Source organism: Paenibacillus gallinarum, from assembly GCF_014836635.1.
Lineage (GTDB): Bacteria > Bacillota > Bacilli > Paenibacillales > Paenibacillaceae > Paenibacillus > Paenibacillus gallinarum.
This window is the reverse complement of the sequence record NZ_JACSQL010000006.1, coordinates 1-57,671: the sequence shown is the minus strand read 5'-3', so window position 1 is coordinate 57,671 and position 57,671 is coordinate 1. Positions and strand designations below refer to the sequence as shown.

53 protein-coding genes, 1 tRNA gene and 1 riboswitch (1 of these 55 running past the window's edge) are annotated in these 57,671 nt (G+C 40.0%); of the genes, 12 read left to right on the top strand and 42 right to left on the bottom strand.

Annotated features, from left to right (window positions below):
- The 4 genes from H9647_RS13985 to H9647_RS13970 all read right to left on the bottom strand — a co-directional run.
- Positions 1-207: the beginning of an NUDIX domain-containing protein gene (locus tag H9647_RS13985; protein ID WP_191800950.1), read on the bottom strand. 225 nt of this gene lie to the left of the window's left edge; the window shows 207 of its 432 coding nt (coding positions 1-207); its start codon is at positions 205-207; its stop codon lies off the left edge, out of view.
- Between the two features lies 1 nt (position 208).
- On the bottom strand, positions 209-1,225 hold the full coding sequence (locus H9647_RS13980) for a phosphotransferase enzyme family protein (RefSeq protein ID WP_191800948.1): 1,017 nt from the start codon (positions 1,223-1,225) through the stop codon (positions 209-211).
- A 23-nt stretch (positions 1,226-1,248) separates the two neighbouring features.
- A complete protein-coding gene (locus tag H9647_RS13975) occupies positions 1,249-2,187 on the bottom strand; it encodes an NAD-dependent epimerase/dehydratase family protein (RefSeq protein ID WP_191800946.1) in 939 nt (312 codons plus the stop codon).
- A 273-nt stretch (positions 2,188-2,460) separates the two neighbouring features.
- Positions 2,461-3,363, bottom strand: a complete 903-nt coding sequence (locus H9647_RS13970; protein ID WP_191800944.1) for an SDR family oxidoreductase — start codon at positions 3,361-3,363, stop codon at positions 2,461-2,463.
- Positions 3,364-3,692: 329 nt separating this feature from the next.
- Here H9647_RS13970 and H9647_RS13965 point away from each other — a divergent pair, with 329 nt between their 5' ends.
- Positions 3,693-4,679: a diaminopimelate dehydrogenase gene (locus tag H9647_RS13965; RefSeq protein WP_191800942.1), complete on the top strand. Its 987-nt coding sequence runs from the start codon at positions 3,693-3,695 to the stop codon at positions 4,677-4,679.
- A gap of 81 nt (positions 4,680-4,760) precedes the next feature.
- Here H9647_RS13965 and H9647_RS13960 read toward each other — a convergent pair whose 3' ends face one another.
- Complete coding sequence (locus H9647_RS13960) at positions 4,761-5,837, bottom strand: branched-chain amino acid aminotransferase (RefSeq protein ID WP_318245320.1); 1,077 nt, start codon at positions 5,835-5,837, stop codon at positions 4,761-4,763.
- Between the two features lie 122 nt (positions 5,838-5,959).
- Between H9647_RS13960 and H9647_RS13955 the strand changes: the two genes are divergently transcribed.
- Positions 5,960-6,853 carry a LysR family transcriptional regulator gene (locus H9647_RS13955; protein ID WP_191800938.1) on the top strand — a complete coding sequence of 298 codons (894 nt, stop codon included), beginning with the start codon at positions 5,960-5,962 and terminating at the stop codon, positions 6,851-6,853.
- A gap of 5 nt (positions 6,854-6,858) precedes the next feature.
- Here the strand turns inward: H9647_RS13955 and H9647_RS13950 are convergent, their stop codons facing one another.
- The 5 genes from H9647_RS13950 to H9647_RS13930 form a co-directional block, all read right to left on the bottom strand.
- Positions 6,859-7,410 (bottom strand): histidine phosphatase family protein, encoded by a 552-nt coding sequence (locus H9647_RS13950; protein ID WP_191800936.1) that lies wholly within the window; start codon positions 7,408-7,410, stop codon positions 6,859-6,861.
- 69 nt (positions 7,411-7,479) lie between these two features.
- Complete coding sequence (locus H9647_RS13945; protein ID WP_191800934.1) at positions 7,480-7,944, bottom strand: hypothetical protein; 465 nt, start codon at positions 7,942-7,944, stop codon at positions 7,480-7,482.
- A 267-nt stretch (positions 7,945-8,211) separates the two neighbouring features.
- Positions 8,212-9,012 carry an SDR family NAD(P)-dependent oxidoreductase gene (locus H9647_RS13940; protein ID WP_191800932.1) on the bottom strand — a complete coding sequence of 267 codons (801 nt, stop codon included), beginning with the start codon at positions 9,010-9,012 and terminating at the stop codon, positions 8,212-8,214.
- Positions 9,013-9,510: 498 nt separating this feature from the next.
- A complete protein-coding gene (locus H9647_RS13935) occupies positions 9,511-10,086 on the bottom strand; it encodes a GNAT family N-acetyltransferase (RefSeq protein ID WP_191800930.1) in 576 nt (191 codons plus the stop codon).
- Positions 10,087-10,388: 302 nt separating this feature from the next.
- The gene (locus H9647_RS13930) at positions 10,389-11,306 is read right to left on the bottom strand and encodes a methyl-accepting chemotaxis protein (protein WP_191801353.1); all 918 of its coding nucleotides are present in this window, start codon (positions 11,304-11,306) and stop codon (positions 10,389-10,391) included.
- A 323-nt stretch (positions 11,307-11,629) separates the two neighbouring features.
- Between H9647_RS13930 and H9647_RS13925 the strand changes: the two genes are divergently transcribed.
- Complete coding sequence (locus tag H9647_RS13925; protein WP_191800928.1) at positions 11,630-13,279, top strand: diguanylate cyclase domain-containing protein; 1,650 nt, start codon at positions 11,630-11,632, stop codon at positions 13,277-13,279.
- Between the two features lie 118 nt (positions 13,280-13,397).
- Here H9647_RS13925 and H9647_RS13920 read toward each other — a convergent pair whose 3' ends face one another.
- Positions 13,398-14,297, bottom strand: coding sequence for an alpha/beta hydrolase (locus tag H9647_RS13920; protein WP_191800926.1), 900 nt, complete (start codon positions 14,295-14,297; stop codon positions 13,398-13,400).
- A gap of 128 nt (positions 14,298-14,425) precedes the next feature.
- Here H9647_RS13920 and glsA point away from each other — a divergent pair, with 128 nt between their 5' ends.
- Positions 14,426-15,364 carry a glutaminase A gene (glsA, locus tag H9647_RS13915; protein ID WP_191800924.1) on the top strand — a complete coding sequence of 313 codons (939 nt, stop codon included), beginning with the start codon at positions 14,426-14,428 and terminating at the stop codon, positions 15,362-15,364.
- A 132-nt stretch (positions 15,365-15,496) separates the two neighbouring features.
- Here glsA and H9647_RS13910 read toward each other — a convergent pair whose 3' ends face one another.
- From H9647_RS13910 to H9647_RS13865, 10 genes are all read right to left on the bottom strand, one after another.
- Complete coding sequence (locus H9647_RS13910) at positions 15,497-18,103, bottom strand: ABC transporter permease (protein WP_191800922.1); 2,607 nt, start codon at positions 18,101-18,103, stop codon at positions 15,497-15,499.
- On the bottom strand, positions 18,100-18,783 hold the full coding sequence (locus H9647_RS13905; protein ID WP_191800919.1) for an ABC transporter ATP-binding protein: 684 nt from the start codon (positions 18,781-18,783) through the stop codon (positions 18,100-18,102). Before H9647_RS13905 ends, H9647_RS13910 begins: the two co-directional genes overlap by 4 nt.
- A 161-nt stretch (positions 18,784-18,944) precedes the next feature.
- Positions 18,945-19,946, bottom strand: a complete 1,002-nt coding sequence (locus H9647_RS13900) for a sensor histidine kinase (RefSeq protein WP_191800917.1) — start codon at positions 19,944-19,946, stop codon at positions 18,945-18,947.
- A gap of 1 nt (position 19,947) precedes the next feature.
- Positions 19,948-20,631 carry a response regulator transcription factor gene (locus H9647_RS13895; RefSeq protein ID WP_191800915.1) on the bottom strand — a complete coding sequence of 228 codons (684 nt, stop codon included), beginning with the start codon at positions 20,629-20,631 and terminating at the stop codon, positions 19,948-19,950.
- 115 nt (positions 20,632-20,746) lie between these two features.
- Positions 20,747-21,868: a phosphotransferase gene (locus H9647_RS13890; RefSeq protein WP_191800913.1), complete on the bottom strand. Its 1,122-nt coding sequence runs from the start codon at positions 21,866-21,868 to the stop codon at positions 20,747-20,749.
- A 91-nt stretch (positions 21,869-21,959) separates the two neighbouring features.
- Positions 21,960-22,544 (bottom strand): hypothetical protein, encoded by a 585-nt coding sequence (locus tag H9647_RS13885; RefSeq protein ID WP_191800911.1) that lies wholly within the window; start codon positions 22,542-22,544, stop codon positions 21,960-21,962.
- 234 nt (positions 22,545-22,778) lie between these two features.
- Entirely contained in the window at positions 22,779-23,993 is a 1,215-nt protein-coding gene (locus H9647_RS13880) for an MFS transporter (RefSeq protein ID WP_191800909.1), read from the bottom strand.
- 49 nt (positions 23,994-24,042) lie between these two features.
- A complete protein-coding gene (locus tag H9647_RS13875; protein ID WP_191800907.1) occupies positions 24,043-24,453 on the bottom strand; it encodes a MarR family winged helix-turn-helix transcriptional regulator in 411 nt (136 codons plus the stop codon).
- Positions 24,454-24,998: 545 nt separating this feature from the next.
- On the bottom strand, positions 24,999-25,760 hold the full coding sequence (locus H9647_RS13870; protein WP_191800905.1) for an AAA family ATPase: 762 nt from the start codon (positions 25,758-25,760) through the stop codon (positions 24,999-25,001).
- A 142-nt stretch (positions 25,761-25,902) separates the two neighbouring features.
- Complete coding sequence (locus tag H9647_RS13865; protein ID WP_191800903.1) at positions 25,903-26,346, bottom strand: NUDIX hydrolase; 444 nt, start codon at positions 26,344-26,346, stop codon at positions 25,903-25,905.
- Between the two features lie 195 nt (positions 26,347-26,541).
- On the opposite strand from H9647_RS13865, the gene H9647_RS13860 reads away from it, so the two are divergent.
- On the top strand, positions 26,542-27,528 hold the full coding sequence (locus tag H9647_RS13860; protein WP_191800901.1) for an iron-hydroxamate ABC transporter substrate-binding protein: 987 nt from the start codon (positions 26,542-26,544) through the stop codon (positions 27,526-27,528).
- Positions 27,529-27,671: 143 nt separating this feature from the next.
- Here the strand turns inward: H9647_RS13860 and H9647_RS13855 are convergent, their stop codons facing one another.
- From H9647_RS13855 to H9647_RS26165, 10 genes are all read right to left on the bottom strand, one after another.
- Entirely contained in the window at positions 27,672-28,556 is an 885-nt protein-coding gene (locus H9647_RS13855; protein ID WP_191800899.1) for an EamA family transporter, read from the bottom strand.
- 173 nt (positions 28,557-28,729) lie between these two features.
- Positions 28,730-30,088, bottom strand: a complete 1,359-nt coding sequence (locus H9647_RS13850; protein ID WP_191800896.1) for an LLM class flavin-dependent oxidoreductase — start codon at positions 30,086-30,088, stop codon at positions 28,730-28,732.
- Between the two features lie 37 nt (positions 30,089-30,125).
- Positions 30,126-30,971, bottom strand: coding sequence for an ABC transporter permease (locus H9647_RS13845; protein WP_191801351.1), 846 nt, complete (start codon positions 30,969-30,971; stop codon positions 30,126-30,128).
- Complete coding sequence (locus H9647_RS13840; protein ID WP_191800895.1) at positions 30,935-31,792, bottom strand: ABC transporter permease; 858 nt, start codon at positions 31,790-31,792, stop codon at positions 30,935-30,937. Before H9647_RS13840 ends, H9647_RS13845 begins: the two co-directional genes overlap by 37 nt.
- A gap of 31 nt (positions 31,793-31,823) precedes the next feature.
- A complete protein-coding gene (locus H9647_RS13835; RefSeq protein ID WP_191800893.1) occupies positions 31,824-32,825 on the bottom strand; it encodes an aliphatic sulfonate ABC transporter substrate-binding protein in 1,002 nt (333 codons plus the stop codon).
- 39 nt (positions 32,826-32,864) lie between these two features.
- Positions 32,865-33,641 (bottom strand): ABC transporter ATP-binding protein, encoded by a 777-nt coding sequence (locus tag H9647_RS13830; RefSeq protein ID WP_191800891.1) that lies wholly within the window; start codon positions 33,639-33,641, stop codon positions 32,865-32,867.
- A 305-nt stretch (positions 33,642-33,946) separates the two neighbouring features.
- Positions 33,947-36,760: a DUF5689 domain-containing protein gene (locus tag H9647_RS13825; RefSeq protein ID WP_191800889.1), complete on the bottom strand. Its 2,814-nt coding sequence runs from the start codon at positions 36,758-36,760 to the stop codon at positions 33,947-33,949.
- 160 nt (positions 36,761-36,920) lie between these two features.
- Positions 36,921-37,058, bottom strand: coding sequence for a hypothetical protein (locus H9647_RS13820; protein ID WP_191801408.1), 138 nt, complete (start codon positions 37,056-37,058; stop codon positions 36,921-36,923).
- 24 nt (positions 37,059-37,082) lie between these two features.
- The gene (locus tag H9647_RS13815) at positions 37,083-37,283 is read right to left on the bottom strand and encodes a hypothetical protein (protein WP_191800887.1); all 201 of its coding nucleotides are present in this window, start codon (positions 37,281-37,283) and stop codon (positions 37,083-37,085) included.
- A 288-nt stretch (positions 37,284-37,571) separates the two neighbouring features.
- Positions 37,572-39,311, bottom strand: a complete 1,740-nt coding sequence (locus H9647_RS26165; RefSeq protein ID WP_191800885.1) for an ABC transporter ATP-binding protein — start codon at positions 39,309-39,311, stop codon at positions 37,572-37,574.
- Between the two features lie 144 nt (positions 39,312-39,455).
- Here H9647_RS26165 and H9647_RS13805 point away from each other — a divergent pair, with 144 nt between their 5' ends.
- The 6 genes from H9647_RS13805 (at position 39,456) to H9647_RS13780 (ending at position 47,250) form a co-directional block, all read left to right on the top strand.
- Entirely contained in the window at positions 39,456-40,910 is a 1,455-nt protein-coding gene (locus H9647_RS13805) for an ABC transporter permease (protein ID WP_318245318.1), read from the top strand.
- A gap of 13 nt (positions 40,911-40,923) precedes the next feature.
- Positions 40,924-42,441, top strand: a complete 1,518-nt coding sequence (locus tag H9647_RS13800) for an ABC transporter permease (protein WP_191800883.1) — start codon at positions 40,924-40,926, stop codon at positions 42,439-42,441.
- 44 nt (positions 42,442-42,485) lie between these two features.
- Positions 42,486-44,306, top strand: coding sequence for an ABC transporter substrate-binding protein (locus H9647_RS13795; protein ID WP_191800881.1), 1,821 nt, complete (start codon positions 42,486-42,488; stop codon positions 44,304-44,306).
- 436 nt (positions 44,307-44,742) lie between these two features.
- The gene (locus H9647_RS13790; protein ID WP_191800878.1) at positions 44,743-45,339 is read left to right on the top strand and encodes a hypothetical protein; all 597 of its coding nucleotides are present in this window, start codon (positions 44,743-44,745) and stop codon (positions 45,337-45,339) included.
- Positions 45,340-45,384: 45 nt separating this feature from the next.
- Complete coding sequence (locus tag H9647_RS13785) at positions 45,385-46,008, top strand: DedA family protein (RefSeq protein WP_191800876.1); 624 nt, start codon at positions 45,385-45,387, stop codon at positions 46,006-46,008.
- Between the two features lie 3 nt (positions 46,009-46,011).
- Positions 46,012-47,250 carry a cytochrome P450 gene (locus tag H9647_RS13780; protein ID WP_191800874.1) on the top strand — a complete coding sequence of 413 codons (1,239 nt, stop codon included), beginning with the start codon at positions 46,012-46,014 and terminating at the stop codon, positions 47,248-47,250.
- Between the two features lie 102 nt (positions 47,251-47,352).
- Here the strand turns inward: H9647_RS13780 and thpD are convergent, their stop codons facing one another.
- The 10 genes from thpD to H9647_RS13730 all read right to left on the bottom strand — a co-directional run bounded on the left by thpD (position 47,353) and on the right by H9647_RS13730 (position 56,081).
- Complete coding sequence (gene thpD / locus H9647_RS13775; RefSeq protein ID WP_191800872.1) at positions 47,353-48,258, bottom strand: ectoine hydroxylase; 906 nt, start codon at positions 48,256-48,258, stop codon at positions 47,353-47,355.
- 13 nt (positions 48,259-48,271) lie between these two features.
- On the bottom strand, positions 48,272-48,664 hold the full coding sequence (locus H9647_RS13770; RefSeq protein WP_191801347.1) for an ectoine synthase: 393 nt from the start codon (positions 48,662-48,664) through the stop codon (positions 48,272-48,274).
- Between the two features lie 3 nt (positions 48,665-48,667).
- Entirely contained in the window at positions 48,668-49,954 is a 1,287-nt protein-coding gene (gene ectB / locus H9647_RS13765; RefSeq protein ID WP_191800870.1) for a diaminobutyrate--2-oxoglutarate transaminase, read from the bottom strand.
- Between the two features lie 17 nt (positions 49,955-49,971).
- A complete protein-coding gene (gene ectA / locus H9647_RS13760; RefSeq protein WP_191800868.1) occupies positions 49,972-50,484 on the bottom strand; it encodes a diaminobutyrate acetyltransferase in 513 nt (170 codons plus the stop codon).
- Positions 50,485-50,526: 42 nt separating this feature from the next.
- Positions 50,527-51,375: an ectoine/hydroxyectoine ABC transporter ATP-binding protein EhuA gene (gene ehuA / locus H9647_RS13755; protein ID WP_191800866.1), complete on the bottom strand. Its 849-nt coding sequence runs from the start codon at positions 51,373-51,375 to the stop codon at positions 50,527-50,529.
- Positions 51,376-51,387: 12 nt separating this feature from the next.
- Positions 51,388-52,050: an ectoine/hydroxyectoine ABC transporter permease subunit EhuD gene (ehuD, locus tag H9647_RS13750; RefSeq protein WP_191800864.1), complete on the bottom strand. Its 663-nt coding sequence runs from the start codon at positions 52,048-52,050 to the stop codon at positions 51,388-51,390.
- Between the two features lie 3 nt (positions 52,051-52,053).
- Entirely contained in the window at positions 52,054-52,707 is a 654-nt protein-coding gene (ehuC, locus tag H9647_RS13745) for an ectoine/hydroxyectoine ABC transporter permease subunit EhuC (RefSeq protein ID WP_191800862.1), read from the bottom strand.
- Between the two features lies 1 nt (position 52,708).
- Entirely contained in the window at positions 52,709-53,563 is an 855-nt protein-coding gene (gene ehuB / locus H9647_RS13740; protein WP_404822628.1) for an ectoine/hydroxyectoine ABC transporter substrate-binding protein EhuB, read from the bottom strand.
- Between the two features lie 352 nt (positions 53,564-53,915).
- Positions 53,916-54,059, bottom strand: a riboswitch (cyclic di-AMP (ydaO/yuaA leader).
- A gap of 897 nt (positions 54,060-54,956) precedes the next feature.
- Positions 54,957-55,535, bottom strand: a complete 579-nt coding sequence (locus tag H9647_RS13735) for a GNAT family N-acetyltransferase (RefSeq protein WP_191800860.1) — start codon at positions 55,533-55,535, stop codon at positions 54,957-54,959.
- Between the two features lie 372 nt (positions 55,536-55,907).
- On the bottom strand, positions 55,908-56,081 hold the full coding sequence (locus H9647_RS13730) for a hypothetical protein (RefSeq protein WP_191800858.1): 174 nt from the start codon (positions 56,079-56,081) through the stop codon (positions 55,908-55,910).
- Positions 56,082-56,604: 523 nt separating this feature from the next.
- Between H9647_RS13730 and H9647_RS13725 the strand changes: the two genes are divergently transcribed.
- Positions 56,605-57,180, top strand: a complete 576-nt coding sequence (locus tag H9647_RS13725; RefSeq protein ID WP_191800856.1) for a DUF6241 domain-containing protein — start codon at positions 56,605-56,607, stop codon at positions 57,178-57,180.
- Positions 57,181-57,601: 421 nt separating this feature from the next.
- On the opposite strand, the gene H9647_RS13720 is transcribed toward H9647_RS13725, so the two are convergent.
- Positions 57,602-57,671: transfer RNA gene (locus H9647_RS13720), tRNA-Gly, on the bottom strand.

Genomic DNA, 57,671 nt, shown 5'->3' with positions numbered 1-57,671 from the left:
ATAAACACCGGTTAACTGCTCCGTATGTACCGTGAGTCCAACTTCTTCTTGCACTTCTCTTATCGCTGTTTCCTCCGCTGACTCCTTCTCTTCGGACTTCCCACCCGGAAGATCCCAATTGTTCTTGCCATAGCTGTGTTTTACTAGCAAAATTTGACCTTCAGAATTTAAAATAACAGCCGCCGCACCCATGTACTTCGTAGTCATATCAATTCCCCCATATATTCACAATTGGCTCTCCTGTTTCTAAACGGATCTTGCTTTCTCTAATCCAATCTTTAAACCATTGGTTATCCGAATGGCTGAAGGTTTCATCGCCCTCAAAATTTCGAAACGCTCCAATATATACAATAAGTTCTCTGAGCCTTAGGAACAAAGGCATTTGTTTTAACCAGTGCTCTTCAAGCTGATTCTCTTCGCGGTACCCCTTTAGAAAAGGTTCCATAAATCTGCTCGCTTGATCTTCTCTGAGTTTCTTGCCTTCCTCCCCGCCATATACGTATACAAGATAATACAGCTGTATAGCGATGTCTTCTACAAACCAACTATACTGAGCTTCATCAAAATCAAACAAGGTTATCTCGTCTTGTTCACTGACTAAATAATTAGCATTATTAATATCCCCATGAATCAATCCGAAGAGATCTTCGCTGATTGGCAGCTTCTGAATCGAACGTACCAATTCTAAATAACGTTCTCTTACCCCAGTATGAGAATCTGGCAAGATATCGATATTTTTCAAGTAATAATTTTCAGACCAGTGATGTCTTCTGATCTTAGCATCTGCAGGTTTATACGATTTCGATAACGCATGCATTCTACCCGTTAATCTCCCTAATCTCTCGTACAGTTCATGATCCTTAAGACACTCGGGGTAATCTATTTTCTTTCCCTCGGCTCTGTCAAAGACTACTGCTGTAAAAAACATCTCTTCTAACTCTGTAGTTTCAGTTCGCTTTCCATGAATAGATGGTACTGGTGACGATACAGATATTCCATGATCAGCTAAGTAAAGAATCCACTCTAGCTCTGCTTGCACCTCACTAAGGGTACGATGCGCACTTGGGGTGAATCTCATTATGTACTCTTTGTTATCAACCTGGTATTCGTAAATGAAATTTTGAAAACCGCCAATATAATGTAGGTCTTCTGTCTTTATACCATAATGACTCACAATCTCTTCCCTGTTTACGTGATCAAAAACCGCTGCGATTGCATTTTCCATATTAGTCGTTGTCCTCCTTATCATTATTTTTGTTGCTTTATGTACCAATCACTTGTCTCTTTGATCGCCTGTTCATGTGAGGTCGTATCAAAAGCAAAATGATTATTAAATTTGCTGGAATCGACAATAAAATTCTGATCTTGCTGATACATTAACTCTTTAAAATCTCTCATGAACGGATTAAATAAGCCTGTTACATTGACAATAAACTTATTTGCAATTCGATATTTCGGCACCTTAGATAAACGAGATGATATTTGTTCAACTAACTGCCGAGTGGTCATTGGTGCTGCATGAGGAATGTGCCATACTTCACCAACCGCTTGATCCTCATCACCTAGAATGGTTAAACCTCTCGCAAAATCTTTAATAAAGATGTGGGAATGCAAGGTGTCAGGGTTGCCGATCAGTTCAACTGCCTTTCCTTCTAGCAAATGTAGAAAAACTCTCTGACCCAGCATAGCGTTTAAGGCATAGGGACCATAGAAATCAGATCCTCTTCCAATGGTTGCTCTAAGTTTCCCCTGCTTTACAGCATCCATTAAAGTGGTAGCCAGCTGAGCGCGCACCCTCGTTTTTTCCCCAACAGGCTGGTAAGCCATGTTCTCGTGAAAGGGCTCTTTCTGAGGACCGTATGCGTATAGATTATCAGCGTATACTAACTTCACATCATTCTCAGAAGATGCTTGTATTAAATTATTCATGATGATAGGCAATACCGTCGGCCACTCCCGATATGGAAGACCCGTGGCATTATAGATAACCGATGCATTTTTCAGGATATTTCGGGTATTTTCCAGATCTGTTATATCACTTTTAATGCATGGTACACTTTTAGGCACGAATGCTTTCCCGCTTCGATTTACAGCTTTTACTGACTTGCCTTGCTTTAATAATTCATTGATTAATGCTAGTCCCAAAGGACCTGTCCCTACGACAACGTGTTCGTTTTTCGATAACATTAATATCCTCCTTACCAACTTTTAAAATTTTCATTTAATTGAATTTATTTACATTATAATACATTCTGACATCACCTACAGGGAAATTGCAACGATAAAAATATATCCATATTAGTTGCCCTTCGATTGCGAATTTCTAATTCTCTTAAATCGCTTGTATAACATAAATGCTTCTCGCAAAATCTTCTTTCCACGTATTTTAGAACGAATAAAAGGAGCTAATTTCCACTTTGGAAACTAGCTCCTTTTTCTATATCACTTATATAAATCAAATCAAGGTGAAGGAACGCCGCCATTTGCATTGAGGGTCTCGCCTGTTACATAACTTGATTCTTGACTTGCCAAGAATACATAGGCTGGTGCCATTTCAGCAGGTTGGCCAGGACGACCCATCGGTACATCCGCACCGAACTCTGCTAATTTCTCTGTCGGCTGTCCTCCTACCACTTGAAGCGGTGTCCATACCGGACCTGGAGCTACCACATTCACGCGAATTCCTTTGCTAGCGACTTGCTGTGCAAGAGCTTTACTGAACGTATTAATGGCCGCTTTCGTTGTCGCATAATCTAGTAAGATCGGTGCTGGGGTATAGGCCTGAATAGAAGACGTATTGATAATCGAACTTCCCGGTTTCATGTGTTTAATCGCCGCTTTACACAACCAGAACGTGGAATATACATTCGTTTTAAAAGTCGCATCAAACTGTTCTGTTGTAAGATCTGCAATGTCTTCTACAAATTGCTGTTTACCTGCAACGTTCGCGAGTATATCAATACCGCCAAGTTCTTTGACTGCATCTTCTATTAACTGCTCGCAGTACTTCTCATCTTTCAAATCACCAGGGATCGCAATCGCTTTTCTTCCTGCTTCTTCGATCCGCTGAACAACCTCTTTGGCATCAGCCTCTTCTTCAGGCAAGTATGACAATACAACATCCGCACCCTCAAGAGCAAAAGCAATGGCTGCAGCACGTCCAATTCCGCTATCAGCTCCGGTTACCACTGCTTTGCGCCCAGCTAAACGTCCGGTTCCACGATAACTTGTCTCCCCTGCATCCGGCACAGGATACATTTCCTTCTGTAACCCTGGTTCAGGTTGCTTTTGTTTCCACTCACTTGTTGCTTTCGGATACTGAGTAGTTGGGTCCTGCACTTTGTATTGATCTTGTTCAGACATCGTTAATCCCTCCATTTTCTTGTATGTGTGTTACATTAAGTGTTTTGGATATCTATTAACTCTTCTTTTTCTAGTAACCGGGATTGACCAAATTCAAACGGGTACTATGTCGAATATCTTTAAAAAGGATATACTTATCAAGTTCAAAGTCTATGTATAATCCAACATAGGTTTGCATTAATCGTACATAAGTTTACACTAAATGTTATATTTCTCGTTATATTGCGTGAAGATCTAATTAGGATTCGAAGTTTTAGTTTACATTTGATATCTGATCTTTATACTTATAAATATGCTTTTGCTATTTTCAACTAGAGGAGGACTTTTTCTTGAGTAAAACTATTCAAATAGGTATCGTAGGATACGGAAATCTGGGCCGTGGTGTGGAACTTGCCATTAAGCAAAATCCAGACATGGAGCTTGTAGCCATCTTCACTCGTCGCCAGCCGGATCAATTAACATCTGCTAATGGCAGTGCGAAATTCGAACATATTTCTACAGTAGAACAGTATAAAGGTAAAATCGATGTGATGATCTTGTGCGGAGGTTCCGCTACGGATCTTCCTGAACAAACCCCTGCTATTGCAAGCATGTTCAACACAGTAGACAGCTATGATACTCATGCAAAAATTCCTGAGTTCTTTGACAAAGTTAACGAAGCAGCAGTGAAAGGAAATAACCTAAGTGTCATCTCTACGGGATGGGATCCAGGTTTATTCTCATTGAACCGTTTGCTTTCTGAATCTATCCTTCCTGAAGGTAAAGATTTTACTTTCTGGGGTAAAGGCGTAAGCCAAGGTCATTCCGATGCTATTCGCCGTGTTCCGGGTGTAAAAGCAGGTGTGCAATACACCGTTCCTGTTGAAGAAGTCATTGAGAGCATTCGTTCCGGTGAAACACCAGAACTTACTACAAGAGATAAACATCTTCGTGAATGTTTTATCGTCCCTGAAGAAGGCGCTGATCTTGAAGCGATTAAAGAAGCAATCGTAACTATGCCGAACTATTTCGCTGATTACAACACGAATGTTCATTTCATTACGGAAGAAGAGTTGAAAGCCGAGCATCAAGGCATGCCTCACGGTGGATTTGTTATTCGTAGCGGTGTGACAGGCAATGGCACAAAACAAATTATGGAATTCAGTCTGAAACTTGAGAGCAATCCAGAGTTTACTGCGAGCGTACTTGTCGCTTATGCAAGAGCTGCATATCGCCTCAGCAGTGAAGGACAAAACGGAGCTAAAACCGTTCTTGATATTCCACTTTCCTACTTGTCTCCTAAATCAGGAGCAGATCTTCGTCGTGAATTGTTATAATATACGAAATATAAAAGAACCTTCATCTGTAGATGAAGGTTCTTTTATTTAGATTACAGGTTATTTTGAAAAGCTTACGAATTATTTAACTTCAACCATCCATTCAAGTACATCCTCTTGCTCACCATTCTGGATACCCGTAAGTGTATCATATAATCTAGCTGATAATTCACCGGTATTTCCTTCGTTAATGACCATCTTCTTATCTTGCCATTGTAGTTCACCAATTGGAGAGATCACCGCTGCTGTTCCTGTACCGAATGATTCTTCTAAAGTACCGTTACAGTATGCTTCATACAACTCATCGATAGAAATCAAGCGCTCTTCTGTCGGAATATTCCAGTGTTTTAGTAACTGTAGAATAGAGTTCCGAGTAACCCCATCCAAAATACTTCCCGTTAAAGCAGGTGTCACTACTTTTCCATCAATCTTGAAGAATACGTTCATGCTTCCTACTTCCTCAATATACTTCCGCTCAATACCATCTAACCATAGTACCTGAGCAAAACCGTTGCCAGCAACTCCGGAATGAGCTTTTAATCCAGAAGCATAGTTACCTGCTGTTTTCGCCATACCTGTTCCGCCTTTTACAGCACGAACATATTCAGATTCAACATAGATTCTAACTGGCTTAATTCCTTCTGGGTAATAGGAACCGACAGGAGATAGAATGATAATAAATTGGTACGATGTTGAAGTGGATGCTCCAAGTGAAGCTTCCGTTGCAATGATAAATGGACGGATATATAAAGATGTTCCTTTTTCGGTAGGAATCCAATCCTGATCAATTTGAATTAATTGCTTCAATGCTTCCAGAGCAAATTCTTCATCAATCTGTGGAATATCAATACGATCATTCGACAAATTCAGGCGTTTAAAGTTTTTATGCGGACGGAATAATAGAATTCTCTCATCAGAAGTCCGATATGCCTTCATTCCTTCGAATACGGTTTGTCCATAGTGAAATACTTTAGCCGCAGGATCTAGTGAGATCGGTTGATACGGAATGATCCGCGGATTATGCCAGCCTTCTTCCGGATTATCATAGTCCATGATGAACATATGGTCTGTATAATACTTACCGAAACCAAGCTCATTTGCAGCTGGCTTCTGTTTTTTAGTCTTCGTAAGTTCGATTTCTATTGATAATGACACGATTACCACCATACTTTCTCCAAACTATTATTGTGTTGAATTGTAGCACCTCTTAAAGTATATTGTAAATATCTTTTTTATAGATTATGCATACCTTTTAGGTATGATTGTTGGGAGAGAGAATCATGGACATTCGGCAATTGCGGTACTTTCTGGCCATAGCAAACGAAGGGCAAATCACTCGCGCTGCCAAAGTGTTAAATATGGAACAGCCTCCTTTAAGTCGTCAACTTAGACAAATGGAGCAAGAGTTAGAGGTTACCTTATTCGATCGCAGCGGTCACAAACTCTACCTTACCCATGCAGGAGAGATTTTGCGGCAAAAAGCAGAACTCCTCATTCAACAGTTCCATGAAACGATTCAGGAAGTGAAAGAGGTGGATGAAGGCGTTCTAGGGATTCTTTCCATCGGCGCGGTTGTATCATGTATCTCCCTCCTGCCACCAAAAATCAAAATGTTTCGTGAGCAATATCCTGAAGTAACCTTTAAAATTAGTGAAGGCGATCATTTTCTGTTAGCTAAACAATTAGAGCAAAGAACGATTGAACTCATTGTAGCTAGATTGCCATTTGAAGCGACTTCCGAAATGAGTCCCTATTCTGTTTTACCTCTGCCTTCCGATCCATTTGTTGCCGTACTCCCAAGTGATTGGGGACTGGCTTCAACTCATGATTCAATAAGGATGCACGAACTAGCCGATATTCCCTTTCTAACACTAAAGACAGATGAAACGACTGCCATGCATAACCGGGTGATGAATGAATGTAAACGCCATGGCTTTGAGCCGGCTGTCATTTGCGAGTGTTCGAGTGTAGCCATCATTATTGCGCTTGTAGCATCAGGGATTGGAGGAACGATTCTCCCAAGATCGGTAATGGCCTCTTTTCCTTTACCCGCTATCAAAATGCTTCCCATCGCGGACATTAACTCTGAATCTGATGTAGGGATTGTCTGGTTAAAAGATCGATATCTTTCTAAAAGTGCTCGGCATTTTATCGCCATGTTTAATGAGGCTTAGCTAATTCAACTATTATTTATTGTTTCATTCAATACGAAATGATACGTTTTATACTTTCCATTCGCTGAAGCAAATTTCAATAAGTTTCCGTCCTCTGGAACACCCAAGAAGTATGCTCCAATACATCCTGTTGTACATCTGTGACCTGACAACAAGATATTCACTTGATTGTCACCGTACATCGATTCAAGTTCATTCATAAATTGAAATACTCTCTTGATATAACTGTTTACGTCTTCCACACCTTGATAAATCGCCGGATCAGGCGTTGACCCGCTCATTTTCACTTTTTCTCTATGTAGTAGATCAGCATCTCCTAGATCAAAAACATCTAGTCTTGCATCTATGGTTACTTTCATTCCACTCACGATTTCAGCGGTTTGGATTGCTCTGATCTGCGGGGAAGAAAAGACGTAGTCGAATTTCAGACCATTCATTTCTTCTTTTGATATTTCTGCCTGTTTGATTCCATATTCGTTAAGCGGTAATCCTTTTCTTCCTTGGAGCCTGCCTTCTTTATTCAGATCGGTTTGTCCATGTCTAATCACGTATATCATATAAGCATCCCCTATCCCGTAATATAAATTCTTTTTTGAATGTTCTACTCATTTATTCTTTCACTTACATCAGTTGCCCGTTGTTCTAGTCAAAAACTCACCTTCACTAGATACTTGATAACCCCAAACCTCACCATCTTCGCCTTCAAAATAATACTGATAATAGTAAGCCTTTTCTCTAAAAAAATTAATGTACAACTGATAATCTAGTTTACCTGATTTTAAATCATCAGAAGCCACTGCATCCCCACTTTGATTATACGTGAATGGCTTATAGGTTGTGGAATCATAAACATACGTCATTGTACTATCCATGATTCCAGAATACTGTTCTGTTCCAAATATTTCTCTAACATCATCATAAGATAAACCGATCTTGGCGTTTTTTTCTACGAATTCTTTTGTTATCTTTGTCTCATTTTCCGTTTGTTCTATAGTAGTGTTGTCCATTCCATCCTTTTTAACTTGGATAGATTTATCATTTGAACAAGCACCGAGTAGAAGTGATATAAGTAATATTATTATTAGCCTCATCGGTTCCCCTCCTTTTTTGGTCTTCATATAATGTATAAACACATTTATTCTATAAATGTTTATACATGTTATCCTGTAATTGGATTCGTACCATTTGTGAAAAGTCTGATCTAGTACAACTCGCCTTATCAATCATTTCTGCCAAATCGGTTTAATTATTAAACTTGTAACTGTAATCGTCAAAAAGCACTCCCCCACAGAAATGGAAGAGTGCTTTTTATCAGATATAGATATTAACCGAATCACTTTATAAAGTCGATATAATTATTATAGGTTTTTACTCATTGCAACGAAGTCCGGAACGGTTGGGTTAGCAAGATAATGTCCGCCTTCTACTTGAATGGTTTGTCCTGTGATGAATTTAGATTCATCTGAAGCAAGGAAAAGAACCGTATTAGCGATATCTTCTGGCTCTCCGTGGTAAGGAAGAGCATTATATTTCATAAATGTATCTAATAGTTCAGGAGACAAGTTATTTTTAGCTGCTGGTGTAAGGATAAGACCTGGTGCAACACCATTACAACGAATATTTTGTTTACCGTATTGTGTTGCTACATATTTAGTCAAATGTACGACAGCTGCTTTCGTTGTACCATATGCTGTACGAATAATATCAGATGCGAATCCAGCCATAGAAGCCGTGTTAATGATCGCACCTCCACCAGCTTTAACCATATGAGGAATCGCATATTTACATCCAGCAAGCACACTTCTTAGGTTTACGTTGACTAGGTGATCCCATTCTTCAAGATCTATATTCACTACATCAAGATCTTTTTTCAAATTCGTCAAACCAACGTTATTAAATAGAATGTTTATCGTTCCATATACTTCAACTGTTTTATCGATTGTTTCTTTAATGGATTCTAGTTTAGAAGCATCCAAGAATACTCCGATCGCTTCGCCGCCTTGATTTACGATTTCTTGAGCTGCTTCTTCAGCACCTTTTAGATTGAAGTCTGCAATAACAACTTTAGCACCTTCTTTAGCTAGAGTTTGTGCTGTTGCAAGTCCGATTCCTGAAGCTCCACCTGTGATAATAGCTACTTTACCTTGTACGCGTTCCATGATTTATGTTCCTCCTGTATGTAAAATGATCTGTCACACGAGCTTCTGGGAACAAGTTTACTTATATGTTAGTAATCTCTCACATTAAATCTCGTAAACAGTGATTTTTAGCACAGAGAAGTATAACATTAAGAGAATCATAAAATCAAGTCTCTCTTATATTTTAAAATTAAGATTTATAGTTTTAATATAAATAAATTTACATATCCTTGCAATACATCTTCATTTCCTGTAAAAAAAGAAAATCCCTTTTTTGAATAAACCGACCGACATAATCTTTTGGTTTATCATGTTTTATTAATGAAACAGCTTGCTCATAATCCATCCATTTCAATTCAAATTCTTAATTTATGATAGTTATTTTCCGATACATAAAGTAGAGCAATTTGATTAGATTCATTTAAGATGATTGCTCTTACAGCTCCTTTAATCTATTTATCCCCTCTAACCATGGAAAGGGCTGCCTTATGGCAACCCTTAATCCTTTCGTCTTTCCTCTTATTCTTTTTTCATTGTGTAATAGTGATACTTCTTTTCTTCAATCTCTATATCACGTTCAAACACAAATCCGGATTTACTTATCACCCGATTAGATGAAAAATTGCATGTCTGCGCAATAGCAACGAGTTGCTCGGTATTTGTATTACTGAACAAGTAATGAATGAGTCCCTTCACTGCTTGCGTAGTATACCCATTATTTCTATACTCGCTTGAAATCCCGTAGTAAATTTCTCTCTTGGGTGGAGTAATTTTGTCTAGCACTCCTGTACCGCAGACACCAATGAACTTACCTGTTGCTTTCGAGATGATTCCCAGACGCAAGCGAATTTCTCCTATATCCCCATCTGTCGATACAGCTTGTAAGAATCGTTTATTCTCCGGGATTTCATAATTATGAAACCACTCTTCTCTCTGCTCCTTAGACACATTCCAATCTACTAGAAACTCATGAAAATGTGGTTGCCAAGTAAGATCGTGAAGAGCATCTAAGTCCTCTGCCATATACTCTCTCAATATAATATCAGTGCAATCTATCGTTAATATCTCATCATTTGTATTGATGACATGCTTCATGTGAACCTCCTCAAAATAGCAGGAGTACAAAGCAGATGACCAGGAAAGACATATCCAATAATACAGAAACTCCTCAAGGATTCACTGCAATATGCGATAAAATCAACACTTTGCTCTGCATCCTTGTAATGGTGATAATAATCCTTATTAGACAACCTATTACAAAGTTACTGGCATCGTGTTATCCTACTTCCATTTATATCCATAAAATTATAACAAGGTTTTCGTTCAACTTCAATCTCCTGAACTGGGATTCCACACTAAAAAGAGCATGAGAAATTCCTCATGCCCTTCATCTACATTTATACAATCGTTATCACTTGTCTTGCTTTGGAATCTAGCTCCTGTGCGGAGGAGAGTATCACTGTAAAATCCTTCATGGCAACCTCAATCTGCTGTTGACTTTGCTCAATATAATTCTGAATTTCCATTGTTCCTTGAGATATATTTGATATCTCTTTCGTTATGCCCTGTACACTGTCTCGTATCTCAACAATCGAATTCTCTACCATCGAAGACAGTTTCTTTACTTCTTTCGCCACAACATCAAACCCTCTGCCATATTCACCTGCATGGGCAGCTTCGATTGCAGCATTAAGGGCGAGGAGCTGCGTCTGGGAGGAAATGTTGCGAATCGTTTTTACTACGTTTTGTATGGATTTAGCTTCCTGCTGTAAATCTGTAAGCGTTTGCGTATTTATGGCAGATACTTTCGCAATGGAAAAGATACTTTCTAACAATTCTTCGCTGCGTTCAATTCCCATTTCAGCACGTTTGTTTAGGACTGTGGACATTTCCTTGAGCTCATCTACAACAGCCGTAAGATTATTTTGGCGATTCGTTATGTTAGTGGCTACCTTAGTTACAGCGAGAATTTTCTCGTCCTTTTCATCAAAAATCGGCATATAGGTAGCTTCGAGCCACATTTGATTCCCTTTAGCATCTTTACGTTCAATCTTATCCTGATAACTTTTCCCACAAAGGATATTGCTCCAGAACTCTTCGTACTCAGGACTATTAACAAATTTGGTAAAGCATAATTCCTTATGTAACATTCCATACATTTCTTCTCTCGAATAACCCATGCTTCTTGCAAATCCTTCATTCACATACGTTACACGGCGTTCTAGATCAAATCGAATAATTGCTAAGTTCTTCTCCATCGCCGAAATCACGGAATGATATGTCACGCCATCCTCCGTGCTGTTATTACTTATCATGTTCAATTACATTCCTCCATACTCTTACTGGGGCTTAACTAAAATAAGAAATAAAAATCGCACAGTACCAATGGGTCAACAAAGAAATATACAGGCTAAAAGGTAGTCTGTCTGTATTAATACACACATCTTAACTCTTCAGCTAATTTCTTTTGTTATCAGTTAATTAATTACAATAGTAATACAAAATATAACAAATAGCGATAAAAACCGACAAATTCTATGGATTATTTTTCCTGTTTATGATATATTCACTCTGTTCACTTTATATGAAAAAGCCTCGTTCTCTGAGTCTTAAAACATATTAGACGTGGGAGGCTATCATGATAAAATTACGTACTATTCTTATTCTTACATTTACATCGTTTGTTATTTTAACAACTACGATCATCGGGTCACTCCTAAGCAATCGTTCTGCAGTTCGATTACAAAATGAGATAGGTCAATCCCTTTCAAGTATCGCTTATCAGATGTCGGACAAACTCGACAGTTTCATGTGGTCCCGTGCAGGAGAAGTTGAGATTTTGGCATCTATGATGGAAATGGAACAAACTCAAGATGTAGCGAAGACCCAAAAATCACTTGATCAATTAAAGGCGAGTTTCCCTTCTTTCTCCTGGGTTGGATTCATGGACGAGCAAGGTGAAGTTCTTGCTGCTACGGACGGAATATTAGTAGGAACCAACATAGCTGAACGTCCGGTATTCAAAGAAGGAATCAATGGAAAGTTTATCGGAGATGTACATGAAGGCGTATTACTCTCGAAACTTCTTCCTAATCCCACGGGAGAACCCTTACAGTTCGTCGATATCAGTTTACCTGTACAAGGTAAAGCAGGAACCACAATCGGTGTACTTGCTGCCCACTTAAGCTGGGAATGGTCGAAAGAAGTTCAGCGAACGATTCTTGAACCTCAAAAGGACCATATAAAGGATTTAGAATTATTTATAATCAGTAAAGCAGACAGCACGGTGCTGCTTGGGCCAGAGAATATGGTAGGTAAGAAACTTAATATTAGCAGCGTTACAGAAGGTCAAAAAGGTGAGAATGATTGGGAAATTGAGGAATGGCCCAATGGAAAAAGCTATCTCACAGGTTATGCCTATGGGGATGGTTATCTGAATTATGAAGGCCTCGGCTGGACTGTCCTAGTTAGACAACCTACCGATGTCGCATTTTCTTCTATGAGCCAAATGATGAACAGTTTTATTTTTATTGGTATTATTGCATCCATCGTATTTGCCACGATCGGTTGGTTTCTTGCGGAGTCGATTTCAAGACCCATTCGTGGAATAACAGCAGCAGCGAATCAGCTTCGTTCGGGTAGAAATGTTACCATTCCTGAATACAAGAGATTTTCTGAGATACACAGTCTCTCTACATCGCTGCGAAGTTTAGTTGAATCGTTAAGTCGTTCCGAATCTGCACTCGGAGATATGAAACTTCTCGCTGAAAAAGATCAATTGACCGGACTTCCGAACCGTATCGCACTTGAACGTTATCTGGAAGAAACGATTGAACATCTCGATATGACCTTCGAGACACTTGCATTTATGTACATCGACTTAGATGGCTTCAAAAAAGTGAATGACACACTAGGCCATCAAGTAGGAGACTTACTTTTGCAAAAAGTTGCACAAAGACTTCTCATGGTTACGAAACCCGGAAACATTACTGTTCGATTAGGAGGAGATGAGTTTTTGCTCATTCTTCGATCATCACAAGCTGATTCTTATCAAGAGTCTCTTGATTTAGCTGAAGAAATTATTACTTTAATGAATAAACCTTTTATTGTTGATTTCAATCATGTTTCTATTGGCTGCAGTATTGGTGTTGCATTCTATCCTCTGCATGACCCTAATGTCGGTAACATTATTCGAATAGCAGATGAATGTTTATATCGATCGAAGCAGTCTGGAAGAAATCGAGTTACATTTTATGATGAACATCAAGAAGATCAAAACGAGTCATAAAAGTATACAGGTGCGGCATAGCAGATATTTCTGCTATGCCGCATTTTTTAATATCAATGGGATTAGTATGCAGAACATGGTTCCTATATCGTGTGATCATCCGTTCCTCAAAAATGTTCTAGTTTTGTTTAATGAAACTTATGATCGCCTGCTTATATTTCTCCGGTTCTTCAAGTCTTGGAAAGTGAGCACTTTTATCAAAGGTTATGATGGAATGATTAGGTATTTGTTGTCTATATGTTTCCTGTTGTTCTACCGTACATACGGGATCGAATACACCTGTAATTAACAGTGAAGGCTGAGTAAGTTTGTGGAGCTTTGGAAGTAAACTTTTGAAAAATTCGCCCTCCTCCTGCAGTTTATTGATATGTATCTGACCCCTTTCCCAAAGTTCGCCCGGCGGAACCAATCGATCTACTAGTTCATTGTATTCTTCTGGGTTCATGCCTTTAAAATAAAGATGCTCACGATGTTCGCCTAATTGTTGGCCAATCTCCCCCCAAGCATTCCAAAGTTCACTAGCTGAGAAATCTCCCTCTAAATACTGATTACAGTTCTGGATACCTTCTTGATGGTTTAAAGATTGAAAAATAGGCATTGCCCTTTGAATAAAATTATTCATCGAGCTTTTTATATCAAAAGAAGGAGTTTCAAATATTACTTTTTTTACGGAACTGGGATACTGAACCGCATAATTGAACGCCACATATCCACCAAACGAATGACCTAACACGGTCCACTGACGAATACCTAAATGAATCCGTAAAGCTTCACAATCTTCTATGATATCTTGTATGCCAAACGTTTCTCCTTCTGATATAGGGTCAGATCTCAAGACTCCTCTTTGATCAAAAGCAATTACCCTTACTGTTGCTGATAATTCTTTTGCCTGATGATAACAAAAATCGACGCAACTGGCTCCAGGTCCTCCATGTAAATATAATAATGCCTCTTCACATGTGTCGTTGTACTCCTCAACATATAGCCGGGTACCACGAATGGGTAGTAAGGATTTCATTGTTTCCTCCTTTTTTTGCTCTGCTACTACTTAATTATCTCTTCACACTCATAATCCTTCCGTTCTGCGGGAAAAGTAAGATAGTTCTAATTCTCCGCTATTTGTTTAACGAAAAGGAGCTCTCCAAGATGAATACCGAAATTGAAAAGTTACGAAAGCAACTTCCTGAATGGGTCAAGTCAAGTGTGCCCCACTCTTCTACTGGAAAAGTCGCTTCTTATATACCTGAATTAGCGAAAGCATCTCATGATGCCTTAGGGATCACGCTTTTAAACACAAAGGGAGAATTTGCTTCCGCTGGAAGCTTTCAAATGTGTTTTACTATGCAAAGTATCTCTAAAGTGTACACACTGATTTTAGCTCTTATGGATAATGGAGAAGATATCGTATTTAGTAAAGTTGGTATGGAGCCGACAGGAGATAACTTTAATTCCATGCTTAAGCTCGAACTCGTTAGACCGGGTATTCCTTTCAATCCGTTTATTAATGCAGGAGCTATTATGGTCTCTTCTTTAATTCACGGGAACAGTCAAAAAGATAAATCAGAACGGATTCTTCAATTTTTCAAAGAACTTGCCAATAATGATAACCTAAAACACGATGAGGATGTTTTTCACTCGGAACTTGAATCCGGACATTTAAATCGTTCCATAGCTTACTTTTTAAAAGGAAATGGTGTCCTTGATGGGGATGTCGAAGAAGTACTGAAAATATACTTTTGTCACTGTTCTATTCTCGTCAATTGCGCTGACTTAGCACGCATGGCTTTGGTTCTTGCTTGCGATGGTGTAGATCCTCTGACTGGAAAAAAACTGATTCCACCAAGGTTTGTCCAAATTGCAAAAACATTCATGACAACTTGCGGTATGTATAATGCATCTGGTGAATTCGCTATCCAGGTTGGGTTACCAGCCAAAAGCGGAGTGTCAGGAGGTGTTTTAGCACTGGTGCCAGGACGCTATGGAATTGGGGTTATTGGACCAGCACTTAATGACAAAGGGAATAGTCAAGCCGGAATAGAATTGCTTGAGACGATCTCACAAGAGATGAAATGGAGCATATTCTAACACATTACAGGTTCAAACCTACATTAGTGGCATAAATATAGAAAAATGAAGCTCTGCCTATTCATTAGAACAAGTTTGAATAAGCAGAGCTTCATTTTATTTGCTCAAGTATCATAAGTAAGTGTAACTGAATTATATATTTTCCTGTTTTAGTGCATCAATAATATTTTCTTTTTTCACTTTGAAACTGGAATACAGCATAGCTGCACTTACAATCAAAAACACAGCTAAGATAACATACAGTATACTAAGCCAAGGGAGTGAAAATCCGAACATGAAACTGTTCATCATAGCTCGGTAGATGAAGTACATCACCAGGATACTTATAGGAATTCCATAAAGCAGGGATTTAATCCCGTAAAATATACTTTCATAATTGATCATTTTTCTAAAACCTTTTGGCGTCATTCCCATTGATTTCAGCATCGCAAATTCACGCTTCCGAAGCGATATGCTGGTTGAGATCGTATTAAAAATATTAGCTACCGATATTAATGTAATTAACACGATAAAACCATACGTGAAAACGGACATGAGTAAAACCATCTGTTCTTCTTGCTGTCGATTCTGATATACATTGTAAATATAAATATTATTCTCTTTCATTTCTTCAATAGAATTCTGTGTCGCTATAGGATCTGAACTCGTTAGGTAAAGTGTATTTCTCCTATCTTTTTCCATGTTCTCACTGACTAGCTCTTCAAAAACCTGTTCTGAAACAACGATAACCAGGTTACCCAGATAGGAAGGAGAAATACCTAAAGGTAACTCGTCTGTTAACGTAGCAATTTTTACAGATTTCATATCTATTTCTTCGCTTGTTTCCCAATCGGTATAAAATAGATCTATACGATCGCCTTTATCCAAATAGGTCGCCTTTGTTTCCACAAATTTTCTTGTTTCTTGATCTTCATATCTATTTTTGTCAATTACAATCGCAGCCGGTTGATCAGGATCAATTAATTGATCGTAATTGGCTTCTGTCTTCTCAGCGTATGCCTTTAGATTTATATCATCGAGGGCAAAAATTTGTATGAAATATGGATATTTCCCGTCTCTCAGAATACTATCGTCTTTCTTTATATTCTCTTTTAGCTCATCAGCGATTAATGCTTTATCAATCAAAGAATTTACCTCTAAAGATTGAATATAATTAGCATCTGTGACATTCGAAAGAGCGGTAATCGAGTTAACCAGCTCAGCTGTTTCTTCTTCAGAATCCAGCTCCATCCGAACTAAAATATCATAATGTACCCCGCTGGAAGAAAGATCAACTCCCTTTTTCAGATTCCCTGTAAAAGAAGTAACACTTAAAAACAAAACAATACTAATCACAAGAGAAAATACGGTCGCTTGGTATCTGCGCTTATTTCTTTTTAAGTTCTTCAGACCAATTTCTGCTTCCATTCCAAATACTCTACGAACAAGTTTCGAGGTTTTCACTGCTTTGCGTGTCAGCTTTACATCTTGGGTCTGACGAATCGCATCAATGGCAGAAATCTTAGAAGCTTTCAGGGCGGGTATATAGGTTGAGATAAAGATCGTCAGCATTGAAACAAGACAAGTGATAAGAATAGAAGATGGAGTCACTGTTACAGTTAATTTTTCAGAAACTCCTAACACACCTTGAATTATCGGATTAATACACATAAACGTAATCGCAATACCAACAAGTCCAAAAATGATGCCTAACGGAATACTAATGGTTCCGATCACGAGTCCTTCAAAGTAAACTGAATTTCGTTTTTGTCTCTTCGTTGCCCCCACACTCGCCAGCATTCCTAGATGTCTAGCTCGTTCTGAAACCGAAATCGCAAACGCATTATAAATTAATGCTACAGAACCAATCACAATGACAGTCATAATGATGACAGATAACGAAAGAAGCATATTTCGGAAACCATCATTTTTGGTAATTCCATAATATCGCAGTAATGCATTGTTATACGCTACATCTTTTATATCTGCTTGATCTGCTAATTGTTCAGCATGTTTATATAAAGAATAATCTACCTTCTTAAGAACCACGGTAGCTGTCACTTTATCTCCAGCAGATAATTGGTTTTCATCAAAATAATTAAGGACGGTATACCCTGGTGATTGTACAGGTTCCCACGTAGGACGTTCAATGATCCCTACCACAGTGTAGTTTTGAGTTGATTGATTTTGAAGACGCTCCTTTATATTACCGTTAACTTTTTGTAATGGATCGACTGGTTTTAAAATATAGTTTTCACTTTCATCCCCGTTAGTAGTTATACGCTCCCCCACTTGTAACGATAAGGTGTCACCAACCTTATAGTTCACTTTTGCATTAGAAGCAATTTCTTGAGAGATCACAACTTCATTTTTTGATGTAGGAAATCGCCCTTCGATCAGCTCAACAGGAAATTGTGTAAACCCCTGCTCATTATATGCTTTTATAAATAGATAAGGTTTGCTATCATTTTGACTTCCCTGTAAAGGAGCATAACCAAGATCCTTCGAAATGATAAGAGATTGGATATTCTCGTCTGCTTCGATTACATTTAACTGTGCTTTATCTACATCCTGATACTGTACATGCCATTCCCCTTCTGTTGCGATATTTTGTCTCTTCATAAGATCCATAAATGAAACACTAAGAGTGATTACCGCAATAAACATAGCGACCGAAATAATTACGCCCAAAACCGTTACTAATGTTCTTCGCTTGTTTAATTTTAAATGTCGTAGTGTTAATTTATTGACGATATTCACGGACGGATCACCTCATCTTTAGCGATCCTTCCATCTTCTATCGTAATAATTCGATCTGCTTGCAGAGCGATTCGTTCATCATGAGTAATGACAATGAGTGTTTGATTATAAGTTTTATTAAACATTTTTAGAAGATCAACGATTTCAGCGCTGTTCTTGCTATCCAGATTACCGGTCGGTTCGTCTGCTAACATAATGGAAGGATTACTGATAAGCGCTCTGCCAATGGACACGCGTTGCTGTTGTCCTCCTGACAGCTGGTTAGGTAAATGCCCCAGACGCTCTTCTAAATTTAACAGTTTTACCGTATCCGCAAACTGCTTCTTATCCACTTTATGTCCATCCAGCAGTAGAGGAAGCGTAATATTCTCTTCCACGGTTAATACCGGTATTAGATTATAAAACTGATAAATTAGTCCAATTTGTCTACGCCGAAATATCGCAAGCTGCGTTTCGTTTAAAGCATAAATATCTGTATTATCCACATATACTTTACCGCTCGTTGGCTGATCTACACCCCCCAGCAGATGAAGAATGGTTGATTTCCCGGAGCCTGACGGCCCAATGATGGCAACGAACTCGCCTCTTTTCACCGAAAAAGATACATCATCTAACGCCTTCACCGCTGTTTCGCCTTTTCCGTATATTTTAGTTAGATTTTCTACTTTTAAAATCTCCATCGTTGATGACCCCCTTTGTTCATGAGATCAGTATATCTACCTTCCATGACTCTCAGGTGACTCTTAAGTGACTTTTTAGTCACTTAAGGATAACTAAGCAGAAGAAATGCGATATTCGAGTCAAGTTCTATCCTCTTTATAAAGATGAATTTTATAATGCTTCAGATCCTTTGTTTATAAAATTTAATCTGAAACTCGGTTCCCGCTCCAAGCTCGCTTTTTACATCAATCGTTCCATTTTGACTCGTAATAATACTTTGCGCGAGTGCAAGACCAATTCCTACGCTGTCTTCACTTGCCTGTTTTCCTTTAAAGAACCGCTTAAATAGATGAGGAATTTCATCCTTTGGTATTCCTTTTCCGTTATCAGAGATTATAATCTCCGTGAAAAGTACGTTTTCAGCGTATGATATCGTGATTTCTCCGCCTGCTGGCGTATGTTCAACTCCATTTTTCAAAATATTAATTATCGCTTCCGACGTCCAGTTCAGGTCACCAAGAAAGAAAGTGGAGTCTTCTCCATTGATAAGGAGTCTTTGTTCCTTGATATCCATCGGAACGAGTACAGGCTCAATTGACTTCTGAATTAACTCGCTTACCTTAATACGTTCCTTCTTAAATTGAACTGTGCCTGCATCTATTTTTGAAAATTTCAACAATGCAGAAATAAGCCAACCGATTCGATCAAGTTGGATACTGATATTCCGTACGAACTCTATTCTTTTGCTTCGATCAAGATCTGGATCACTTAATAAATCGGCCATGACCGTCATGGAGGTAAGCGGTGTTTTGAGCTGATGAGATATGTCTGAGATCGCATTGGTCAGTTTTATTTTATCTTCTTGTAAAAGAGACCGTTGCTCCGATAACATGAGGGTTACTTTATAGATATCGTTCTTAAGAATGCTAAGCTCGCCTTCCTCGTTATCACGTACATCCAGTGAATAGTTGCCGCTTGTAATTTCACGCAGATAGCTTGATAACTTTGCAATCTCTCGGTATCGGTACCGAGTATATAATATACTACAAGTGATGAGTACTGCTGCCGTAACCATGATGATCCATGCGGTTTCTCTCGAAATCACTAGTGCAGTGATAACAGCAATCAGACTGAACGAAGACATGGTCAGTAGTAACATTCGTATTTCTTTATTTCGGAACATCCTAATCACCAACCTTATATCCTAAACCGCGCACGGTTTTGATCAGCTTCGGTTCTTGTGGATTATCTTCTAGCTTTTCTCGCAACCTTTTAATATATACTGATAACGTATTATCGTTTACGAAGTCCCCTGCTACATCCCATATCCGTTCTAAGAGCTGCGTTCTAGATAGAACTTGACCAATATGATTCGTAAATATAAGTAATAAACGATATTCCAGTGCGGTCAGCAGAACCTCATCTCCATTTTTATACACCTTTCCTTCGAGCGTATTAATCTTTACATTATCGAGTTCAATATAAGATTGAGTTTGCGTTTGTTTTTGATATCGCCGTAAGACGGATTTAATCCGCGAGAGTAATTCCCGAATTCGAAAAGGTTTTGTTATATAATCATCGGCCCCCATATCTAGGCCCATCACAACATTAACCTCATCATCAATAGCTGTTAAAAAGATGACAGGGATATCACTCCGCTCTTTTACGATCTTGCACAGTTCATATCCACTGCCGTCGGGAAGTGACAAGTCAAAAATACATAACGTTAGCTCGGATAACTGATGATCTAACACCTGAACTGCAGATGCGACATCATAACACAGCACCGTCTGATATTGATCTTGCTGCAATGAATATTCCAGTCCAGAAGCTATCGTTTTATCGTCTTCAACAAGTAAAATCTTCATTAGCATTCATCCTAACTTCGATATGATTAACCTATTTTGATGTTTATTCTCTCATAATCAGACTCATATAAAAAGCCGCGGTCTACGCGGCCCCTACAAATGCACTCTTCAGTTTTCATTGTACCATTTTTAAAATCCCAAGTCGTTCTGCTTGTTCTACCGAATCCATCTGAAGCTTGGTAATACAAATCATACGCTTGCTCTCTGATGAATCCTTACCTTGCTGCAGCTGTCTTAACATAAGAGGAATTTCCCATATAGATCGGAAAGCAAAAGAAAGTAAGTAACCGAGTCTAGCCGTTTCCTCGTTCCCATTCCATCCATTTTTCCTAAGTCCATCTATGTATGATGTAAAAATTAGATCTCGATATTCACTGAGCCTGTCAATCGGCACATTACCTCGGCTCATCGATAGACCTAGAAAGCGGCCCAGATCTTCTCCAACTCCTGAAATACTGATAAATTGCCAATCAATCACAGCGAGCTTGTCTTCTTCTTGATACTTATTAGGGTACAAGACATTAAACTCATCAAAATCTTGGTGTGATAATGTTCTCGGAAGACTTTCCAAAGCAATTAAGTATTCATTGCGTTTTCTTTCGAACTGCTCATATTTACCAATAATGTTCATTACTTCGTTGCTTAGATTCATCTGATTCATTTCTTGCCTTAAGGGCATATTCCGGTATTTATTACATTCCCGTATCCAGGAACGCATCCAATATTGGTTGATCCAAGCATGTTGCGGCAGTGATTTCTCATTCACATATGCGGCATGAAATTCTCCTAATTTGGCAGCTGCGTAAGCATAATTCTCTTTCTTCCAAATTGCTATCTCACCTGTCATATCTTCAAGCCATAACCAAACCGTGCCATCGGCTTTTTCTTCCATCTCATAACACTCTGGTGCTATAAAATTACCGGGTAACTGATCAAGTAAACCCGATTCATATGCCAAAATTTCACGTTTCCAATAGTTATAATGACTTGGGTCATCTCGCGTAGAATCGGCAATGACGATTTTAATAATCAAAGACCATTGCCGCATAATTCCACTGCCTATTTCCGTTTTCCCTGCTACACGGTAGACACCGCCAGTAACGAAATTAAGCTGATCTATCGTAATAGGCGTACATGTCCATTCTTTGATTTTTCCTTGTTCATTCTGAAGAATATGGTTTGTTATCTTATTGATCTTGTTCTGATCGATGCGAATCGGAGTCTCTACTGGAATCATCTTTATGTATTACCTCCCAAAAGAATATGATAAAGTCATAACCTAATATATTCGTTTCGAGAGCTACTTCACCCTGCTATCTCTTCATTTCTTACGCCTGATCTATAAACAACAGATTTCGGTAAATGAATTTTGAAGATTTATATTTAAAATCAAGGGATATTCCAGGCCCATCCAGATCCATTTTCACAGAAATGAGTGCCGGTGTGTGTACAAAAGAACGAATTAAACATCGAACAACTTGCTCATTTCCACTTTTTACTGCATTCGATAATCTGACTGCAAATGAACGATCCCTCGCAAGTTTATAATAAAAAGGGAGGACAGCGCGCGAGATGGCCTGATGAATTTTAGAATCATAAGTAAACTGGGTAGTTCCGGGAGTGATCGTCGTACCGTTAGAAAATTCTAAATATGGATTTTTAACAGGAAAACCAATGAAATAACCGATGCCATTGGATCCAAGGAAAAGCCCTTTCGCTCTAGGCGAAACTTTGGTGAGTAACTGAACCATTTTATCAAGATCAGTTGTAATCACCGCTTTACTCCACCCATCCGCATATTTTTTATGGAATGCAATCGCCCTGTAAAATGGATACATCACTTTTGCTGTATTTTGCAATACTCGTGCCGGTACAAATCCTTGCGCTTGCTTGGGGATTTTCTTCTTTACCATAAATGTAACCCTCCTAAAAATACTAGGTTGATTCTTATCTATAGTTTATGTTTCCATATGTAAGCGGATTGGGCTGCAGTTGATAAATAATGCGTAACACTGAAATATAGCAGTCTTTTTTTAAACACAAAAAAGACACCACATATATATATGCGGTGCCTTTTTTCGTTTTATTATCTTAAGCTTAGCTTAAATCTTAAGATTATATTTATATTGTAATGATCGTTTTTTTGTTTAAACGCCTGACTCTTTAAGCCCTGGAATCCGTTCATCTTTCCTTGCTCTCAGTGAAAGAAGGAAGCATAAGAACAATACGATTCCGGCAGAAACGTAAGGGAAGTTCAGATTAACGTCAAACAGAACTCCGGCAATGATAGGTCCTAAAATATTACCCATACTTGTAAATGCAGAGTTAAGACCTGCCACATAACCTTGCTGTTCCATGGCCATCTTAGACATCTGAGTACTGATCGTCGGTCTTAGGATATCAATAGCCAGGAAGACCACAAATGTAACGAGCAGAATCATCCAATACTGATGAACAAATAAGGTAAGAACAATAAAGAGTGCTGCCATTAATAGACAGAATGAGACGACATTTTTTTCACCAAATTTGTTCAAAATCCATCCAAATACGGTCACCTGAACGATAGCACCAGCGATCGAACCAAAGGTGATAATAACCGCGATATCTTTTGCAGTGAAGCCAAATTTCTGATCTACGAATAGACCGAATACAGTCTCATAATTGGCAAGCCCAAAGGATGCGACAAGCACAATAACAAGTGCTAGGAAATAGGGTTCACGGTAAGAATTAGCGAGCTGAGTGAGCAGATTTTGTTTTGGAAGCTTCACGACCTCTTTCACCTGATCACCATCAACTTGAGGTTTTGATTCTGGCAACACGATCAGGGTGACAATTGCTGCAATGGTTCCTGCTACAGCTGCTGCATAAAATGGGACCCTGATTCCATATTCAGCAATGAATCCACCGATTCCAGGTCCAATAATGAAACCTGTGGTAATCGCAGCGTTGATTAATCCCATTCCCTTGCCGCGTTCTTCTCCTGATGTAACATCTGCCGTATAAGCCATAACTGCTGGCATAATGAGTGCTGCCCCAATTCCCCCGAGCATACGTGCAGCAAATAGGAAAAATGCAGTACTGCTAAGACCAAAGATTAGCTCCGATACCGCGAATATAAGCATACCGATGATAATTATTTTTTTGCGTCCCCAGTTGTCTGATAATCTTCCCGCAAGCGGTGAGAATATAAGTTGTGTAAATGAAAATGCTGCTACCAGAAGTCCAACGATACTTCCGCTGATTTGCAGTAAGTCCATATAAGTCGGCATAATTGGAACAACGAGTCCAATTCCCGTAAATATTAAGAAGATGTTTATCATTAGAAGCAGGATAGCTCCTCTATTCCTTAACATTAAAGACATATTTCTTCCTCCATCATGTAGTAACCTATGTTGTTATTATCTACTTCTTTTACTTCTTGTTTTTTTTAATCACTTGATTGATTTCTTCCATTGTGTTTGTCATATGAATTAAATCTTCAATTTTAACTTTGGAGTAATACTTTTCAATCATTTGATCATCAATATCTTCTAACGTATCCATAAATCTCATACCTTGTTTACCTAACACAATAAATGACTCACGTCTGTTGTCAGGATTCACAATCTTCGCAATCAAATCTTGCTGTTCTAACTTCGTAAGTACTTGGCTCACCGCGCTTTTCGTAATATCAAATTCTTGAGCAATCTGTGCTGCAGTCACCCGATCACGGCGAGATATATAAATCAGGACGACTTCTTGCTGTGAGGTGAGATGAAAATCATCCAGTTCTTTAAACTCCTTGGTAATGAGTACATTGAATTCATCCAACATATGGTTCATACTTTTTACCACTTTTCGATAATCCTCCAATTACCTTCTCAACTCCCTTCGCCCATTAGTTTAGTTCACTTAACTAAACTATAATATATCGTCATTACGTATGTTGTCAAACACTTTATTTCAGTGATATTTTTCCATCCTATTTTATAAAAAGGGTTGTTTTTCGATTGCTTTTCGATTGTAATTTCTGTAATTTTCTTTTGATACAAAACATCTGAAATAGATTCATTGAAAGTTAATTATAAAGAGGTACGTATCATAGATACGGTAATTAGATTTATTATTATGAATTTTTCATATATTGAAATATTATAATAATTAACTTATATCTTCTCTTTCATTTTTCTAAAAATAATAGGCTTGCCATTCGGAAAACCAGTTGTTTTTCTTCTATTAAGAATTTTTCAGCACCTTAATTCCTCATTTTTTTCGCCATGTTTCCGGCTTCTTCTAACAAAAAAGACAATCCTTTTCATAATGAAAAAGATTGTCTTTTGGCTTTGAACAGTAGGATTCTACCTTATTGGATGCAGTTGATTTCTTCATTACTCTTCGTCAAATAACTCACTCAGCATACTTTCTTTGTGATTCATAAACTGTTTCATCACGACATAATGATCTGTCTCTTCTAGCCTAACTTTGTCAATGCCCTGCTCTGATAATTGGTAGATGATACTATCTGGGTAAGCCATAAGAATAGGAGAATGTGTGGAGATAATAAGCTGACTTCTGCTTTTTACAAGCTCATGAATACGGGCAAGCATGGACATTTGCCGGATTGGTGACAATGCTGCTTCCGGTTCGTCCAGTATATAAAGACCATATCCACCAAATCGATTCAGAAAAGCAGAAAAAAATGATTCCCCATGGGACTGCTCATGTAATGATTTTCCGCCATACGAATTTTTGAGAGGTGGACCAAAGCCCCCCTCTTCGTCTAAAGTATCTATGTAAGAAGCCACATTATAGTAGCTTTCAGCTCGAAAGAAAAAACCATCTCTTGGTTTAGCCCCTCCTCTAATGAGTCTGATCCGTTCATGTAGATTAGAATGTGTTTCTCTTGTAGCAAACTGAAAATTACGGGTTCCGCCTTCGGGATTAAATCCTGATGCAATGGCGATGGCTTCAAGTAAAGTCGATTTTCCCATCCCATTTTCCCCTACGATATAAGTAACTTTAGGGTGAAATTTCAATGTTTTCAGGTTACGAATCGCTGCGATGTTAAACGGGTAGGTTAAACGATCGTGATGACTTTCAGGCGATATCTGGAGTTCTCTTAAAAAATATGGATTCAATAAATCATTCATATCCTTATTCATCCTCCTTAAGGGCAAGCTAGTAGTTTGGTTCCCGCAATTAGACGATGCTGCATGGAATAGATTCTATTGTTTAGATCCTTTCGTTTAGATTCTATCATTTCAATTCCCGAGCATGCCTCCTCACCATTACTTATTCATGTATGATCGAAAGCGGATAAAAGTGCTCCTTGATTATATTTTGTGTAATTTGTTTCAAAATCTGCCCATTTCGCAATCGACCAAGATCCATCTCTAAAAGATGACTTGGTTCAATCCACTTATAATCTGTAATACTCTCTTCTTGAAGTTGTAGCGACCCACCTATCATCTCTCCCATAAAATGAAACAAAATCACTTGGTCATTTGTTGGACTTGTAAAGTTATAAACACCTGTTGTAGAAGTAAGCTTTACATCGATACCCGTTTCCTCTTTTACTTCACGCTGAGCAGCACCGAGTATAGGTTCACTTTGTTCTGCTCTTCCTGATGGAAAATTCCATTTTCCTACTTCACCCGGCTTATTCTCTTCGATCATTAGCAACTTACCATGACTTACAATCGACACACTTGCTACCAGTACAAAATGAGGCGTCATACTTTACTTCCTCTCTATAACTATTTCAATAGATCCGTATAAAATAGGAGTGAACACGTAATCCTATAAAACATCTCAGCTCTATCAATCGTACACCTTGTATACAAATATGTAACAAAAAAAGAATTGATTTTGATAATGAGAATTGTTATCATTCATATGTATATAGATAGATAACTAGGGGGAACCACAATAATGAGAAAGAAAAAACTAATGACTTTACTGTCGAGCTTGCTCGTCGTATCCGCATTTTTATCTGCTTGCGGAACAAACGAAGATACTACTAATAATACTACACCGAATACAAATGCAGAAACTCCTGCAACCGATGCACAAAATACATCTCAAGAACGTACCGTAACGGATGCCGTGGGACATGAAGTTGTTATTCCTGCTAACCCGCAGCGAATTATTGCTTCCTACCTTGAAGATCATCTCGTTGCGCTCGGTGTAAAACCAGTTGCACAATGGTCTGTTGCGAACGGAATCCAAGAATATCTCCAAACGGAACTTGAAGAGGTTCCAACGATCTCTTATGATCTGCCATTTGAAGAAGTGGCAAGCTTTGAACCAGACCTGATCATTATGGATTCTGCCGATATGGCTGCTGGGGATAAATACGAACAATACTCCAAGATTGCACCCACTTATGTAATTGGTAGTGAAGAGAACAATGACTGGAGAGAAGAACTCCTGAAAATCGGAGAGGTTCTAGGTAAAGATAAAGAAGCACAGCAAGTACTCGATGATTATGATGCGAAAGCAGCCGAAGCTAAAGAGAAACTCGCTGAAGCTGTACCGGGTGAATCCGCTGCCGCAATCTGGCTTGTACAAAAACAGTTCTATATGGTTAGTCAAGATCTATCCAGCGGTACTGTAATGTATGATGACCTAGGTCTTACTGTACCAGAAGTAGTAAAAGAGATTTCAACTACCGGTACGGGTAACTGGCTCCCTGTTTCCCTAGAGAAACTCGCTGAACTCGATGCCGACCACCTCTTCCTGATCAACAGTGACTCCGACACAGGTAGTGAAGCATTGAACGATGATCTATGGAAGAATATTCCGGCCGTGAAAAACGGAAATGTATATGAATTTGGTAAAGATACCAGCTGGCTATACACAGGTGCTGTAGCGAACTCCCAAATGATTGTTGATATACTTAACAGCCTTGTTAAGTAAGATAGGTAAGATATATCTTTTGAATTGCTGATTCATGAAAAAAGGACTCTCATTGATGAGGGTCCTTTTTATTGACGTATTTTTCATATGATGTATTTCGGGAATTAATCACAGTATTCAATCCCCTTCGCTTCTCATCTTTTCTATTGGACTGCCGTAGGTTCATTTTGATTCTGATTCTGATTTCTTCCGAAAATTTGAGGATAAATAATTCCAAATAATATAATTATAATTCCGATCCACTGAACAATGGATACATACTCCTGCAATACCCAGACGGAGGCAATAACAGCAACGGGTAGTTCTCCTGCTCCTAGAATGGTAGCAAGCCCCGTACTTATTTTCGGTGCTCCGAGTGCAAACAGCAATACAGGTAACACCACCCCAAAGGTTCCCAATATAAGCCCAAATAACCAATATCCATCAGCAAACGATACTTCGAGTACTACTTTGGGTGTCAAGATCGTGAGAAGCAGCAATAAGCTGCCTGTCGATGTGTAAAAACTTCTTGTAATCGGTGACATTTGAACCTCTACTCTGCCGCTAAAGAAAACAAACAGTGCCATCGTCACAGCAGCTGCTAAACCAAATAACGTCCCCTTTAGATTTAGCTCAAGTGATTCATTTCCAATGATTCCTCCTGCCAAGATGGTTCCTATAAATAATAGAATGACAGACACCAGTGTTGCCGTTGATGGCCGCCTCCTAGTTACGATCGCCTCAATGAGGACACCAATCCATGTAAATTGAAATAGTAGTACGACCGCAATCGACGCGGGTATACTTTCTAGTGACAGATAATAAGAGATTCCTGTCAGACAGGTACAGGTGCCAACTCCTGCAAGACGGATAAACTGTTTCAGACTCACTTTCTTTCTAGAGAATAAAAGCATCAGAATAAGCAGTAAAATCCACCCGGTCCCAAATTGTCCAAGTGTCAATTGTTGAAACGTGAACCCTTTTTCATATCCCAGTTTAATGACTGTGGACAAGATCCCAAATGAACATGCTCCTAAAAATATGTACATCGAATTCTTCAATAACTGAAACAAACCTTTCCCCCCACGCAAAAACCCCACTTTTTATTGTTTTTGGAAACACGAAAACAATAAAAAGTGGGGTCTTAATTTTTATCTATAAAATTTATAGATAATTGTAAGTGAAATTGTAAAAAAAGTAAACTACAATTGAAGATTTTCTTTTAATTCACACCTACACTCAGCTCAGGCTTTGGCTTAAAATGTCCAAGCTCAGGACGTTCTAGACCAAGATGCTCTCTGAGCGTAGAACCTGTATATTCTTCTCTAAATAAACCTCGTTTTTGCAGAACTGGAATGGCCAGATTCACGAAATCTTCCAGATCCCCTGGAAGAACCGGAGGCATAATATTAAATCCATCGCAAGCATAGGAATCAAACCATTCTTCCATCAGATCTGCTAGCTGCTCAGGCGTTCCCACAAATTGCATGTGTCCGCGACTACTCAGTATCTTTCTTCCCAGATCAAGGATTGACAGTTTGTCTTCATAAGCCATTTCCAAGAACAACTTCACTCGGCTCTTCATACCATTCGAAGCAGCTACCGGATCAGGAATATCAGTTGGAAGTGGGCCCTCTGCTGGATACCCACTCAGATCATAATTGAGGAAACCAGATAACGCCATGACCGCTGTTTCTACAGGGATCAAGTCTTGAAGTTCCTGATATTTTCTTTGAGCTTCTTCTTCTGTTGCTCCTAAAATAGGTGAAAGGCCCGGCATAATTTTCAGCGTACCTTTTTTACGTCCACTTTGCACCAATTTCTCATTTAGTTGCTGATAGAAACGTTGCGCTGCCTTGATCGATTGCTGCGCGGTAAAGATCACTTCTCCATACTGAGCAGCAAATTCTTGTCCTGGTTCAGAAGAACCTGCCTGAATAAGTACTGGATAACCTTGCGGTGGACGAGGTACATTGAGCGGTCCTTTGGTCGAATAGAATTTCCCTTTAAAATCAGCTTCTTTCACTTTTGATCCATCGGCAAATTTTCCATTCTCACGGTCGAGCACAAGTGCTCCATCTTCCCATGTATCCCATAGCGAAGTAACCGCACCTGCGAACTCACTCGCCATTTCGTACCGTAAACCATGCTCCGGATGTTCGGGTCTGCCATAATTATGTGCTTCTATATCCAATTGAGAGGTTACGATATTCCAGCCAGCTCGCCCTCCGCTGATATAATCAAGGGAAGCAAATTTACGCGCTACATTATAAGGTTCATTATAAGTCGTCGATACGGTTGCCGTAAGACCAATTCGCTCTGTAACCATGGATAGCGCAGACAGCAAAGTAATCGGATCGAGCATACCTGAAGCGGCATACTCCACTTGCCGAACATATAGCAAATCAGCAAAAAACATCATATCAAACTTTCCTCTTTCGGCTGTCTGTGCTATTTTTTTGTACATTTCAATATCAAATAGTTGTTCCACACCAGAATCTGGATGTCTCCAGCCTGCATGATGATGTCCTGTATAATAAATAAAAGCGCCTAGATGCATCTGTTCATTTCTTTGTCCCATGTGTTAAACAACCCTTCTGCTATTTATTTGGAATGTATTATCCTTTATAAGTCTCTCTCCAGCGAAGAAGTCTTGACTCCAGCATACGGACGATAGAATCAGAGAGCTTTCCGATGATAGCGAAAATAATAATGCCTACAAATACGATATCTGTTTGTGAGTACGCTCTAGCATCTTGAATCATATATCCGATCCCGCTGCTCGTTCCCATCATCTCTGCAACCACCAGTACCAGCCACGCTACGCCAAGTGCTAATCGAATACCTAACAGAATATTAGGAAGTGCAGCTGGCAGGATTAACCGGGTCAGTAATTGAATTTTTGAATACTGAAAAATCCGGGATACATCATACAGCTTTACATCTACACTTCGAATCCCGAGAAATGTATTCACATACACCGGGAAAAAAGCGCCCAAAGAAATCATTAATATTTTCGAAAACTCCCCAATTCCAAACCACAGGATGAATAGCGGAATGAGTGATAACAGTGGAATGGTCCGCAGCATTTGAACGGAAGGGTCTAGTGTTCGTTCTGCCATTTTTCCAAGTCCCGTAAATAGTCCAAGAAATAACCCCGTAAGTCCTCCTAACAAAAAGCCCGATAACGCACGAAATGTACTGATTGCAAAATGCTCCCACAGCGTGCCGCTTTGTACCAGACTGAAAAACTGTTTACTAATTGCAACCGGAGTCGGAAGCAGATTGGGCGCAATGAGTTGGAGACTTCCCGCAGCCTGCCATACGGCTACAAGCAGGATGGGAAGCACCCATGCATGAAGTGGAGCAGGAATGTACTCAAGCCAGTCCTTAGAGCGGATCTGCTTCCTCCTAATGGAATCAGCTTTCACGAACGCCCACCTCCCTTGTAACTGTCTTGCCATGAAAGCATGCGATGTTCCAGCCATCTAATTAAGGAATCAGACAATTTTCCAACGACGGCAAATACGATAATACCGACGAACACAACCGATGTTAAAGAAAATGACCGAGCATCATTGATGATGTATCCAATACCGGAACTCGAACCCATGAGTTCAGCCACAACGAGTCCAAGCCATGCGACCCCAATGGATAAACGGATACCGAGAAAAATATTAGGCAGTGCCGCCGGCACAATTAACTTCCAGATCAGCTCCCATCTGCTGAACTCCAGGACTCGGGCAACATCAAAAAGTTTGTTGTCTACCGAACGTATTCCAAGAAACGTATTAACGTAAAGCGGGAAAAAGGCTCCCTTTGCAATCAATAAAATTTTTGAAGTCTCCCCAAAACCAAACCATAAAATAAACAAAGGGGCGATTGCTAGATGTGGCAACGTCCGCAGCATCTGCAGAGAAGGATCAACAAGCCGCTCTGCCCGGTAGGAAAAACCGACCCATACTCCTGCTGCAAGTCCCAGCCCTCCTCCTATAATGAATCCAAGAAAGGCTCTCCCTGCTGAAATGCCGAGGTTTGAAGCTAATTCACCGGAAAGAGTCATGGCAACCAGTTCATTCCAAATGACACTTGGTGTCGGGAGAAGCACGGGATTAAGTAAGCCTAGTGAACCCGCAATCTGCCATATTGCAATTAGAAGTAATGGTACAGACCATCCTAAAGCGATGTTAATCCACCTTATTTTCCACCTTCGGTCTTTCTTCTGAAACCATTCGCGGGGGCCCTCCCGCTTCTTCGCTAATTTACTAACACTGTTTTGAAGCATGAAAAACACCCCGTTTCTTCACATCTGCCTTTTAGGGCTGAAGTGCTTTTTCGATATACTGATTATCAAATACGCTCTTTACGTCGATCTTTTTACGAATCGTTTTTTGCTCATATTGAAAGTCCGCTGTTTTCTGCTGTTCTTCTATAATCGCATCACTGACCGGAATGTTAATCTGTCTAGCTCGATCAAGAGTACCTTTGATCACATCGACAGGAATGCCCCGCTCATCCGCATATCTTTGGATTGCCTCGTCTTCATGTTCTTTCTCCCAAGCGAGTGCATCATTCAGCACTTTTAAGTATAGGGTGACGAGGTCTGGATTTTTGTCAGCAAAATCTTTGCGTACGATATTAAAAGAAGGAGATAAAATCCCGAGCTTCTCACCATCGGTTAGGATTTTTGCTTTGCCCGTTAGTGTGTTCAGCGTGATATAAGGATCCCAAGTTGCCCAGGCATCAACGCTTCCCGATTCAAAAGCGGGCTGAGTCTCATCTGGCTGGAGCTGAATGACCTCCACATCAGAGGCGGGGATTCCTTCTGCATTCAGACCTCTGTATAAAAAGTTAAATGCATTGCTTCCTTTGGTAACTGCCACTTTCTTACCTTTGAGGTCACTGATGGACTGGGCCGGACTATCTGCCGGTACAATAATAGCCACATTGTTTTTCCCTTCCAGGCTTTGAGAGATTACTTTAAAAGAAATATTTGCTGCTTGTGCTGCAATAATCGGCATATTCCCAAGTCCCGCAAAATCAAGTCGATTCGAGGCCATTGCCTCTGTCATCGGGGGACCGCTTTGAAATTCCGCCCATTCTACGGTAACTCCATGCTTAGCAAATTCTTTCTCAAACCACTGTTCTTCGCGTGCCTTCCCAAATAAACCTCCGCTGCCTTGAACTCCAATCCGAACGACCGAATCTTTTGTTCCTTCTGCTCCGCTGCTCTCTTCTGTATCTTTCGCGCAGCCCGCAATCATTAGTAAAGCCACCAATAATAATGTAAAAGACCATACGCTCTTTTTCATATTCATTTCCTAATCTCCTCTAGGTTCAATAGTGACATTACCGGTTTATATCCCTGCTCCCGCATCGAGTTCAGGTTCTTCCCCTTTTTCGAATTCTCGCAGCACTTTTGCTCTCAGCTCTTGAAATGAAGGCCCCGTTCTTTTCCGTGGGAATGGTAAATCAATGGGCTGAATGGTTCGGATCTGGCCAGGTCTCGGGTTCATAATAACAACTCTTTCTCCCAGGAAAACAGCTTCATCGAGATCATGAGTAACGAATATCATGGTTGTGCGATTTCTCTGCCAGATATCTAAAAGCACTTCCTGCATATGAGATCTTGTAAAAGCATCCAGTGCTCCAAAAGGTTCATCGAGCAAAAGCACGTCTGGCTCACGAAGCAGTGCTCTTGCAATCGCCACACGCTGCGCCATGCCTCCAGATAATTCTCTAGGATAAGATTGTTCAAAACCTTCCAAACGAACAAGTTCGATTAGTTCAGATACCTTCTTGCGGACCTCCGGTTTTTTCAGTGATAAATTCCCGGCAATGTTCTTCTCTACATTCAGCCAAGGAAATAAGCGCGGCTCCTGAAAAATAAATCCTTTTTGAATACTTGGTCCCGTAATGGGCTCTTCATTCAGCAAGACTTTTCCTTCATATGAAGTGTCGAGTCCTGCAATGATTTTGAGAAGTGTACTTTTACCGCATCCGCTTGGGCCGATCATGGTTAGGAATTCTCCTTTGCGGACTTGTAGATCAATCTGATGGAGCGCTACTATATCTCCTGTTGGAGCACGAAAGACCTTATTCAGCTGCTCGATCCGCAGTGTACTGGTTGTCATTGAAGAACCCCCTAACTTGAGTATATAAATTAAACTTACCTGTTTAGTAGGATAAATGGGTAAAAAAAAGAGAGACAAAACGCATTATAAGTGCAATAACGAAAAAGCACCTCAAAAAAATAAAAAAAGCGTGATATCTCCAGTTGTCTGGTCGATTCGCTATTCTATTGTCATTTCACAAAATGAAACATCATTCATTCTGTCTGATCTGTCGTTTATTTTAACAACAGTAAAAATGGTTGTCAATCCTTTTTTTTACATATAAAAAGTACTGATACCTCGATCAGGGCATCAGCACTTTTATTTTATTTTACAACAACGATTACTTTATCCGTTACTGTATTTCCTGACTCGTTACTAAGCTCTGCATAATACTCGTATGTTCCTTCCGAACGATTCGTAATAGCGGACACTGCACGCTGCGTATTCGGCGTCTGCACGCTTAATGATTGGGTATCGATAAGGTCACCATTCTCATATAAACGGTAAGAAGTTGCGTTTGTTCCCCACCAAAGATTCATCTCTACCTTATAGTTACCGTCATGATCCCAGTTATCATGAGAAAGTACGGCCTTTCCTGGATTTGCATCGGTAACTACAACGATAACTGAAGTGGAAGCCGTCGTACCATAGCTGTTAGTCAGTTCGCTCGTATAGGTATAAGTGCCGTTTGATTTTCCAGTAATCGATGTCACAGCAGACTGTCTTTCTGGCGTACGATCACTGATTTTTTGTGTATCAATAAGAATGCCATTCTCGTATAATTTGTATTCTGCCCCGTTGTTTCCCCACCATAAATTCATCGTAATCTCATAACTTCCATCATTTAGTCCATTGTCATGTCCGTTATTGCTCGAAAGTATAGCTTGTCCTGGTGCACCTTCAGCGAGAACAGGTTCTTCCGGTTCTTCTGGTACTTCAGGTGTTTCAGGTTCCGTACTTTCCGCAAGTGTAATATCGCTGAGTCCTCTAGGTTTTAACTGATATACTCCGCGAAAAACAGCCGATACCCCCGTCAAATTCACTTTATCTCCGGCTTGATACGGAAAGCTGTCCATCGTGATCCCCGTACGAGCGTCAATTCTCACATGATTCGTTTGCTCCCCTACCGCATCAAATTCAAATGATCCTGCTGGAGTTGCACTAACCACATTTTCAATCGTAACGCCATTCAGTTGTACTAACTGACCTTGTGTATCTTCCCCTAAAGAAACCACGGGTTTCGCATTAGGAACACTACCGTCACCTATTTTTTCAATCGATTCAATTTCATCAAGTTCAAGCTCTGTATTATATAGGGTTAATGTCGCCTTTATCTTCACCTTATCCCCGATATTAAATCCGCTTTGCGTTTGATACACATATATACCAGCAGTATCATCCTGTAAATAAAAAGCTTGTCCCCCAAAAGTACCCGGCTGCGTCGTCACTACCCCTTCGACTATAACCTGAGTTCCCTCGTTTTTCGTTCTCGCTTCACTAATCGTTGATAGTGTAATTTCAGGAGTCTGACCTCCGCCATCAGGCAGCGCCTCTGCAGGAACATTCGCAATCGTAACCGGCGTTGTCACCAGATTGGAACCGTTCAATCTGAGCCTCAAATTCGCTGCTCCGGTTGTACCTGGTTTGATCTGTACAGTAATGTCCTTTGTCGCTATACCTTTACTATTCGCCGTCAAGCTGAATGTCTGACTGTAACCATAAGCACTTGGCCAGGTCAGGTCTGCATTTTGCACTTTGGCAACTTGTGTTCCGCCTGTCGTATAGATACCTGCACTATACCCAGATACCGTGCTGTTTGGCGCAAGATTATTCACCACTACTCGAATTTGGAAAGCTTCGCTGTTAGGAAGCTGGTTTTGATGAACAAAATTATAAGAAGGATTGGAAGGAGCTGCTACGGAACTTCCGTAAGATCCCGCTTTAAAAGTTGAAGGATCCCACCATTTATATCCGGCAGCAGGCTGAGACCATGGTTCTGATTGCGGTTCTGTAGAAGCAGCCGGAACTTCAAACGGCAACACAGCTGTAGGCTGATCGAGTGCAAGACCGTCTACTTCCGTAAAATCGGAGTAATCCTCATCTTCGGAAAGCCAGTTTACCAGATTAACCAAGAGCGTCGCATCATCCTGCTCTTTAAAACCATCATACGTCGTTTTTTTACTGCCATTTTCCTCTCGAACGTATTTAGGAGTAGCATCCTCGACTGGAGAAGAATCTCCGATGAAGGCTGCTTTACCAAGCCCTGCTTTAGATACGGCCACATAAGGCCCTTCTTCTATTCCGCCACCGTTATATACACCTTGGTCAACGGCATTGCCCCAAGCCGCATTTGTCTTCGGTAAATATACAATTCCTTTGGCTTTTGTTGGATCTATTATGGCAAGTGTCGATCCTGCATGCATGGCTACCGTCGATACCCCTTCTGTTATCCCAAATGATTGACTTGGAGCAACGATATTGTTCGCCGTGACATCACCTAGCGCATTGTAACGAAATCTTACACCGAAGTTCTCAGCAAGCCAGTCCGAGCTGACTACGCCCTGCATCGCTGCTGAATTTTTCTCCTCTGTACTCATTCCTTTTGTTGGGTCAGTAAAGGCCCCTCTGCGGTATCCATTAATAGACTCAGAACCGTCCCAGCGGTTTTTGTTCCGATCCGCATTATAATGATCGCCAATAAAAAAGATACTTCCACCTTGATCCACATATTGTTCCATTGCTGCTTGTTCGCTTTGTTTGAAAGGAATATTCGGCTCTGCAACGACAAAGACATCATAATCGGAGAGATCTGACAGGGTAATTGGAGTAGACTTACGCAGTTCTTTTACATAGTATCCATCAGAAGCCAGCGCATTGCCGAAATCGGAAAATCCTCCATCAATGACCCAATCCGCTGCTCCTGCTGTCTGTGCATGGGAATTGTCGAACAACACCTTCTTACCCGCATTTTCATTCACTACTTTCGCCTGAATATAAGGTGCTGGATCTTGTGCGCCCTCTGCTTGAACATTGGTAATGTCAGCTGACCATCCTGTCTGAACAGATAGTGCTAATGCGGCTGCCACCACATATTTAAACCAGCGATTGCCTCGAATCTTCTTCCGTGTTGTCCCCATCTTTTCCCTCCTATAATGTTAATATTTGTATATACCCTATTATTCTAGCATCCATACATTAAAAATCATGCTACTTTATGTAAAATAAAAAACAGAAAGAGTGAGAGCTGTTCCATGCTCATTCCTTCTGTTTTTTCTCCAACTATTCGTTGTTATTGGTCTAAATCTCGTCCACATTTGTCGGTGTTTCAGACAGTTTTTGAATGTCATTTGATCCAAAAAAGAATAAAGCGACTAAAATACCAAGAATGATGAGAATGGAAAAGCCTTTACCATCAAAACCTTCAATTTCACTCACCTTGAACTCCCCTGCCATTGTAAATTACAATACATTAATCGACTTTAAGATTTCTCCAATCTCTACTTCTTGATTGTCATTTATGTTTTGAACAATATCATTCAGCTTTTTATAATCATCTTTGGTCAAAAATCTTCCTGTCAGGCCAATAACAACCGTTGCCTCTTTAAATAACGTTAATGAATCTACCGTTAGTTTTCCGGTTAACAGTAGTGCAGCAACCACATAATCTAGAGTCACACCTGATAGTGATGTCAGTTCGCTAGCGGAGATTTGAAACTTTTGGATTGAGCCGCTTTATCATTGTTTTTTTCTCTGCTTTGCATTTTGCTTTGAGTTTTGCTTTTACTAGAGTTGGGTGTTGCACGTTTATGTGGAGGCTTGCGATCGTTCGCCAATAGTTACAACCCCCTTAAGCCGGCACGATAAGAACTTGAAGCACTATTTAATAAAGTATGCGGCAGGGGATTGCAACGTTACTTATTTCATATCTTTGTACCTGTTCGCTAGGAGCTATGATCCCGTAGGAATCGCAACAAAATGACCTTTGGAGACTTCTACGAGTTTCGATTGTAATAGATTATATTTATCGGCACTTGTTTGTTCTTCTAATAGTTTGCGAGATTTCTTGGATTCAATTCTTGGATCGGGTACCGGAATGGCTGCGAGTAGAGATTTCGTATATTCATGCTGTGGATTGGTGTATAGTTCTTCACTTTCCGCAAGTTCCACAATTTTTCCTGCATACATCACAGCAACCCGGTCGCTAATATGTTTTACCATCGACAGATCATGCGCAATGAATAAATAGGTGAGTCCCAGCTTATGCTGCAAATCTTCAAGCAGTTCCACGACTTGAGACTGAATGGATACATCGAGTGCAGATAAGGGCTCATCGCATACTAGAAATTTAGGTTCCACAGCTAACGCTCGGGCAATACCAATACGCTGTCTTTGTCCGCCAGAGAATTCATGAGGATAACGTTCTGCAAAAGAAGGCTCCAGACCCACAAGATCCAGCAGCTCTTCGACTCGTTTTTTACGAGCCTCTTTACTTCCACTCATATGATGAACATCCATGGATTCACCAATAATGTCCATAATCTTGAATCTCGGGTTGAGCGAAGCATAGGGATCTTGGAATATCATCTGCATATGTCTGCGCATCATCTTCATTTCTTTCCCATTCAAACGATGTATCGGCATGCCTTGATATAATACTTCTCCTGCCGTAGGTTCATGCAGGCGTAAAATGGATCTTCCAGTCGTCGACTTACCAGAACCGGATTCACCTACTACGCCAAGCGTTTCCCCAGGCGCGATATGAAAACTAATATTATCTACAGCCTTAACGATCTGCCCTCTGCCCATATTAAAATATTGTTTGAGTCCCGTTACTTCGAGCAGCGGTTCCTTGCTTGTATTAAGAATAAGGGAAGCGGGCTTCGGTTTCTTCTTCTCATCTAGACGAGGAAGTGCATGTAAAAGTTTTTGGGTGTAAGGATGCTTCGCTTCCTCGAAAATTTCTTCCGTCGTACCTGTCTCTACTACTTCCCCATTCTTCATGACCACAACGCGATCACACATCCCTGCTACAACTCCAAGATCATGGGTGATGAGAATGATAGAGGTTCCAAATTTCTCTTGCATATGTTTCATGACATTCAGAATTTGGGCTTGAATCGTTACATCGAGAGCCGTAGTCGGTTCATCAGCAATCAGCAAAGTAGGACGACAAGCAAGCGCAATAGCAATCATCGCACGCTGCCTCATCCCCCCAGAGAATTCATGCGGATACTGATTATACCTGGTCTCACTATCCCTTATACCGACTAACTTCAACATTTCAATCGCTTCTTGCTTCGCTTCTTTTCTCGATAATTTGCGATGTTTTTTTAAACTTTCTGCAATTTGTTTTCCTACTTTTAAAGTAGGGTTAAGTGAAGTCATCGGATCTTGAAATATCATTCCTATATCTCTTCCCCGAATGGATTCCATCTCTTTCTCTGTTTTATGAGCCAAATTTTGACCCATAAATAGTATCTCGCCATCTTTCATATGAGCAGGAGGTGTGGGAATCAGTCGCATAATCGAACGGGCAGTCACACTCTTACCGCTCCCTGACTCTCCAACAATGCCAAGTGTCTCTCCTTTTTTCAGCTCAAAACTAACCCCTTTAACAGCTTCGAACTCTCTTTCCTGATTTAAAAAAGATACTCTTAAGTCTTTTACTTTTAAAATACTAGAGTCCACTATGTTCACCTACCTACGATGTTTTCTTGAAACTATGTAAAATTTATACTTGAAAAGATTGACTTTTTAGACAGCGGTAAATAAAATATACTATATTGATCGGAATTATGCAATTTAACCCGAAAGGAGGTCATAACCTTGGAGATTGCGAGAAAAAAACAGCCTGGTCCTTCAACAGAGCGTTTCCGTCTATCGGACATCATTAGTGAAACTTACAAGAAGATAAGGGTTCGTCCTGCCTATTCGTTCTTTCTCTTTGTTGTTGGATTTCCGGTTCATTTGTTTGTTTTGTTTTACTATTTACTACATCGTAATCGATCTATTTCCACTGAAATCAGAACTCAAGTGCAACAGGAATTGAATGAAGCCAATTTCTATAATGAGTTAGTAGAGCGGTACACTTTGCAATTAGAACGTAAACATGCCTTTTTCGATCAATCAGGGTCTGCTAAACAGATTCAAGAAACAGCAGAGAAATGGGCGAACGATGCCAGTCTAGAAAAACAGGAAGAACTTATACGACTCCGCCTTAAGGAACGGGGACTCCATAAGCCTTCCTACGATCAAACTTTTCAAACGCTTGTACATAACCCACTGTTTCTTATCTTATCTTTTCTTCCAGGCATTCTGATGTATATGGTGATTCTGCTTTACAGTAATCCGTATACCAAATATGTAATGGAACGTTTCGTAATGACGATCTTCGTTATTATGGGTGTTGTCGTTATTGTCTTCACTCTCCTTTACATGTCACCTTTTGATCCAGCTGCCAACATCCTTGGGGAAGGTGCAACAAAAGAGCAGATAGCGAACTTCAACCATATTTATGGACTGGATCAAGGCTATCTTAGCCAGCTATGGAACAACATGAAAGGAATTGCTTTGTTTGATCTCGGAACTTCCTATACAGGGAATGAAGACGTTGCCGCAAGCATTGCACGTAAGTTTCCGATTACGCTGACACTTACGCTCATCTCGCTCTTCTTTTCTGTACTTATTGCGATACCTGTTGGTATCATTTCGGCAACAAAACCAAATTCATTTTTTGATTATACGTTCATGTTTATCGCACTACTTGGACTATCCATCCCGAACTTCTGGCAAGGGCTCATCTTTATTCTGAACTTTTCTATTAAACTGGGCTGGCTGCCCGCCACCTATAGTCCAGAGAATGCGGCTTCCATCATTATGCCGGTCGTTGTACTCGGTACAGGACTTACGGCTGCTGTAGCGCGGATGACTAGATCATCTACCCTCGAAGTCATTCACGAAGATTATATTATTACTGCGAAAGCAAAAGGTCTTAGTCGACGGGTTGTACTGTGGAGACATGCAGTAGGCAACGCCATCATTCCTATTATTACGGTGATTGGTCTTCAATTCGGCGGGATGCTTGGGGGAGCTGCGGTAACAGAGAAGGTATTCAACATTAGCGGGATTGGAAGTTACATTGTTGATAAACAGTTTATTCCCGATATTCCCGGTATATTGGGCGGTGTTGTATACACGGCGATTACGATCTCTATTGTCAATGTTTTCATCGACATCTTGTATGCCTTTTTCGATCCTCGAATCAGGTCCAAGATGAAACAATATTAAAGCAGGTGCTGACATGTCTACTCTTACTGAACAAAAGACTCCTAGAATCGAAAAGAGTCAGCAGTTAAAATGGTCACCCGAGTATATGCAGTCTCAATTTATATGGGTTGTCTCTTTATTGATAACTGTAGTTTTCCTTGGAAGCAGTTATGATTTTGCAAATAGAGCCTTTAAGCCTGCTCTATTCGCTGTATTTGCCGTCTACGCGCTGTTTACTTTGATTCAAATTCTGATTACTTGGTTTATTCGGCGGGATGTACTGACGTATGGCGAGATTAGATCTGCGACGAGACGGCTCGGTTATGTGCAAGTGTTATCGATCGTCACCGGTAATCTCTTTACTGCGATTTTTGGCTTACATTTCATTAAAAAGAAAACGACAAGCGAGTATACGCTCGCGATCTACTTGCTTGTAACCCAGATTTGTGTCATTGCTGTATCCTCACTAAACTTGTTTAAACCTTATGTGACGGATAGCTTTTTACCATCCATGTTTGTTTTGGTCGGCATTACCGTGTTTTATTTAATCGCCTTAATCCTTGTGGCTACGTATGTAGATCGCCGCCAGGCTCCTAAATGGATGATCTACATGGCGATTCCGCTGATGTTAACAAGTATTACAGGAAATCTATTTGCTTTATTACTTGGTCTTGACTTGATCTTTAAAATACGACAAACCCTGAAACCAAGATCTGGTAACTGGGAACGAATCTGGAACAAAATCACACGCAATTACAGTTCCATGTTCGGACTTTTTTTCATCGTATTTATGTTCGCCATATCCGTGTCCAGCTACTTTACATTTGACTACGATATGGCAGTCCAAAATAACTACAGTGCAATCCTCCAAACACCGAATCTTGCTTACCCACTGGGTACAGATCATTTCGGTCGAGATCTATTTTCTCGTATTGTATTTGGAGCAAGGATCTCCCTCGTGGTTGGATTTATCTCTACCTTAATTCCGGTTATTATAGGCGGAATACTTGGAGCATTTGCCGGTTACTATGGGCGCTATACCGACAACATCATCATGCGACTGCTAGATGTGCTGTATGCCATCCCAGGTATACTGCTTGCGATTGCCATCATTGCAGCATTTGGCGCAAATACAACAAATCTCATTCTTGCACTCAGCGTTGGCTCCATTCCAACTTATGCGAGAACCATGCGAGCCAATGTCCTCATGGTCTCTAATTATGAATACGTTGATGCTGCACGAGCTTTTGGATCAAGCAATCTATCCATTATTTTCAGACACATCATACCGAATTCCTTTGCACCGATGATTGTCAAATCAACCTTAACTATTGGCGGTGCCGTCATTGCGACCAGCAGTCTGAGTTATTTAGGGCTTGGCGTTGAACCGCATATTCCTGAATGGGGGAATATTCTCAAAGTCGGCAGCACCTATCTGGAATCGCATTCCTACCTGGCAATCTACCCAGGTCTTGCGATTGTGGCACTTGTATTATCCTTTAACTTTCTAGGTGATGGACTTCGAGATGCACTCGATCCAAAAATTGATTAATTTACAAAAATACAACTTGATAACGAACTTAAGGAGGATTTCATTTGAAAAAAGCACTTTTACCCCTATTACTTGTCCTGATCCTGGTTATATCCGGCTGCAATGTGAATACGAAATCGGATGTCGCAGGAGAAAGTGAACCTGCTGAGAATACGACTACCACTGATCTTCAGCCTGTCGATATTGAACTGTTGGCCATGAGCAGTAATGAATCCGATGTAAATATCATTCGAGATCAGCTCCTTAAAAATGGTTTTAATGTGAAACTGAATCTCCAGCCAGATTACGGCAGTTTCAAAGCACAAGAAGATGCAGGCAACTATGATATTTCACTCTCAGGCTGGACTACTGTAACAGGTAACCCGGACTATGCAGTACGTTCTCTTTTTAAAACTGGCGGTGATTACAGTAAACTAGCTGATCCAGAGGTCGACAAACTCATCGACCAGGCTGCGACAGAAACACCTGAAGAGTATACAGAAACGTACAAAAAACTCGAAGACTATCTTGTTTTTGATAAAGCTTATATCGCTCCACTCTATATTTCACTAAAGAGTCAAGGATTTAACAAAGATGTACTAAATCCAGATACGATTCGCCTGTCTAAATCTCGTTCACAAGTCTGGGAATCTATAGAGTTTAAGGATGCTTCCAAAAATACAACGGAACCGCTTCTTCTAACTCAGGCAGCTTCGACTCTAACTTCACTCGATCCAATTAAAGGTAATGATGGTTCGATCAACGCCATTAATACCAATATGTATGTTCGTCTTGTTAATCTAACGGATGATGACCAGATTACTTCTGAAGGTTCTCTTTCTTTGAATCATGGTATTGCTGATGGCAATTCAGACTATTACTTTGTTTTGCGTGATGACATCAATTTTGCGAAAATCACTGATAAAAAAGCGGAAGACTCCGGTGAACGGGTTGGTGCTGAGGATGTCATCTTCTCTCTAAACCGTGCCAAAGATCAAAATTCGGTTCCTGATCACCGTACCTACTCCCTACATAAACATATTAAAGATGTTGAAATTGTTACGAATCTAAATTCACTCGAATCCATCAAACAAGCGGGATCGGGGAATTCCATTATTGATGTGCTAAATCAAGATTTAGATCAAGGAATTACACAACTCGTTAGTGATAAGACACAAGCAGATAATAAATCTGGTAAATATCAAGTTGTGAAACTTACAACAACTGAACCTTTCCCGCAAGTGCTGAACTATTTAGCTCACCAATCTGCTGGGATTGTTTCTAAAAAACAGGTAGAAAGCATAAATACCTATGATGTAGCAAACTTTGACGTAAATAAAGATATCCCTTACGGAGATCAAAATACTGTAACTGAAGGAAGTTCTTACAATAATACGCTGTATGCAAGCGGTCCTTACATTTTGTCTTCCAAAAATGATTATGAAGCCGTATTTTATAAAAACCCAGGTTATATGCCAGGTACGGAGAATGAACCAAAAATTTCTGAGATTAAAGTGAAATTCATTAAAGATCCTGACAATGCTTTATCTGCACTTCGCAGCGGAGAAATTCATATGTACTACGGTGTGCCTGAGACCAAATATGATTTGGTTAAACAAGACAGTAAACTGCAATTGCAAACCCTCGAAAGCAATGGAGTCAGCTACTTATTGTTTAATACAAAAGGCCGGGATGTTGCTAAAAGCGAAGATTTAAGAAAAGCCGTACTTTACTCCATTAATCAAGATGAAATTTTGTCCTTCTATAACAACAATAAATTTAAAGCAGTATCAACGGTTAGCCCCATCGTTAAAACGGGTAATGAGCTCGTTTCTGATCCCGCAAAAGTAAAAGAATATCTGGCTAAATACCAGGAAAGTAAGTAATACCTGAGCTACAGACAAAAGATCTGTTCCTTGCTAAAGGTGAATTTGTAATCATTCCCCAGTTTTAAAGCTGCGTCTTTCGTTGTTGACATCGTCAAACACGGGAGGCGCTTTTTTATAAGAAAATAGTACTAGTAATATTTCAATAAAGTAATTATTATTAATTGGTGAAATGATACCCTCTGTCTGCTGATAAGAAAATGTAAATTCCTTCCCAGCATATGATTGCTAACATTCACGTATAAATTGTAGTAAGCTTCACAGCGTTAAATATTACATAATATGGGATAAAGACACAATCTTGTCACCTTCCTAGTCTTAAGACCAGGTTTCATATAGACTATAGTCAAGATGTAGATTACTACCCTAGCATGTTTTATTTAGTTAGCTAGCAAGTTAGAATAAGGTATTGTTGTTTTTGGAGGGGAAAAGAAACATGTCAGCGAATAGAGTTGTATATATCGTTCTGACTTCGACAGGTACGTATTTATCAAAATTGATACAATTTTATACGAAAGCATCTCTTAATCATGCATCCATCGCATTTGACCCAGAGCTGAAAGAGGTATATAGTTTTGGACGTAAAAATGTAGCGAATCCTTTTCTGGCAGGCCTTGTCCGGGAAGATTACAGCTCACCATTTTTCCATTCATCTCACTGCGCTATATACACCTTAACAGTGACCTCTGAGCAGTATAATCAAATGCACCATCTTGTTCGGGACATGATGAAAAGACAGCATACATATAAATATCATCTTCTCGGCCTAATCGGGGTTATGCTCAACGTTGAACTCCGCAGGGAGAATGCTTATTTTTGCTCTCAATTTGTCTCTACTGTTCTAGGACACGGAGGAGCTCTGCCGGTACGTAAACCGGCCCATCTCGTTACACCCAGTGATTTTGAGAAAACAGAAATTCTGAAAGAAGTGTATCGAGGCAGTTTATGGGATTATACATGCGAGTCCAGTGAACGATCTGTTCGAACGAAGACAGCATCGATGGATCGAGTAAAGGCGCATATTATTTCATAGCCGTGTTGTATTTTGCAATATGGGCGGATAGGATGTCAATTAACGATGGTTTATGATTTTTTACTAGAATTTATTGATCATTTTGGATACATTGCTTTGTTTTTAGTACTGTGTTTAGGGCTAATCGGACTTCCGATTCCTAATGAGGTTGTTCTCATGACGGCAGGTACATTATCTGCTGCAGGAATCCTCTATTATCCTTTTGCTTATCTTGCCGTTAGCCTTGGAATCTGTTCAGCCATGACCTTCAGTTATGTGGTAGGTCGTTTTTTTATCAAGACAAGATTATTTCGAAGTATGCAGAAGTCAGCCAAAACCGAGCGTTATTTTATAATCTCGGAAAAATGGTTTGATAAATACGGTGGTTATGCCATTGGTATGAGTCTGTGCTTACCATTCCTTCGTCATATCACGATGTACGTTGCGGGTATGAACAAGATGCCATACCGAAAATTTGCTCTATACGCCTACCCTTCTGCTTTTCTATGGACATTAGTCTATTTTTTATTAGGGATCGTCGTGAAAGATCAGATTATGGAAATTGGTACGATGATCGAACATTATGGAACGATTCTTGTTGTTGTCCTCATCGCATGCTTATTGCTTTATTTACTATACCGATCATCTCGCAGCAAACAGCATCATAAAACCATTTCTGGGAGGAAATAACGCTTGAAAAATACCAGTCAAGATCTCACTGAACAGGAGATTACCGCTTTTTTCAATGCCTATGACCCATTAATTCACCAAGATCCGTACCCTTTTTATACAAAAATGCTTCAAGATCATCCGGCTTATTTTTTGAAAGAGCGAAACACTTGGATTATCTCTAAACATGAACATGTTCAGTTCATTCTAAAAAGTCCTATGTTTATTCGGGAGCAAAGCAGGCTTGAAGCAGAACCGGTGGTTATGGATCCTCCTAGGTGGCGAAATATAAATGAGCTGGTGCAAGACTGGATGTTATTCCGTGATCCTCCGACCCATACACGACTTCGGAGTCACGTCGCTTACGCATTTACTCCAAAGACACTGGAACAGAGCAAACCTCGAATTCGATCAATTGCTGAAAACTTGGCAGCAGATATGCTGAAGGAAACGAATCCCGAGGTCATTCATGATTTTGCTTTTCCTCTTCCCGTAATGGTCATTGCGGATATGCTTGGTGTGCCGCAGGAAGATCGGAATATTTTCAAAAGATGGTCCAATTCTTTAGCAAGACTCCTTGATGTTACCTTCTTATCTGAAGAACAGCTTGATGAAGGCGATCTAGCTGCGGCAGAGATTCGTGACTACTTCCGTCAACAAGTAAGGGAGCGCCAAAAAAATCCAAAAGAAGATATCATAAGTGAAATCATTCATGTGGAAAATAAAGAGCACTTGTTGTCCGAAGAGGAACTCATCAATAACTGTATATTACTTCTCGTGGCTGGTCATGAAACAACCGTTAATCTGATCGGTAACGGAATGAAACTCTTTATCGAACACCCTGAATCTTACAAGCTTTTGCATCATCAGCCAGAGCTGATTCCATCTGCGGTAGAAGAAATCCTCAGGTATGAAAGTCCTGTCCAGTTTACTAATCGAACAGCTGGTGAAGACATTTTACTTGGCGATACGCTAATCAGACGCGGACAAGAAGTATTCGTATCCCTTGGCGCAGCCAACCGAGACCCTGCGGTCTTTAGTGACCCACATCATTTCGATATTACGCGAAAGAAGAATCGGCATCTCTCGTTTGCCGCTGGACCCCATTTCTGTATTGGTGCTCCTCTGGCAAGACTCGAAGCGATCACCGCTTTTCAGGTATTGTTGAAACAGTACCCTGCCCTTAGGTTCTCCGGGCCTACGCCAATATGGCGAAATCAAATTTTGTTTCGCGGACTTGAAGCACTTCATGTGAAAATGTAATCATAAAAAGCTGAAAGCCTAATTAATAAAGGCTCTCAGCTTTTTTTAGTTTTTTTGAAACAACGATTACTTTAGGCGATGATCAAGATATTTTGTATATTATTAAGTTTCACGGTTAGCGATATAGCTTGGTCTTGCCTGTTGACCAGAATATGGCTGAACTAGCTTGTTCTCAATACTGTTATATACCATAAAAATGTTACTACGAGGCATCGGCGTAATATTGCTATTCGAACCATGCATAATGTTGCAATCGAATATTACGATCGAACCCGCCTTACCGACAGGTGTATCAATTCCGCCTTCCTTTACCATACGAGTCAGGTTGTCATGGTCAGGGACTCCATATTCTTGCTTACGCAAGGAATCTTTGAAATGATTGTCTGGCGTCTTACCTACACAAGCCACGAACTCTTTATGTGATCCAGGGACAACCATAAGAGGACCATTGAAATGAAAGTTATCTTCGAGTGCAATAGAACAGCTTAATGCTCTCATTCGAGGCATACCGTCCTCCACATGCCAAGTTTCAAAATCCGAATGCCAGTAAAATTCTTTGCCCGTAAAACCCGGCTTATAATTAATACGCGATTGATGGATATACGTCTTGCTTGCAAGAAGGTACTCCACGATGCTTAGTAGTTTCGAGTCTTGAGATAGCTTCTGAAATACGGGCCTAGTCTCATGGATGGCAAAAACAGATCGCACTTCGCTGCCTTCAGGTTCCCGAATAATATGATTGCTCTCCGATTGCCTAGCTGTAACCTGCAAATCTCGTGCTTCCTTTTGGTAATGCTTTAACTCTTCCTGATTTAAAAATCCTTCAAGAAACAGGTATCCATGTTGCTCATAGAAATCAGATTGTTCTTTCGTTACGGGTGAACTCGTATTCCATTCAGAGTGAACAACGGGGTCCTGTCTCTTCAAAATTCGAGGCTCTGAATGAATTCTTGAAGGATAGACGTCCACCTTTTTTTCTTGAAGTGTGGATATATGATTATTACTCATCATTATCTCTCCTTTACTCCGAAATTTGGGAAAGCAGTGGGTACGTTCCTTCTTCATCGTGAACTTCAGCACCTGTTAGTGGCGGATTAAACACACATATCATTCGCATTTGAGACCGAGCTCTCAGATAATGCTTTTCATGTCCATCAAGCGCATACATCATTCCCGGAGTTATTTGATAAGTTTTCCCACCAACAATTTCGATCTCACCTTCTCCTTCGATACAATACACAGCTTCCACATGGTTTTTGTACCAGATCAGTGTTTCAGTTCCTGCTTTGATTAGTGTGTCATTCAAGGAAAAACCCATTTCATCCTTGGTTAGGAGCAATCTTCTCGAGTTCCATGTCGTCGTGTCGATATCATCCTTCGTATGAACAATCTCTTCTAAATGTTTAACAATCATCATTCATCTCTCCTCTGCAGATAATTGTTCCAAACTACGCTCCAGTATTTTCAATCCTTCTTCTAATGTATCGATTTCAATGGTCAGTGGTGGCATTAGCTTTGCTACTTCACTATGCGGACCTGATGTTTCCATAATCAGTCCATGATCGAAAGAGATTTCAGAGAGTCTTCCAGCGAGTTCCTGTCTTTCAAATGCAAAACCCTGTATTAAACCTCTGCCTCGAGTTTCACCACAAAACTCCGGATACTTCACTGGAATATCCTCCAAAACTTTGCGAATAGACTTCGCTCTAATCTCTACATCAAGCTGGAATTCCTTCGTCTTCCAATAATTAAGTGCTTCGGTAGCAGCAATGAATCCTAGATTATTACCTCGGAAAGTTCCGTTATGCTCGCCTGGTTCCCACATATCGATCTCTGGTTTCAATAATGTAATAGCCATTGGAAGGCCAAAGCCACCAATAGATTTCGAGAGGCATATAATATCCGGCTCGATACCGGCATCATCGAAGCTGAAGAACGGCCCTGTTCTACCGCAGCCCATCTGAATATCATCAAGAATGAGTAAAATATCTCTTTCCTTACAGAGCTGCTCAAGACCCTTCAACCACTCTTGACTCGCGGAATTCAGCCCCCCCTCTCCTTGTAAAGCTTCTACAATAACAGCTGCTGGAATAGGAACACCGCTTCCAGGATCATCAAGTAGTTTCTTGATATATGAGAGTGTATCTACGTCATCTCCATAGTAGCCGTCATAGGGCATAAATACAGAGTGAGTAAGAGCTATACCAGCCCCTTCCCGCTTGAATGAATTTCCTGTTACAGCGAGCGATCCAAGCGTCATGCCGTGAAACGCATTCGTAAACGAAAGAATAGTGGAACGCCCTGTTACCTTCCTTGCAATCTTCAGCGCAGCTTCTACAGCATTTGTTCCCGTTGGCCCCGGGAACATCACCTTATGATTCCAACCACGCGGCTTCAGGATCACCTCCTGAAATTGAGTTAGAAATGTTTCTTTCGCGTTTGTTGCCATATCAAGACTATGTGTAATGCCATCTTGCATCATATAGTCAATCAGCTTTCCACGAATCTTCTCGTTATTATGGCCGTAGTTCAAAGCCCCTGCACCTGCAAAGAAATCAATATATTCATTTCCATTTCGATCCCACAATTTAGCGTTTTTTGCCTTCTCAAATACCGTCTGAAAGTTCCGGCAATAACTTCTCACTTCAGATTCAAGATCATTAAACACATTAAGTTCTGGCAATTCTAAAAGTTGATTATTCATAATACCCCTCCATTGGTTTACATTTGATTGAAGAATGGTCCGATGACAAACATGGGCTCATCCTCATGATTCGTACGATCTGGGAACATATCCGCACCATATCCCGCAGTAACGGTACTCGGAATGGATCTCTGCTCAGCAAAACTCAGGAATAGCCGGTGCGATGCCATATTCGAAGGTGAAATGGTCGCTTCAATAAAACGCACGCCAAGGCACGCTTTTTGTTTCAAAAGATTGGTCAGCATGGTCTTTGCTATCCCTTGCCTTTGGTGCGTCCGAGCTACTGCGACCTGCCATACAAACAGCCGATCTTGATTACGTGGTGAACGAAATGCTGAAATAAATCCGATGATGTCCCCCTCATGTTCGGCAATCATACAGGTATCATTGAAATAATCTCCAAGCAGCATGTAACAGTAGGGTGAGTTTAGATCGAGCGTTTCTGTATCTCGGATAAGTTCCCATACGCTCGCTCCGTCTTTTGCTACCGGTTTACGGTATATAATCTCGGTTTCCGTGTTCACTGCCATCTTAATGATGCCCCCCTTCTATAATCTAATTTGAGTTCTATGTTAATTTCCTGAAGAACGAAAACGCTGCAGAAAGCTCTGTAATCGATCACTTTGTGGGTTATCAAATATCTCTTCCGGTGTTCCTTGTTCCACGATTTTTCCATCAGCACCGAAAATCACTCGGTCTGCGATTTCTTTGGCAAATTCCATCTCATGTGTAATCAACATCATCGCCATCTCTCCTTCTTCAGCGATTTCGCGAATTACCTCTAGCACCTCACCCACGAGTTCAGGATCAAGGGCTGAAGTTACCTCGTCAAACACCATAACTTTGGGTCGCATTACAAGAGCTCTCGCAATAGCAACACGTTGTTTCTGTCCGCCAGATAACTTGGATGGATACACCTTGAGCTTATCTTCTAGCCCAACCTTTGTAAGCATCGTAACAGCGCGTTCCTCTGCCTCTTCTTTGCTTAAGCCAAGTACTTTACGTGGAGCCTCTGTCACATTGCGCATCACATTCATATGAGGAAATAGGTTGAAATGCTGGAATACCATTCCGACATTACATCGCATCCGGTGCAGATGCTTTTCGTTTGCACGAACAATTTCTCCCTTATGCTCCATATGCCACAGAAGCTCTCCATCTACTTCAATCGTTCCACTGGTCGGTTCTTCAAGTGTCATCAGTATACGTCCCATGGTTGTTTTTCCTGAGCCGCTTGGACCAATAACAGCGACCTTTTCTCCCGGCTGCATCTCCAAATCAATACCTTTTAGAACTTCTACATTTCCGAATGATTTAGTCACACCTGTGTATTTCACAATAGGAGATGTATCTGGTATTACTTGATTCAGCTCTTCTTGTGCAGAAACTTCCGTTTCCTCACGTTCAAATACCGTGTTCATATATTCCCCTCCTTATCTTCCTCTTTGTAGATTCATGCGCTTCTCCAGCTGTTGCACGAGTAATGAAGCGATATAACTAATAATGAAGAACAATACTCCGACTAACGTATACGGCTCAAAAGCTCGGAAGGATAATGACACGATATTCTTGGCTGTTAGCATAAGCTCAACCAACGTAATTGCACATAAAATCGGTGTCTCTTTGAACATAACGATTAGATAATTCCCAAGTACGGGTATGATTGGTGGAATCGCTTGGGGTAAAATAATTTTCTTCCAGGTTTGAGTCTTCGTATAATTCAGTGCTTTTGCAGCTTCCCATTGACCTTTTGGAACAGCCTCGATGCCAGAACGATATACCTCTGAGAGGTATGTGCTGTAATGAAGTCCGAGTGCTATGACCCCAGTATAGAAAGCCGGAATAGAAATACCCATAAGTAGCGGCAGACTGTAATAAAGAAAGAACACTTGAACAAGCAGAGGTGTGTTACGTATGAACTCTATAACTCCTTTTGTCACTAACGATAGAGGTTTAAATCGACTTCGTGCCATAAATGCGAGAAGTAAACCAACAAATAAAGCCAGTACGAAGGCATAGATCGTAATCAACACCGTCATTTTTAATGCCCCAAGTAACTGTGGCAAAATATCAAATACATAATCCCAATCCCACATTTGTTATAGCCTCCCCGTTGTCAATTTCCGTTCAAGTAACCGAACAGCAATAGAAACAAGTGTAGCTATAATAAAATACATCAGCAGAAGCAGCACCAAGATCTCCGTTGTAAAGGAGATATAGTTATTACGAAGCACCATCGCCTGATATGTGAGATCCGCCATCGTAATGAAATAGACGAGCGATGTTGATTTAATCAATTCGACCATCTGGTTCCCGAAAGACGGCAGCATTTGTAGCGAAGCTTGAGGAAGAATGACATGACTTAACCTTTGCCAGGGTTTCATATTTAGTGCTATAGCAGCCTCAGTCTGTCCTTTTGGAACTGCAAGCACTGCGCTTCGAACGATTTCTGATCCGTATGCCCCGAAGTTAAGTCCTATGGCAAGAATAGCTGCTAACATCTTCGGAAGCTCAATACCGATAAATGGGAGAGCAAAGTATAACCAGAATAATTGAACCAGCAGGGAGGTTCCGCGAAAGACCTCCACATAAATCGCTGAAATGGTACGTAGAATCCAGATTTTCGATAACCTGAGTAAGCCAGCAATCAAGGACACGATGATTGCTAATATGGATGAGAAAAAAGCAACCAAGACCGTGATTTCCGCTCCTTTCAGTAACGAAGGAAGAAAATCAATCCATGAATTTGGCATGTTATTCTCCGCAAAGCGCAGCAGCTGTCATATCGCCTGGAAGCTCATCCTCTGTGAATCCAAACTTTTGCAATATTTCGAGCAACTCGCCTGAGTCTTTCATTTTTTGAAGCTCTGCATTATATGCCTCTTGAAATTCAGTGTCTGCTTGGCGAAAAGCTGTCGCCCCATATCCGCGAACACTCTCACCATCAACTGTAGGTTGAGTGAAGTCAGCAACACGCTCAATTTTATTATCATTGGCCGATTCGAGCATCGCCTGAAGTGATGGCCCCGTCATCGTTATAGCCTGCACACGGTCAGCTTGGAGTGCGCTAATAGCTGAAGCTTGGTCAGGAACTTGAATAATACGATCGGAAGGAATACCAGACTTTTCTAAATACTCGATCTCAACGGCACCTGTCATGACAGCAACTTTTGCATCCCCGTTACTCGCGATACCTTCGTAACTTACAAGTTCTAATGGATTTCCCTGCTTAACTGCAAGTGCTTCTCCAATGCTGTACTCTGGATTCGCGAATAAGACTGCAGAACAGCGATTGGGATTAATAAACATGCCCGCTGTAATAAGATCGAACCTTTTAGCTTGCAAGCCGGCTACTAATGAACCAAACTCTGTCAGCTCACCTCTCATCTCCTTTACGCCTAGCCGCTCTAGAATTACACGAGCTATTTCAACGGCTTCTCCTGTTAATGTTCCATCAGCCTCTTTATATGCGTATGGCTTTTCATTTGCAAATCCTACGGTGATATAACCTCTCTCGATCGCCTCGTCCAGCGGACTCCCACTTTCACTGCATGCCGCTAGAGATATTACGAAGATCAAGGACATCACTAGAACAAAAACTTTTCTCAAAGCATTCCACAACCTTTCTCCATTTCTAGATTATAAAAAATGACACAACTAATAAACCAAGTAAACATACATTTTTACTTGGATTTAAATCTCGAAAATGTCTTACTCTGCTTACTTGAAACAGAAAACTTGATGCAGGTGTGCCCTGTACCTCCCCTCCAACTAAAGCACATCTTTACTTGTCAAAATAAGCACACAATTTAAAACACATTGCTTCAGTAAACGGAAAAAGACCTCCAAACAGGGGATTAAGACATAGCTCCGCCAGCAGGGGGGTCAACAAAAAAAGACAAAGGCCCCTATGATTAATGAGTAAAGGGCCTTTGTTATGTGTATTTATTATGTATGTATTAAAGGACCCATCCACTGCTGACGAGGTTAGCTGACGGACTCGGGTAAGATGGTACCCTACACATGGATTCATGTGACTCGCCCCTGAAAACTGGTTCCCCCGCTCTCCAGAAAGTGCTTTCTGAAAACTAAGCGTGAGTCCATAATAAAGGGATATTTTGGAAATGTCAAACTCATTAGGAGTCTTTTTGGTGATAACTGATTGTTTTAACTAGGTTTAAATATTGGATAATAACTGAATTTTTTATGTTCTTTTACGTCATGTAAAAGTTGTATTAGACACGCTTTAAACAGTGAGAATTTAGCTATATAGCAAGCATTTATTGAAGGAGGAGAATAATGAAAGGAGGCTCTACTTTACGTCTTTTTATTTGCTTTAGAATTAGGGTCAAAATGACGAAAATTCAGCCTAATAAATTTCTTTTGAAAAACAGTTTATTACTGTTGAAGAGGCAATTTTCCCCACAATGAATGAGGACGCTATTTATCGTTGAACTTACTCATACAATGTACATGTGAAGAAGCCGAGCAGCTGATCAGAAGTATATTTTCATCTCAATTCCGTTTGAAATATATTGGTATTTATATACGGTTTAACCACTTTTAACCTTCTAAGCAATGTATTTGTTTGATATGCTTAACCTACATCAATGTGTGAACTGGAGGCTAAATTGTGTTATCAACTAAAATCAAACCCAAACTTCGTTATTTGGGCATAATTACTATTCTTTTTGTGCTGTAGAAGATAACTCAATCACCGTTTTGCTAGGAGATGCCATTACCTCTGTCGATATTAAGATTCCGGAAATAGTAAAGGATCTTCTCGTTGAAGGAGATCTATATTTTATTAATTATGAAAATCATCCTATCTGGGGTTCTAAACTAACTATGATTAATCCTTCACCATAATAAATTAAACCTGGTTTTAATTTGTCAAAAGGAAATAACACCGTACAATCAAAAAGAACCGGCATATGCCGGTTCTCTCCTTTACGTATCTGATAATTCAAAATTACCATAATATATATTATACAGTCAATTATCACCTTTCATAATGTTTTTCAATTTCATCAAATTCTTCTCTTGTTACCCCTAACAAAATGTTGTCATAAAATTTCCCATTCATATATATAATTCTTCTTCTGCGACCTTCTTCAATAAATCCAAGATTTCTGTGGAATTTAAGTGATGCTTCGTTTATTTCTACACAGCTGGAATTGCACTTTTGCATCCGTAGTTCATAGAAGCCATATCTCATAAGAATTCTTGTTGCTTCTGTTGCGTATCCATTGTTCCTATACCCTCTATTCACTCCCAAGCCAAAACTAAACACTCCATTTTTATGATCTAATGAATTTAAGTTAATGAATCCAACTAACCGATTATTTGACAGAGTTTCGATAGCAAACATTTTTCTGAAATTGTCCTTAAAATTATCAAACTTATCCGATATTTCGACAACGTCTATATCATTCTTAGGAAGTTCGATCCCCCATTCCATTAACCGAATTGCTTCACTGTCCTTACTTTCCAATTTCCATTGTTCCCAATCACTTCTTTGTGTTGCCCTTAGTCTAATCTTTGTTCCTTCCCAAAAATAACTTGAATCAGTAATCGTCATTTATTAGTTCCCCCAACACATGTTTTAATTGAATAAACATACATAATTTCTATATTGTACTATATTTTATAATCACCCTATCATGTTTTACTCATAATCGGTAAAAGACTTATACTTGAATTTCTGAAACCACCGAAAGTTTATATAGGAAAATCTTCATATCAAATGCAAAGGAAAAACTTCATTTTTATGTTGTATATAACTTCCTGTTAGCTTAACAAAAAATAGAGCAACTGACATTCAACTGACAAACTACTCCATGCTGTTTCCAACCAGCAATCCCTTAGTTCAATCAATGTAGTATAAATTCAACAAGTATTGTCAGTAGACCTTACTTCGTTCACTAATCAGTAATTGAAGGCTTGCTTTGATTCAGCTGATCTCTATTAAAACTAATTCACCAAGTGTCCGAAATCCTTTTTGCACATGACCAGCCCGATTAATTTTGATTCCATATTCATGTTCTAAATTATCTACCCAGCCCCCTTCATAAACAGTACCAGCGGAGTAACTGCTATTCCTATCTGAGGTTAACTTCACTGACAAATCAGCATTTTAAATGTGCGATTTTTTTTACTTAAGCAAACTGCTTTTTTTGTATAAGTCATGTCACCGATCGTAACAAAAAGGGAGAAGGATGTGCTGCAGTAGCCAATAGACCAAACAAGGTCTTCGCCACTTTTTAAAAATTTGGGTTTAAATTTTTTTGCGCATTTATGAAACTTTTTATTCATAATTCACGTCAAAAACATGAAAGATTAAAAATCAATAGAAATAATGAGGATAAAATACATCACGAAAAGAAGGCCATTATAACGTTTTACTTTCCATCGTCGTCCTAGCAGGAGCCGTTTTCGTATATGCCATAAGCCAAAACGGAAGCTAAACCACCTCTCAAATAGAGACTAGCAATAGTAGCCGTACCGTAAGCCCTGCTTAAACAAAAGCTTATCCTTCCGGATTGGCTTTTTCTTATTTTTTTATTCAGTCTAATGACTTGATATTGTCTATTGATACATCTCTTTTACAAAGTACACAACAACATGAACCTTACGGAGGAATGTCTTACATGTCGAATACAAAGAAAATTATTATTATCGTCGCTTCCATTTTTGTTGTCACGATTGGATCACTTACCGCATACAACATTATTAATTTTAATATGACTGAAACGATCAGAAAGGACGCAGGTGAACTCAATGGTCGTATAGATTTTGAGGGCCCAAGCACGATCGGAGAGATCAAGACGGAATCGACAGATGAAGAAATTGATTTAGTAATGAAACATGTACTAAATAAGAGAATAGAAGTTAAAAACGAAGATGTCATTTACTTAATGCATGCTATGACGCACCAAAAAGTTGTATCCGATAGTAAAGAAACTTCTGTTCAAATGACAACAGAACGAATTGAACAACTTACTACAGTGATTGAAGGCAAAGGGAAAGCATGGGACAATTACGGAAAGTTAATGTCGATCGTTACAAAATGGCAAAACCAAGATTTTTCAGAGATCGATAAAGATCATAATTACTTATGGGGTTTAGAGAAAGGCAATCATGGGAAAGCAATGGGGATCTCATCGCCAAAAGAAGAAGCTTATTTCATCAAGGACAAATGGGGCGAACCGTCCATACAAGAATAAAGAAAAGAGACCAAAATGGTCTCTTTTTTGTTCCCTACAGCCAAAAAAAGAGCATAATTTTGACCTCAGTATATATACAAGCGAAGATTACCTATCTCGGTGTAGTTTCTTTTGCTATCGATTGGAGTGACCCACGATAGCGGTCCTTAGATAGCAGCATCCTACATAATTTCATTTTAAGATCAAGTACTATCAATAAGCTCCATTTACACATATGTATACGAATACGTTTACGTATGTGTATACATAACCCTCCTAGATGAGAAAATCATATCTACAGTCTTTTTCGTGCCATGTGCAGAGTGTGTTATGGCTTGCTGGCTGCAGCAAAAAAGAACAACCAAAATAACTCAATACTTGTTCTCTGCTCAATAGTTTAATAATAAAAAACCCTTCGCGAAAGCGAAGGGTTCCACTGTGAAGCGGGTGATGGGAATCGAACCCACGCTATCAGCTTGGAAGGCTGAAGTTCTACCATTGAACTACACCCG

What these genes read in the sequence shown, in the direction of transcription:
- H9647_RS13980 (WP_191800948.1), bottom strand. Translation starts at nt 1,225, where the DNA reads ATGGAAAATGCAATCGCAGCGGTTTTTGATCACGTAAACAGGGAAGAG.
- H9647_RS13975 (WP_191800946.1), bottom strand. Translation starts at nt 2,187, where the DNA reads ATGTTATCGAAAAACGAACACGTTGTCGTAGGGACAGGTCCTTTGGGA.
- H9647_RS13970 (WP_191800944.1), bottom strand. Translation starts at nt 3,363, where the DNA reads ATGTCTGAACAAGATCAATACAAAGTGCAGGACCCAACTACTCAGTAT.
- H9647_RS13955 (WP_191800938.1), top strand. Translation starts at nt 5,960, where the DNA reads ATGGACATTCGGCAATTGCGGTACTTTCTGGCCATAGCAAACGAAGGG.
- H9647_RS13950 (WP_191800936.1), bottom strand. Translation starts at nt 7,410, where the DNA reads ATGATATACGTGATTAGACATGGACAAACCGATCTGAATAAAGAAGGC.
- H9647_RS13945 (WP_191800934.1), bottom strand. Translation starts at nt 7,944, where the DNA reads ATGAGGCTAATAATAATATTACTTATATCACTTCTACTCGGTGCTTGT.
- H9647_RS13940 (WP_191800932.1), bottom strand. Translation starts at nt 9,012, where the DNA reads ATGGAACGCGTACAAGGTAAAGTAGCTATTATCACAGGTGGAGCTTCA.
- H9647_RS13935 (WP_191800930.1), bottom strand. Translation starts at nt 10,086, where the DNA reads ATGAAGCATGTCATCAATACAAATGATGAGATATTAACGATAGATTGC.
- H9647_RS13930 (WP_191801353.1), bottom strand. Translation starts at nt 11,306, where the DNA reads ATGATAAGTAATAACAGCACGGAGGATGGCGTGACATATCATTCCGTG.
- H9647_RS13925 (WP_191800928.1), top strand. Translation starts at nt 11,630, where the DNA reads ATGATAAAATTACGTACTATTCTTATTCTTACATTTACATCGTTTGTT.
- H9647_RS13920 (WP_191800926.1), bottom strand. Translation starts at nt 14,297, where the DNA reads ATGAAATCCTTACTACCCATTCGTGGTACCCGGCTATATGTTGAGGAG.
- glsA (WP_191800924.1), top strand. Translation starts at nt 14,426, where the DNA reads ATGAATACCGAAATTGAAAAGTTACGAAAGCAACTTCCTGAATGGGTC.
- H9647_RS13905 (WP_191800919.1), bottom strand. Translation starts at nt 18,783, where the DNA reads ATGGAGATTTTAAAAGTAGAAAATCTAACTAAAATATACGGAAAAGGC.
- H9647_RS13900 (WP_191800917.1), bottom strand. Translation starts at nt 19,946, where the DNA reads ATGTTCCGAAATAAAGAAATACGAATGTTACTACTGACCATGTCTTCG.
- H9647_RS13895 (WP_191800915.1), bottom strand. Translation starts at nt 20,631, where the DNA reads ATGAAGATTTTACTTGTTGAAGACGATAAAACGATAGCTTCTGGACTG.
- H9647_RS13890 (WP_191800913.1), bottom strand. Translation starts at nt 21,868, where the DNA reads ATGATTCCAGTAGAGACTCCGATTCGCATCGATCAGAACAAGATCAAT.
- H9647_RS13885 (WP_191800911.1), bottom strand. Translation starts at nt 22,544, where the DNA reads ATGGTAAAGAAGAAAATCCCCAAGCAAGCGCAAGGATTTGTACCGGCA.
- H9647_RS13880 (WP_191800909.1), bottom strand. Translation starts at nt 23,993, where the DNA reads ATGTCTTTAATGTTAAGGAATAGAGGAGCTATCCTGCTTCTAATGATA.
- H9647_RS13875 (WP_191800907.1), bottom strand. Translation starts at nt 24,453, where the DNA reads ATGAACCATATGTTGGATGAATTCAATGTACTCATTACCAAGGAGTTT.
- H9647_RS13870 (WP_191800905.1), bottom strand. Translation starts at nt 25,760, where the DNA reads ATGAATGATTTATTGAATCCATATTTTTTAAGAGAACTCCAGATATCG.
- H9647_RS13865 (WP_191800903.1), bottom strand. Translation starts at nt 26,346, where the DNA reads ATGACGCCTCATTTTGTACTGGTAGCAAGTGTGTCGATTGTAAGTCAT.
- H9647_RS13860 (WP_191800901.1), top strand. Translation starts at nt 26,542, where the DNA reads ATGAGAAAGAAAAAACTAATGACTTTACTGTCGAGCTTGCTCGTCGTA.
- H9647_RS13855 (WP_191800899.1), bottom strand. Translation starts at nt 28,556, where the DNA reads ATGTACATATTTTTAGGAGCATGTTCATTTGGGATCTTGTCCACAGTC.
- H9647_RS13850 (WP_191800896.1), bottom strand. Translation starts at nt 30,088, where the DNA reads ATGGGACAAAGAAATGAACAGATGCATCTAGGCGCTTTTATTTATTAT.
- H9647_RS13845 (WP_191801351.1), bottom strand. Translation starts at nt 30,971, where the DNA reads ATGGCAAGACAGTTACAAGGGAGGTGGGCGTTCGTGAAAGCTGATTCC.
- H9647_RS13840 (WP_191800895.1), bottom strand. Translation starts at nt 31,792, where the DNA reads ATGCTTCAAAACAGTGTTAGTAAATTAGCGAAGAAGCGGGAGGGCCCC.
- H9647_RS13835 (WP_191800893.1), bottom strand. Translation starts at nt 32,825, where the DNA reads ATGAATATGAAAAAGAGCGTATGGTCTTTTACATTATTATTGGTGGCT.
- H9647_RS13830 (WP_191800891.1), bottom strand. Translation starts at nt 33,641, where the DNA reads ATGACAACCAGTACACTGCGGATCGAGCAGCTGAATAAGGTCTTTCGT.
- H9647_RS13825 (WP_191800889.1), bottom strand. Translation starts at nt 36,760, where the DNA reads ATGGGGACAACACGGAAGAAGATTCGAGGCAATCGCTGGTTTAAATAT.
- H9647_RS13800 (WP_191800883.1), top strand. Translation starts at nt 40,924, where the DNA reads ATGTCTACTCTTACTGAACAAAAGACTCCTAGAATCGAAAAGAGTCAG.
- H9647_RS13790 (WP_191800878.1), top strand. Translation starts at nt 44,743, where the DNA reads ATGTCAGCGAATAGAGTTGTATATATCGTTCTGACTTCGACAGGTACG.
- H9647_RS13785 (WP_191800876.1), top strand. Translation starts at nt 45,385, where the DNA reads ATGGTTTATGATTTTTTACTAGAATTTATTGATCATTTTGGATACATT.
- thpD (WP_191800872.1), bottom strand. Translation starts at nt 48,258, where the DNA reads ATGAGTAATAATCATATATCCACACTTCAAGAAAAAAAGGTGGACGTC.
- H9647_RS13770 (WP_191801347.1), bottom strand. Translation starts at nt 48,664, where the DNA reads ATGATTGTTAAACATTTAGAAGAGATTGTTCATACGAAGGATGATATC.
- ectB (WP_191800870.1), bottom strand. Translation starts at nt 49,954, where the DNA reads ATGAATAATCAACTTTTAGAATTGCCAGAACTTAATGTGTTTAATGAT.
- ectA (WP_191800868.1), bottom strand. Translation starts at nt 50,484, where the DNA reads ATGGCAGTGAACACGGAAACCGAGATTATATACCGTAAACCGGTAGCA.
- ehuA (WP_191800866.1), bottom strand. Translation starts at nt 51,375, where the DNA reads ATGAACACGGTATTTGAACGTGAGGAAACGGAAGTTTCTGCACAAGAA.
- ehuD (WP_191800864.1), bottom strand. Translation starts at nt 52,050, where the DNA reads ATGTGGGATTGGGATTATGTATTTGATATTTTGCCACAGTTACTTGGG.
- ehuC (WP_191800862.1), bottom strand. Translation starts at nt 52,707, where the DNA reads ATGCCAAATTCATGGATTGATTTTCTTCCTTCGTTACTGAAAGGAGCG.
- H9647_RS13735 (WP_191800860.1), bottom strand. Translation starts at nt 55,535, where the DNA reads ATGACGATTACTGATTCAAGTTATTTTTGGGAAGGAACAAAGATTAGA.
- H9647_RS13725 (WP_191800856.1), top strand. Translation starts at nt 56,605, where the DNA reads ATGTCGAATACAAAGAAAATTATTATTATCGTCGCTTCCATTTTTGTT.